The 57,468-nt window shown below is 76.2% G+C and carries 53 protein-coding genes (1 of these 53 only partly in view); 12 read left to right on the top strand and 41 right to left on the bottom strand.

The annotated features are described in order from the left end of the window. Positions 1-38 precede the first annotated feature (38 nt). Positions 39-1,109, bottom strand: coding sequence for a tRNA 2-thiouridine(34) synthase MnmA (mnmA, locus tag VEW93_05775; GenBank protein ID HYI61295.1), 1,071 nt, complete (start codon positions 1,107-1,109; stop codon positions 39-41). Beyond that, on the bottom strand, positions 1,106-2,332 hold the full coding sequence (locus tag VEW93_05780) for an aminotransferase class V-fold PLP-dependent enzyme (protein ID HYI61296.1): 1,227 nt from the start codon (positions 2,330-2,332) through the stop codon (positions 1,106-1,108). Before VEW93_05780 ends, mnmA begins: the two co-directional genes overlap by 4 nt. A gap of 75 nt (positions 2,333-2,407) precedes the next feature. Between VEW93_05780 and VEW93_05785 the strand changes: the two genes are divergently transcribed. Together VEW93_05785 and VEW93_05790 are read left to right on the top strand one after the other, a co-directional pair. Continuing rightward, entirely contained in the window at positions 2,408-3,154 is a 747-nt protein-coding gene (locus VEW93_05785; GenBank protein HYI61297.1) for a class I SAM-dependent methyltransferase, read from the top strand. Positions 3,155-3,241: 87 nt separating this feature from the next. Next, positions 3,242-3,682 (top strand): SRPBCC family protein, encoded by a 441-nt coding sequence (locus VEW93_05790; GenBank protein ID HYI61298.1) that lies wholly within the window; start codon positions 3,242-3,244, stop codon positions 3,680-3,682. Positions 3,683-3,722: 40 nt separating this feature from the next. Here VEW93_05790 and VEW93_05795 read toward each other — a convergent pair whose 3' ends face one another. The 3 genes from VEW93_05795 to VEW93_05805 all read right to left on the bottom strand — a co-directional run bounded on the left by VEW93_05795 (position 3,723) and on the right by VEW93_05805 (position 5,782). Next, the gene (locus VEW93_05795; GenBank protein ID HYI61299.1) at positions 3,723-4,601 is read right to left on the bottom strand and encodes a rhomboid family intramembrane serine protease; all 879 of its coding nucleotides are present in this window, start codon (positions 4,599-4,601) and stop codon (positions 3,723-3,725) included. A 64-nt stretch (positions 4,602-4,665) separates the two neighbouring features. Beyond that, positions 4,666-5,448, bottom strand: a complete 783-nt coding sequence (locus VEW93_05800) for an enoyl-CoA hydratase-related protein (GenBank protein HYI61300.1) — start codon at positions 5,446-5,448, stop codon at positions 4,666-4,668. 25 nt (positions 5,449-5,473) lie between these two features. Then, positions 5,474-5,782, bottom strand: a complete 309-nt coding sequence (locus tag VEW93_05805) for a NifU family protein (GenBank protein ID HYI61301.1) — start codon at positions 5,780-5,782, stop codon at positions 5,474-5,476. A 156-nt stretch (positions 5,783-5,938) separates the two neighbouring features. Between VEW93_05805 and VEW93_05810 the strand changes: the two genes are divergently transcribed. Together VEW93_05810 and VEW93_05815 are read left to right on the top strand one after the other, a co-directional pair. Beyond that, entirely contained in the window at positions 5,939-7,300 is a 1,362-nt protein-coding gene (locus VEW93_05810; protein HYI61302.1) for a hypothetical protein, read from the top strand. Positions 7,301-7,310: 10 nt separating this feature from the next. Next, positions 7,311-7,487, top strand: coding sequence for a hypothetical protein (locus VEW93_05815; GenBank protein HYI61303.1), 177 nt, complete (start codon positions 7,311-7,313; stop codon positions 7,485-7,487). Between the two features lie 129 nt (positions 7,488-7,616). On the opposite strand, the gene murA is transcribed toward VEW93_05815, so the two are convergent. Further along, positions 7,617-8,864, bottom strand: a complete 1,248-nt coding sequence (murA, locus tag VEW93_05820) for a UDP-N-acetylglucosamine 1-carboxyvinyltransferase (protein HYI61304.1) — start codon at positions 8,862-8,864, stop codon at positions 7,617-7,619. A gap of 161 nt (positions 8,865-9,025) precedes the next feature. On the opposite strand from murA, the gene VEW93_05825 reads away from it, so the two are divergent. Then, positions 9,026-10,630, top strand: coding sequence for an MFS transporter (locus tag VEW93_05825; protein ID HYI61305.1), 1,605 nt, complete (start codon positions 9,026-9,028; stop codon positions 10,628-10,630). On the opposite strand, the gene VEW93_05830 is transcribed toward VEW93_05825, so the two are convergent. From VEW93_05830 to VEW93_05870, 9 genes are all read right to left on the bottom strand, one after another. Further along, positions 10,614-11,465: a L,D-transpeptidase gene (locus VEW93_05830; GenBank protein ID HYI61306.1), complete on the bottom strand. Its 852-nt coding sequence runs from the start codon at positions 11,463-11,465 to the stop codon at positions 10,614-10,616. The genes VEW93_05825 and VEW93_05830 overlap by 17 nt on opposite strands. Positions 11,466-11,500: 35 nt before the next feature. Further along, a complete protein-coding gene (locus tag VEW93_05835) occupies positions 11,501-13,945 on the bottom strand; it encodes a hypothetical protein (protein ID HYI61307.1) in 2,445 nt (814 codons plus the stop codon). Continuing rightward, positions 13,942-14,514 (bottom strand): hypothetical protein, encoded by a 573-nt coding sequence (locus VEW93_05840; protein HYI61308.1) that lies wholly within the window; start codon positions 14,512-14,514, stop codon positions 13,942-13,944. The genes VEW93_05835 and VEW93_05840 overlap by 4 nt, the downstream gene beginning before the upstream one ends. A 90-nt stretch (positions 14,515-14,604) precedes the next feature. Then, complete coding sequence (locus tag VEW93_05845) at positions 14,605-15,171, bottom strand: alpha/beta family hydrolase (GenBank protein ID HYI61309.1); 567 nt, start codon at positions 15,169-15,171, stop codon at positions 14,605-14,607. Beyond that, positions 15,168-15,872, bottom strand: coding sequence for a hypothetical protein (locus tag VEW93_05850; protein HYI61310.1), 705 nt, complete (start codon positions 15,870-15,872; stop codon positions 15,168-15,170). The genes VEW93_05845 and VEW93_05850 overlap by 4 nt, the downstream gene beginning before the upstream one ends. A gap of 48 nt (positions 15,873-15,920) precedes the next feature. Beyond that, entirely contained in the window at positions 15,921-17,036 is a 1,116-nt protein-coding gene (locus VEW93_05855) for a hypothetical protein (GenBank protein ID HYI61311.1), read from the bottom strand. A 129-nt stretch (positions 17,037-17,165) separates the two neighbouring features. Next, positions 17,166-17,645, bottom strand: a complete 480-nt coding sequence (locus tag VEW93_05860) for a hypothetical protein (GenBank protein HYI61312.1) — start codon at positions 17,643-17,645, stop codon at positions 17,166-17,168. Between the two features lie 113 nt (positions 17,646-17,758). Then, positions 17,759-20,548 (bottom strand): ATP-dependent DNA helicase UvrD2, encoded by a 2,790-nt coding sequence (locus tag VEW93_05865; GenBank protein HYI61313.1) that lies wholly within the window; start codon positions 20,546-20,548, stop codon positions 17,759-17,761. Beyond that, positions 20,545-22,134: a Ppx/GppA phosphatase family protein gene (locus VEW93_05870; protein HYI61314.1), complete on the bottom strand. Its 1,590-nt coding sequence runs from the start codon at positions 22,132-22,134 to the stop codon at positions 20,545-20,547. Before VEW93_05870 ends, VEW93_05865 begins: the two co-directional genes overlap by 4 nt. A gap of 122 nt (positions 22,135-22,256) precedes the next feature. On the opposite strand from VEW93_05870, the gene glpX reads away from it, so the two are divergent. Both glpX and arsC read left to right on the top strand, forming a co-directional pair. Further along, positions 22,257-23,252 (top strand): class II fructose-bisphosphatase, encoded by a 996-nt coding sequence (gene glpX, locus VEW93_05875; protein ID HYI61315.1) that lies wholly within the window; start codon positions 22,257-22,259, stop codon positions 23,250-23,252. Between the two features lie 83 nt (positions 23,253-23,335). Next, the gene (gene arsC, locus VEW93_05880) at positions 23,336-23,686 is read left to right on the top strand and encodes an arsenate reductase (glutaredoxin) (protein HYI61316.1); all 351 of its coding nucleotides are present in this window, start codon (positions 23,336-23,338) and stop codon (positions 23,684-23,686) included. A gap of 326 nt (positions 23,687-24,012) precedes the next feature. Here arsC and atpC read toward each other — a convergent pair whose 3' ends face one another. The 10 genes from atpC to VEW93_05930 all read right to left on the bottom strand — a co-directional run bounded on the left by atpC (position 24,013) and on the right by VEW93_05930 (position 31,625). After that, positions 24,013-24,414, bottom strand: coding sequence for an ATP synthase F1 subunit epsilon (atpC, locus tag VEW93_05885; protein ID HYI61317.1), 402 nt, complete (start codon positions 24,412-24,414; stop codon positions 24,013-24,015). A 5-nt stretch (positions 24,415-24,419) separates the two neighbouring features. After that, positions 24,420-25,862, bottom strand: coding sequence for a F0F1 ATP synthase subunit beta (gene atpD, locus VEW93_05890; protein ID HYI61318.1), 1,443 nt, complete (start codon positions 25,860-25,862; stop codon positions 24,420-24,422). 22 nt (positions 25,863-25,884) lie between these two features. After that, a complete protein-coding gene (locus tag VEW93_05895; protein ID HYI61319.1) occupies positions 25,885-26,847 on the bottom strand; it encodes a F0F1 ATP synthase subunit gamma in 963 nt (320 codons plus the stop codon). 26 nt (positions 26,848-26,873) lie between these two features. Beyond that, positions 26,874-28,397 carry a F0F1 ATP synthase subunit alpha gene (gene atpA, locus VEW93_05900; GenBank protein HYI61320.1) on the bottom strand — a complete coding sequence of 508 codons (1,524 nt, stop codon included), beginning with the start codon at positions 28,395-28,397 and terminating at the stop codon, positions 26,874-26,876. Between the two features lie 60 nt (positions 28,398-28,457). Further along, on the bottom strand, positions 28,458-28,988 hold the full coding sequence (gene atpH / locus VEW93_05905) for an ATP synthase F1 subunit delta (protein HYI61321.1): 531 nt from the start codon (positions 28,986-28,988) through the stop codon (positions 28,458-28,460). Beyond that, a complete protein-coding gene (gene atpF, locus VEW93_05910) occupies positions 28,988-29,695 on the bottom strand; it encodes a F0F1 ATP synthase subunit B (GenBank protein ID HYI61322.1) in 708 nt (235 codons plus the stop codon). Before atpF ends, atpH begins: the two co-directional genes overlap by 1 nt. Positions 29,696-29,727: 32 nt before the next feature. Next, positions 29,728-29,985: an ATP synthase F0 subunit C gene (gene atpE / locus VEW93_05915; GenBank protein ID HYI61323.1), complete on the bottom strand. Its 258-nt coding sequence runs from the start codon at positions 29,983-29,985 to the stop codon at positions 29,728-29,730. A 110-nt stretch (positions 29,986-30,095) separates the two neighbouring features. Beyond that, entirely contained in the window at positions 30,096-30,857 is a 762-nt protein-coding gene (atpB, locus tag VEW93_05920; GenBank protein ID HYI61324.1) for a F0F1 ATP synthase subunit A, read from the bottom strand. 7 nt (positions 30,858-30,864) lie between these two features. After that, positions 30,865-31,320 carry an ATP synthase subunit I gene (locus VEW93_05925; GenBank protein ID HYI61325.1) on the bottom strand — a complete coding sequence of 152 codons (456 nt, stop codon included), beginning with the start codon at positions 31,318-31,320 and terminating at the stop codon, positions 30,865-30,867. Further along, the gene (locus VEW93_05930) at positions 31,317-31,625 is read right to left on the bottom strand and encodes an AtpZ/AtpI family protein (protein ID HYI61326.1); all 309 of its coding nucleotides are present in this window, start codon (positions 31,623-31,625) and stop codon (positions 31,317-31,319) included. Before VEW93_05930 ends, VEW93_05925 begins: the two co-directional genes overlap by 4 nt. 233 nt (positions 31,626-31,858) lie before the next feature. Here VEW93_05930 and VEW93_05935 point away from each other — a divergent pair, with 233 nt between their 5' ends. Then, a complete protein-coding gene (locus VEW93_05935; GenBank protein ID HYI61327.1) occupies positions 31,859-32,203 on the top strand; it encodes a zf-TFIIB domain-containing protein in 345 nt (114 codons plus the stop codon). 26 nt (positions 32,204-32,229) lie between these two features. On the opposite strand, the gene VEW93_05940 is transcribed toward VEW93_05935, so the two are convergent. Both VEW93_05940 and VEW93_05945 read right to left on the bottom strand, forming a co-directional pair. Beyond that, the gene (locus VEW93_05940) at positions 32,230-32,814 is read right to left on the bottom strand and encodes a hypothetical protein (GenBank protein HYI61328.1); all 585 of its coding nucleotides are present in this window, start codon (positions 32,812-32,814) and stop codon (positions 32,230-32,232) included. Positions 32,815-32,918: 104 nt separating this feature from the next. Beyond that, positions 32,919-34,430, bottom strand: coding sequence for an acetyl-CoA acetyltransferase (locus VEW93_05945; protein ID HYI61329.1), 1,512 nt, complete (start codon positions 34,428-34,430; stop codon positions 32,919-32,921). A gap of 155 nt (positions 34,431-34,585) precedes the next feature. Here VEW93_05945 and VEW93_05950 point away from each other — a divergent pair, with 155 nt between their 5' ends. From VEW93_05950 to VEW93_05965, 4 genes are all read left to right on the top strand, one after another. Then, positions 34,586-35,194 carry a hypothetical protein gene (locus VEW93_05950; protein ID HYI61330.1) on the top strand — a complete coding sequence of 203 codons (609 nt, stop codon included), beginning with the start codon at positions 34,586-34,588 and terminating at the stop codon, positions 35,192-35,194. Then, entirely contained in the window at positions 35,194-35,739 is a 546-nt protein-coding gene (gene rpiB / locus VEW93_05955; GenBank protein HYI61331.1) for a ribose 5-phosphate isomerase B, read from the top strand. Before VEW93_05950 ends, rpiB begins: the two co-directional genes overlap by 1 nt. A gap of 80 nt (positions 35,740-35,819) precedes the next feature. Further along, positions 35,820-37,076 (top strand): serine hydroxymethyltransferase, encoded by a 1,257-nt coding sequence (gene glyA, locus VEW93_05960; protein HYI61332.1) that lies wholly within the window; start codon positions 35,820-35,822, stop codon positions 37,074-37,076. Between the two features lie 135 nt (positions 37,077-37,211). Beyond that, on the top strand, positions 37,212-38,300 hold the full coding sequence (locus VEW93_05965) for an MraY family glycosyltransferase (protein ID HYI61333.1): 1,089 nt from the start codon (positions 37,212-37,214) through the stop codon (positions 38,298-38,300). A 26-nt stretch (positions 38,301-38,326) separates the two neighbouring features. Here VEW93_05965 and VEW93_05970 read toward each other — a convergent pair whose 3' ends face one another. The 14 genes from VEW93_05970 to VEW93_06035 all read right to left on the bottom strand — a co-directional run. Next, positions 38,327-38,503, bottom strand: a complete 177-nt coding sequence (locus VEW93_05970; protein HYI61334.1) for a hypothetical protein — start codon at positions 38,501-38,503, stop codon at positions 38,327-38,329. Positions 38,504-38,624: 121 nt separating this feature from the next. Further along, on the bottom strand, positions 38,625-39,242 hold the full coding sequence (locus VEW93_05975) for an L-threonylcarbamoyladenylate synthase (protein HYI61335.1): 618 nt from the start codon (positions 39,240-39,242) through the stop codon (positions 38,625-38,627). 69 nt (positions 39,243-39,311) lie between these two features. Further along, entirely contained in the window at positions 39,312-40,352 is a 1,041-nt protein-coding gene (gene prmC, locus VEW93_05980; GenBank protein ID HYI61336.1) for a peptide chain release factor N(5)-glutamine methyltransferase, read from the bottom strand. Continuing rightward, positions 40,349-41,416, bottom strand: a complete 1,068-nt coding sequence (prfA, locus tag VEW93_05985; GenBank protein HYI61337.1) for a peptide chain release factor 1 — start codon at positions 41,414-41,416, stop codon at positions 40,349-40,351. The genes prmC and prfA overlap by 4 nt, the downstream gene beginning before the upstream one ends. A gap of 146 nt (positions 41,417-41,562) precedes the next feature. After that, positions 41,563-42,039: a hypothetical protein gene (locus VEW93_05990; protein ID HYI61338.1), complete on the bottom strand. Its 477-nt coding sequence runs from the start codon at positions 42,037-42,039 to the stop codon at positions 41,563-41,565. A gap of 54 nt (positions 42,040-42,093) precedes the next feature. Beyond that, positions 42,094-42,432, bottom strand: a complete 339-nt coding sequence (locus VEW93_05995) for a DUF3817 domain-containing protein (protein ID HYI61339.1) — start codon at positions 42,430-42,432, stop codon at positions 42,094-42,096. Between the two features lie 54 nt (positions 42,433-42,486). Then, positions 42,487-43,491, bottom strand: coding sequence for a hypothetical protein (locus VEW93_06000; protein HYI61340.1), 1,005 nt, complete (start codon positions 43,489-43,491; stop codon positions 42,487-42,489). A 211-nt stretch (positions 43,492-43,702) separates the two neighbouring features. Beyond that, the gene (gene rpmE, locus VEW93_06005; protein ID HYI61341.1) at positions 43,703-43,927 is read right to left on the bottom strand and encodes a 50S ribosomal protein L31; all 225 of its coding nucleotides are present in this window, start codon (positions 43,925-43,927) and stop codon (positions 43,703-43,705) included. A gap of 110 nt (positions 43,928-44,037) precedes the next feature. Continuing rightward, a complete protein-coding gene (gene rho / locus VEW93_06010; GenBank protein HYI61342.1) occupies positions 44,038-45,867 on the bottom strand; it encodes a transcription termination factor Rho in 1,830 nt (609 codons plus the stop codon). Positions 45,868-46,078: 211 nt separating this feature from the next. Beyond that, the gene (apgM, locus tag VEW93_06015; protein HYI61343.1) at positions 46,079-47,242 is read right to left on the bottom strand and encodes a 2,3-bisphosphoglycerate-independent phosphoglycerate mutase; all 1,164 of its coding nucleotides are present in this window, start codon (positions 47,240-47,242) and stop codon (positions 46,079-46,081) included. Between the two features lie 35 nt (positions 47,243-47,277). Next, on the bottom strand, positions 47,278-52,224 hold the full coding sequence (locus VEW93_06020; protein ID HYI61344.1) for a diguanylate cyclase: 4,947 nt from the start codon (positions 52,222-52,224) through the stop codon (positions 47,278-47,280). Then, positions 52,221-54,410 carry an FAD-dependent oxidoreductase gene (locus VEW93_06025; protein ID HYI61345.1) on the bottom strand — a complete coding sequence of 730 codons (2,190 nt, stop codon included), beginning with the start codon at positions 54,408-54,410 and terminating at the stop codon, positions 52,221-52,223. The genes VEW93_06020 and VEW93_06025 overlap by 4 nt, the downstream gene beginning before the upstream one ends. A 231-nt stretch (positions 54,411-54,641) precedes the next feature. After that, positions 54,642-56,471 (bottom strand): ABC transporter ATP-binding protein, encoded by a 1,830-nt coding sequence (locus VEW93_06030; GenBank protein HYI61346.1) that lies wholly within the window; start codon positions 56,469-56,471, stop codon positions 54,642-54,644. Further along, positions 56,468-57,468, bottom strand: the 3' portion of a protein-coding gene (locus VEW93_06035; protein ID HYI61347.1) for an ABC transporter ATP-binding protein. It continues 835 nt past the right edge of the window; only the last 1,001 of its 1,836 coding nucleotides appear in the window; the start codon falls outside the window, past its right edge; it ends in the stop codon at positions 56,468-56,470. The genes VEW93_06030 and VEW93_06035 overlap by 4 nt, the downstream gene beginning before the upstream one ends.

Raw genomic sequence — 57,468 nt, forward strand, 5'->3', positions numbered from 1 at the left:
TGCCCACCTCGGCGGCGCCGACACCTGGCGGCGCGGGGTCAGGCGCGCGGCTCGGCCGGGCTGCGGGTGGCGGTGATCGTCGCCGAGCCCAGGACGGTGTCCCCGTCGTAGAGCACGACCGCCTGCCCGGGTGCGACCCGCCGGCGAGGGGACCGCCACTCGAGGGTCACCGCACCGTCCGGTCCCGCCTCGACGTCGGCCGGCTCGGCCCGACCGTGCGCGCTGCACTGCGCGAGCAGGTCACCGTGGACCGGTCGGTCGGCCCAGCTCACCGGCCCGAGGACCTGCCGGTCGACGAGCAGGTCATCGGCGGAGCCGATCGTCACGCGCGCGTAGGCGGGCTCGACCCGCAGCACGTGTCTCTTCGGGCCGCCACCGGGCAGGCCGAGGCCTCGCCGCTGGCCGACGGTGACGAGCTCCACCGCCGGCACCCGTCCCACCTCGGCACCGGACCGGTCGCGCACCACCCCCGGGGTGAGGGCGGCCCTCCGACCGAGGAACGCGGCGCGGCCCTCGGCCGAGGTGATGAAGCACACGTCCTGGCTGTCGGGCTTGTGCGCGGTGCGCAGGCCGAGCTCGGCGGCCATCGCCCGCACCCTGTCCTTCGTGAGCCCGCCGATCGGGAACAGGGTCCGGGCCAGGGTGGCCTGGTCGAGCATGTGCAGGACGTAGGACTGGTCCTTGGCCGCGTCGGCGCCCCGGGCCACCCGGCGGCGCCCGTCGGGCCCCACGGCGACGCGGGCGTGGTGGCCGGTGGCCACCGCGTCGAAGCCGAGGCGGTCGGCCCGGGCCAGGAGGGACCCGAACTTGAGGTGCCGGTTGCAGGCCATGCACGGGTTGGGCGTGGCCCCGCGGGCGTGGGCGGCCACGTAGGGACCGACCACCGCGGCCTCGAACTCCTCGGCGTAGGCGAAGGTGTGGTGGTCGATGCCCAGCGCGTCGGCCACCCGGCGGGCGTCGTCCACGTCCGAGACCGAGCAGCACCCCGAGTCCGACTCGCCCCCCCACAGCTTGAGGGTGGCCCCCACCACGTCGTGGCCGGCGGCCACCAGCCGGGCCGCGGCCACCGACGAGTCGACCCCGCCCGACAGGGCCACCAGCACCCTCACCGGCTCGCCCCCGAGGCCAGCGGCGGGGCCACGCCGGCCACCCGGGCCACCGCGGCCGGCACCGCGGCCAGCGCCCGGTCGACGTCGTCGTCGGTGGTGGACCAGCCCAACGTGAGGCGCAGGGAGCCGGCGGCCGCGGCGCGGTCGACCCCCAGGCCGGCCAGCACGTGCGAGGTCTCGGTGGCCCCCGACGAGCACGAGGCCCCGGCCGAGGCGGCCACGCCGGCCTGGTCGAGCAGGAACAGCACCTCGTCGGCGGCCACCCCCGGCAGGCACAGGTGGAGGTGGCCGGGCAGCACGTGGTCCCGCGACCCGCCGGGCGCCACCACCGTCTCCCGGGTGCCGGGGGCGAGGGGGGCCAGGGCGGCCACCAGGCCCTCGGCCAGGCGGTCGCGCTGGGCCGCCACCCGGGCCGCCAGGGCGGGGCGCTGCTCGACCACCAGGCGGGCGGCCACCCCGAAGCCGACGATGCCGGCCACGTTGGGCGTGCCGCTGCGCCGTCCCCGCTCCTGGCCCCCGCCGTGGAGGAGGGGCTCCAGGGCCACCCCGTCCCGGGCCACCAGCGCGCCCACCCCCTTGGGGCCGCCCAGCTTGTGGGCGCTCAGGGCCACCAGGCCGGCGGGGGCGGCGGCGGTGGGCAGGTCCAGCCAGGCCCCGGCCTGCACGGCGTCGGTGTGGAGCGGGGTGCCCGGGGCGAGGGCGGCGACCACGGCCGCCACCTCGTCGAGGGGCTGCACGGTGCCGACCTCGTTGTTGGCCAGCCCCACGGCCACCAGGGCCACCGCGCCCTCGGCGGCCCGGCCCAGGGCGGCGGCCAGGGCGTCGAGGTCCAGGCGGCCCCGGCCGTCGACCGGGACCACCTCCAGCGGGCGGCCGGCCAGGCGGGCCGCGGCCCGGGCCCCGTCGAGCACGGCGTGGTGGTCGACGGCCCCCACCACCAGGGCGCCGGGCCGGGTGTCGACCGCGCCCCGCAGGGCGGTGGCGTCGGCCTCGGTCCCCCCCGAGGTGAACACCACCTCGCCGGGGGCGCACCCGGCCAGGGCGGCCACCGCGTCGCGGGCGTCGTCCACCGCCCGGCGGGCGTGGCGGGCGGCGGCGTGGCCCCCCGACGGGTTGCCGGGGTGGTCGGCCAGGAACGGCAGCATGGCCTCCAGCGCCTCGGGTCGCAGCGGGGTGCTGGCCGCGTGGTCGAGGTAGGTCGCGGTCGCGGGGGCGGGGGCCACCCGGCCACGGTACCGGTCCCCCGCCGCCGGCCCCCGGCGTCCTCCCGGGCCGGGCCGGGGTGCGAGGCTCTGCCCATGGAGGGCTACGACGCCGCCACCTACGGGGACCGCTTCGCCGACGTCTACGACGACTGGTACGCCGACGAGGAGGCCACCGCGGCCTGCGTGACGGCGTTGGTCGCGCTGGCCGCCGAGGTCGCCGGCCCGGCGGCCCGCCTCCTGGAGCTGGGGGTGGGGACCGGGCGGCTGGCCCTGCCCCTGGCCGCCGACGGCCTGGCCGTGACCGGCCTGGACGCCTCGGCGGCCATGCTCGACCGGCTGGCGGCCAAGCCCGGGGCCGAACGGGTCACCCGGGTGGCGGGCGACATGGCCGGCCCCCTCCCCGACGGGCCCTTCGACGTGGTGCTGGTGGCCCGTAACACGTTCTTCAACCTGACCACCGCGGCCGCCCAGCGGGCCTGCCTGGCCGAGGTGGCCCGGGTCCTGGCCCCCGGCGGCCGGTTGGTGGTCGAGGCCTTCGTGCCCACCGAGGAGGACGGCCCCCGCTCCTCGGTCGAGGTGCGCGACATCAGCGCCGAGCGGGTCCTGCTGTTCGTCGACCGCCACGACCCCGACACCGGCGAGGTGTGGAGCTCGTACGTCGACATCCGGCCCGAGGGGGTGGGGTTCCGGCCCTGCCACGTGCGCTACCTGGCTCCCGGGGCGCTGGACGGGCTGGCCGCCGGCGCCGGCCTGGTGCTCGACCGGCGCCACGCCGACTGGGCCGGGACACCGTTCGACGACACCTCCCCCCACCACGTCTCGACCTACCGGCGGGCCTGACCAGCGATCGGCCCGAGCGCCAGCGGTCGTCGCCGGGGGCCCGAGCACGACCGTGGGCCGGGCCCACCCGGGGGCCAGACTGCGGGGGTGGGCAAGGTCCGGGTCGGCGTCACCATCGACGCCCCGCCGCCGCGGGTGTGGGACGAGGTGGAGCACATCGACGGCCACGTGGCCTGGATGGCCGACGCCGAGTCCATCCGGTTCACCTCCCGATCACGCCGGGGCGTGGGCACCACCTTCGACTGCGTCACCCGGGTCGGCCCGATCCGGCTCACCGACCGCATGGAGGTGACCGAGTGGCGCGAGGGCCGGGCCATCGGCGTGCGCCACGTGGGGGTGGTCACCGGCACCGGCCGCTTCACCCTCCGGCGGGCCCGGCGGGGCCGCACCCGCTTCACCTGGGAGGAGCGGCTGCGCTACCCGTGGTGGCTGGGGGGGCCGGTCGGGGGCGTGGCCGGCGACCGGGTCATGGCCGCCATCTGGCGCCGCAACCTGGCCACCCTCAAGGGCCTGGTGGAGGGCCGCTGAGCCGATCCGGCCCCGGCGGCCGGGCCCCGTCGCCCCGCCGTCAGGTCGGGCCGTACTCGGCCGCCATGAGCAGGTAGGCGCCGAGGCCGCAGGCCACCCCCAGGACGGCCACCACGGCGGCGGTGGCGGCCGGGGCCTGCCGGGCCACCACCCGGCGGCCGTGGACCAGGACGGCTCCGAAGGCCAGCCCTCCGGCCAGGCCCCCGAGGTGGCCGCCCACCGACAGGCCCGGCGACAGGAAGGTGATGGCCAGGTTGAAGCCGACGATGGGCAGCAACCCGGAGCGGACCAGGTCGATGTTGCGCTCGCGGGCCACCAGCAGGAGGGCGCCCATGAGGCCGAAGATGGCTCCCGAGGCGCCGACGGTGGGCGAGGTCGGGGAGGCCAGCACCACGCCCAGGCTGCCGGCCAGCAGGGACGCCCCGTAGAGGGCCGAGAACCGCAGCCGCCCCAGGGCGGGCTCCAGGACCGAGCCGACCACGAACAGCGACCACATGTTGAGCCCGACGTGCAGCAGGCCGCCGTGCAGGAACCCGCCGGCGACCAGCCGCCACGGCTCCTCCGGCACGAACGACCCGAGGAGGAGGCCGTCGGCCTGGATGCCCCCGCCCCACCCCCGCACGGCCAGGAGCTGGCCGCCGGTGGTCCAGGGCGCCATGCCCCTCGTGACCAGGTCGAGGAGGAACACCGCCAGGTTCACCCCGATGAGCGCCTGGGTCACCAGGGGCCGGGTCCGGAGCGCGGCCGGGCCCCGGTAGACCTTCTGGGCCCCCCGGTTGGCGCAGTCGGGGCAGTGGAACCCGACCGCAGCCTGGTGCATGCAGGACGGGCAGATGGGCCGGTCGCAGCGTTGGCAGACGATGCCCGCCACCCGGTCGGGGTGGCGGTAGCAGGTGCGGACGTCGGAGGGCGCGGTCACGATGCCCGCGACGCTACCGGCGCCCCGCCGGGAGCCGGCGGGCGGGGGGACCGCACTACCGTCGCTACCGGCCGACGAAGGCGGCCCGGCCCGGGCCGGCGTCGCGGAACGAGGCCACCCCGATGCGGGCGTCCTCGGTGGCGAAGGCCTGGGCGAAGAGCTCCTGCTCCAGCTCGACCCCCGAGGCCAGGCTGACGTCCAGGCCCCGGTCGATGGCCCGCTTGGCCAGGCCCTGGGCCACCACGGCCCCCCGGGCCAGCTCGGCCGCCCAGGCCAGGGCCTCGTCCTGGACGGCGTCGGCGGCGGCGACCCGGTCGACGAGGCCGATGCGCAGCGCCTCCTCGGCCTCGACGGCCCGCCCGGTCAGGATCATGTCCTTGGCCCGGGCCGGGCCCACCAGCCGGGCCAGGCGCTGGGTGCCGCCCCCGCCGGGGATGATGCCGAGCAGGATCTCGGGCTGGCCCAGGCGGGCCCGGTCCGAGGCGATGCGCAGGTCGCAGGCCAGGGCCAGCTCGCACCCGCCGCCGAGGGCCACGCCGCTGACGGCGGCGATGACCACCCGGGGGATGTCCGCCACCGCGCCCAGCGCCCGGGCGAACTGGCCGCCGACGACTCGGGCCTCGTCGGGCCCGGCGAGCTCGGAGATGTCGGCGCCGGCGGCGAAGACCCGGTCGCCGCCGGTCACGACCACGGCGCCGGGGGGCTCGGCGGTGAGGGCCTGGGCCGCCCCCTCGAGCTGGCGGAGCAGCTCGGTGGACAGGGCGTTGACCTTGCCGTTCTCGATGCGGAGGACGGCGACACCGTCGTCGCGGCGCTCGACGGAGACGAGGGGCTGGTCGGAGGCCATCGGGCGACGCTAGCGCCGGGCCCGTTCAGAGCGAGACGGCGCTCTCGGTCTCCAACCCGACGGCCTCCACGGCGGTGACGCCGGGGACCCGGTCCTTGAGGATGCGCTCCACACCGGCCTTGAGGGTGACCGTGGAGGCCGGGCAGCTCACGCAGGCACCGGTGAGCTCGACGGTGACCACGCCGGTCACGTCGTCGTAGCCCCGGAGGTGGATGTCGCCCCCGTCGGCCTGGATGGCGGGCCGGATGGCGTCGATGGTGGTGGTGAGCTTCTCCAGCACGATCTCTCGCAGTCGTCGGGGCCCGGGGGATCCGGAGCCCCGACCGGCCGCCATCCTCCCATGGGAGCAGAGGGGGGCCGAATCGGGGCGCACGGGTGGCAACGCCGGGACCGCCCCGCCCTGTTCCCCCACCCGGCCGTGTCCCCCGTCACCTCGACGTGGTGCTCCCCGACTGTCGGTGGGCTCGGGGCCGTCCCTACCATCCCCGGCGTGCTCCCGTCGCTGCTGGCCCATGGCACCGCCGGGCTGGCCGGCGAGGGGGTGCCCGTCGCCGTGGTCTACGCCATCGTCGTGGTGGGGGCCGCCCTGCTGGCCCTGGCCCTGCGGGCCCGGGGCGCGGCGCCGGTCGGGGGACCGGCGGTGGCGCCGCTGAGCCTGGACGGGGCCGAGTGCGGCCCGTGGCCGGGCGACGGCCTGGGCGCCCCGGCCCGGCTCGCCCTGCAGGCCCTCGGGGTGGCGGCGCTGGCCTTCGCCCTGGCCACCGGGTGGTTCGGCTCCGAGCTGTCGGGGGCCAACCCGGCCCCGCTGCTGCTGCTGGCCGTGGGGTGGTGGGCGGTGCCGGCCCTCTCGTGGCTGCTGGGCGACTGGTGGCGCCTGGTCGATCCCTACGACGCGCTGGCCGCCGTCGTCGACCGGGTGCGAGGGCGACCGGCACCGGGCCCCGAGGGCCTGGTCGGCGCCGATGCCGACGAGCCCGGCGACTGGTGGGTGCCCGCCCTGCTGCTGGCCTCCTTCGCCTGGCTGGTCACCTGCTGGCCCGACGGGTTGCGGCCCCGGGCCATGGCCGCCTGGCTGGCCGCGCTGACCGTGCTCATGCTGGCCGGGGCCGTCCTCGGGGGCCGGGCCTGGGTGCGCCGCACCTCGCCCCTGGCCGTGGTGGCGGGGACGGTGGCCGCCGCCTCGCCCCTGTCCTGGGCCGGTGGGCGGCCCCGCCTCCGCTCCCCGTTCCGGGGCCTGGCCGCCCGGGCCGGCGGCCGCCGCTCGCTGGCCGCCCTGGTGGTGGTCCTGGGGGCCACGGTGTGGGAGGCCACGGCCGGCAGCCAGTGGTGGGCCGACCTGGCCGGGCTGGGCGACGACGCCGGGGCCGTGCTGTGGTCCACCGTGGGGCTGGCCTGGGCTGTGCTGCTGGTGGGGGCGGCCTGGGTGGGCATCGTGCGCCTGGCCGAGGTGGTGGCCGACCGCCGGGGCGGGCCGGAGCGGGTCGAGCCCCTGGCCCCGGACCTGGCCGCCGCCCTGGGGCCCCTGGCCGTGGTGGCGGCGGTGGCCCACCAGCTCGGGTCCCTCCTCGTCGACGTGCAGGACCTGGTCGTCCTGGCCCTGGATCCCTTCGCCGAGGGGTGGGACCTGTTCGACTCCTACTCGTGGCGAGCCAACGAGCAGCTCCTGTCCCCGGCCACCCTGGGCTGGGTGCAGGTCGGCCTCCTGGCCGCCGCCCTGGGGGTGGGCCTGGTGGGGGCCTGGGATCGGGCCATCGCCCGGCTGGGACCGGCGGTGGCCGAGGCCGGCTGGGTGCTGGCCGGGTGGACGGCGGCGGCGGGGGCGGTGGGCGTGTGGCTCCTGCTCGGCGCGTGAGGCCGGCCCGGTGAGGCTGCTCCTGGCCCACCAGGGCGGCTGGGACGAGCTCCTGCTGGTGCTGACCCCGGTGTCGCTGTTCGCCGGGCTCCTGGCCCTGGCCAACCGCCGGGCCAACGCCCAGCTCCGGGATCGGCGCCCGCCCCCCGACGACGACCCCCCCGAGTCCCCCGACGCCACCCCCTGAGGCTCCCGTTCTGAGGCGCCACAGCCCATGGCCGTGCGCGCCAGCGCCTCAGAACGGCACGACGGGAGCCCGCACCCGGTTCTGAGGCGCCACGGCCCGTGATCGTGGGCGCTGGCGCCTCAGAACGGTTCAGGCCGCGGTGATGTCGGCGCCGAGGGCGGTCAGCTTCTCGACGAAGCGCTCGTAGCCCCGGGCCACGTGGTGGGCCTCGCTGATCACGGTCTCGCCCTCGGCGCCCAGGGCGGCCACCACGATGGCGGCGCCGGCCCGGATGTCGTGGGCCCGCACCGGGGCGCCCGACAGCCGGGGCACGCCCCGGATCAGGGCGTAGTGCTGCTCGATGCGGATGTCGGCCCCCATGCGCACCAGCTCGTCCACGTAGCGGAAGCGACCGCCGAAGATGTTCTCGGTGGCGATGGCCGCCCCGTCGGCCACGGCCAGCACCGCCACCATGAGCGGCAGGTAGTCGGTGGCGATGCCGGGGTACGGGAGGCTGTTGATGTCCACGGCCCGGACCCGGTCCGGGGCCGCCGCCCACACGCCGTCGGGGTGGGCCGAGGTGCGCAGGCCCATGTCGCCCAGCTTCTGCATGAGCATGTCCATGTGGGAGGGCCGGGCGCCCTCGATGACCAGCTCACCCCCGCACACGGCCAGGGCGGCCAGGAAGGTGGCGGCCTCCAGCCGATCGGGGATGACCTCGTGGTCCACGGGGTGGAGCTCGGTGACCCCCTCGATGGTGATGGTGCTGCTGCCCCCGCCGAGCACGTTGGCCCCCATGCGGTTGAGGAAGGCGGCCAGGTCGGCCAGCTCGGGCTCCTTGGCCGCGTTCTCGATGACGGTGGTGCCCTCGGCCAGCACCGCGGCCATGAGCACGTTCTCGGTGGCCCCCACGCTCGGGTACTCGAGCACCACCCGGGTGCCCTGGAGGCGGTCGGCCACGCCCTCGATGTAGCCGTGCTCGGTCTTGAACGTGGCCCCCAGCCGGCGCAGGGCGTCGAGGTGCCAGTCGATGGGGCGCTGGCCGAAGTCGTCGCCGCCGGGGAGCGACACCCGGGCCCGCCCCTCCCGGGCCAGCAGGGGCCCCAGGACGACGATGGAGGCCCGCATGGCCTCGACCAGCTCGTAGGGGGCCTCGGGCACGATCTCGGCCGGGCGGTCCACGGTCAGGACGCCATCGGCGTAGGCCACCTGGCACCCGATGGCCCGCAGCAGGTCGGCCATCAGCCGCACGTCGGTGATGTCGGGGACGTTGCGGATGGTGAAGCGACCCTCGGCCAGCACCGTGGCCGCCATGAGCTTGAGGACGGAGTTCTTGGCCCCCGACAGCCGGACCCGCCCGTCGAGGGGCGCGCCGCCGCGCACGACGATGCGTTCCATCGGGCCAGCATGCCACCGAGCGGGACCGCCCGGTCCCCGAGGCGTCCCTCGGGGGACGAGCGGCCCGCCCCGCCCCCCACCGCCACGACGCCACCCAGGGGGGACCAGCACCGGAGGGGACCGTCCCTGCCGGTCTCCGCTCCCCCCGCCAAGATGCGGCCGTGGCCCGGTCGACCCAGACGCTGGAGGTGGACGGGGCGACGGCCGAGGCCCTCCTGCGCCCCCGGCGGGACCTGGTGGTGGAGCGGGCGTGGACCGCCGAGGACGAGGCCGCGTGGCGGGGCGGGCCGACCCCCGCGGCCCCGGCCGGGGCGACCGGGGCCTCCTTCGCCCTGGAGCGGGGGCCCATGCACTGGTACCGGCGCGACGTGGAGGTGGAGGCCCCGGGCGACGACGGGCGGCGACGGGTCACCGAGACGACGCGCTTCCGCCTGGCCCTCGGCCCGTGGAGCGTGGCGGCGCTGCTGCCGGCCCGGTTCGCCCTGCGCCGGGTGGAGGGCCGGGACCGGGATCGGGTGCCGGTGTGGGCGCCCCCCGACCGGCTCGACCGGCGGGCCGGGACGGTGCTGGGCGTGCTCCTCTCCCTGGCCCTGGTCACCGGCTACCTGGGCACCGTCATCACCCAGACCGTCTCCTACGCGGCGTCCGAGTTCGGGCGGGGGACCACGGCCCAGAGCGGGGTGCTGGCCGCGGCGCGGGTCGGGGTGCTCGGCAGCCTGGTGCTGGTCGGGCTGTCGGACCGGCGCGGCCGGCGGCGCCTGCTGCTGGGCTCGGTGGTGGCCGGCTGCGGGGCGACGGTGGTGGGGGCGTTCTCGCCCTCCATGGAGGTGCTGGGCGCGACCCAGGCGGTGGCCCGGGGCTTCTCCACCGCGGCCGCCCTCCTGCTGGTGGTGGTGGCGGCCGAGGAGATGCCGGCCGGGGCCCGGGCCTACGCCCTGAGCGTGATGGCCATGGCCGGCGCCCTGGGCGCGGGGGTGGCGCTGTGGGTCCTGCCCCTGGCCGACCGGGGCGCCGCGGCCTGGCGGATCCTGTACGTCGTGGCCGCCCTGGGCATCCCGGTGGCCCTCCGGGCCGGCCGCCGGCTCCCCGAGAGCCAGCGCTTCGCCCGTCCCCACCGGGCCGCCACCGTGGTGCGGGGCCACGGCCGCCGGCTGTGGTCCCTGAGCATGGCCTTCTTCTGCGCGTCGGCCTTCGCCGCCCCCAGCAGCCAGCTCCTCATCGAGTTCCTGCGGGACGAGCGGGGGTTCTCCGCCGCTCGCATCAGCCTGTTCACGGTGCTGACCTCGACCCCGGCCGGCCTCGGCCTGGTGGCCGGCGGGCGCCTGGCCGACACCCGGGGGCGTCGCCTGGTGGTCGCGGTGGGGGTGGGCGGCGGGTCTTTGGTGGGCGCCTGGGGGTTCACCGCCCAGGGCTGGCCCATGTGGGTGGCCAACCTGGTGGCCACCATGCTGGCCGCCCTGGCCCTCCCCGCCCTGCGGGCCTACGGGCCCGAGCTGTTCCCCACCGCGGCCCGGGGGCGGGCCAACGGCATCGTCGAGGTGGTGTCGGTGGCCGGGAGCGCGGCGGGCCTGCTGGTGGCCGGGATCGTGGCCGACCGGACCGGCCGTCTGGCCGACGGGATGCTGTGGCTGCTGCCCCTCGGCCTGCTGGTGGCGGTGCTGGCCCTGACCGTGTTCCCCGAGACGGCCCGCCGGGAGCTGGAGGACATCAACCCCGAGGACGCCGAGGCCCCCGACCCCGCCGGTCCGCTCAGGCCACCACCGTGACCGGGACGCCGAGGGGCAGGCCGACCTCCTCGACCAGGCGGACCATGACGTCGTCGGGCACCCGCACGCAGCCGTGGCTGACCTGCCGGCCGAACGACGCCGGGTCGGTGTCGCCGTGGATGCCCAGGCGCCCGTCGCCGCCCCCGAAGGACTCCAGGGTCGAGAAGCCGGACAGGCCGTAGGCGAAGGAGCCGTACCCGGCGTTGGTCGGATCGATCAGGACCCACGTGTAGTACTCGCCGCCCACGGTGGGGGTGTCGGCGGCACCCACGCCCACCGGGCTGTCGACCAGGACCTCGCTCCCCTTCTGCACCATCATCCGGAAGCCCGACAGCGACACCTGGATCTGGTAGTCGTGGCTGGCCACGGTGACGTCGTCGCGGTCGATCCACCCCTTCGACCCGTTGGGCCGCACCGGCAGCAGCACCTCGAGCCGGTCGCCGGCCTCGGCCAGCACCAGGAAGACCTGGGGCTGCCCGTAGTCGCCGCTCGCCGGCACCGGGTCGCGGGTGGCCTCGCCGGTGGGGCCGGTGTGCACGGTGAGCACGCCCTCCTGGTCGCGCACGGTGGCCACCCGGCTGGTGCGAGCGGGCAGGGCCGACAGGCCCGGCGGGGGGGCGGCCGTGGTCGAGGTGGTGGTGGTCGTGCCCGGCTCGGTGGAGGGCGCGGCGGGCCCCGTGGTGGACGTGGACGTCGTCGTGGGCCGGAACGGGGCCGGGTCGAGGCTGGGCTCGTCGTGGGTGAGCGACACCAGGGTGGCCACCAGCAGGGCCACGGCGGCCACGGTCCCACCGGCCCAGGCCAGGTTCCGGCGGGTGATCTCGGGCCGACGCACGGCCGGCGATGGTACCCGGGGTGGGCGGCGGCCGGTCAGAAGCCGGGTCGGGCCGCCCGGGAGACCAGCTCCTCCGAGGCCAGCAGGGTGGCCACCAGCACCTGCTCGCCCCGGGGCCGGAGCACCCGGGCCCGCCAGTAGGCCAGGGCGGCGGCGTCGGGGGCGCGGCCCACGACCTGCCGGAAGCGGGCGGTGACCACCCGTCCGGCCCACTCGGCGCTGGCCAGCAGGGTGCGGGCCAGGCGCGTGGGCCCGTCGGCGTCGACGCGCGGCTCCCAGTAGGCGAGGGAGGAGGCGTCGGGCAGGCGGCCGACCAGGGCCACGTAGAGGCCCTCGATCACGGCCGCCGCGGTGGTGGTCGAGCCCGAGGCCCCCCGGGAGAACTGGGCCAGGAGGACGAAGGCGGCCTCCCACCGGCGCCCGGCCAGGGCCAGCAGGAACCGCAGGTCGCCGGGGCTGTACGACCCGCCCACCAGGACCTGGGCCGGGCGCCCGACGGCGGCCAGGCCGGCGGTCGGGCCGTCGACGATGGCTGCGGTGCGGGCGATGCGGGCCGCGGCCGACCGGCGGCTGCGGGCGATGCCGTCGAGCTCGGGCCCCGGCGCCGGCTCCCGGCCCCAGGCCGTGACGGCCACCGCGCAGGCCCAGCGGGCGGCGGCGCTCTCCTGGCACGGGTCGTCGATCGGCCCCGAGGGGGCGGCTCCGGCCGGGGGGCCGACCTGCTCGCCCGTGCCCTCGGAGGTGAAGGCCAGGTCGCTGAGCAGGGCCCGGCCCGACGGGGTGCGGTCGAAGCGCACCTCGACGGAGCGCACGGCGGTGAGGTCGACGCCGGTGAAGGCCGACAGCGGCACCCGGACGCCGTTGAGCACGGCGTGGCGGACCACGCTGTCCGGGCGGCGGGCGAAGGCCGAGGAGAAGGCGCCGACCGGCACGGTGGCCGAGGCGCCGGTGGTGTCGGTCAGGCGGAGCGAGGCGTCCTGCCGGTCGCGACGGTCGTTGCGGGCATCGGCGGGGAAGGCGACGCGGAAACGGAGGCCGTCGTAGCCGCTGACGTCGACCCCGGCGGGGTCCAGGTCGGCCCGCACCGTGGCCGTGGGGGCGACCCAGCCCACGTCGAGGACGGCGGCGCTGCCGGGCACGTCGCCCCCTCCCGGGCAGGGGGGGACCACCGAGCCCAGCTCCCCGTCGCCGAAGCGGGGGCCGCAGACCAGCCCGGTGGTGGTCGAGGTGACGGCGCCGGGCCGGAGCTGCGGGCCGAGGCGGGCGTCCTCCCCACCGGCCCACCGGGCCAGCTCCAGGCGGTCGCCGCCGTGGTGGGCGACGGCCCAGCGGGCGGGCCCGGCCGAGGGCGGGACCTCGGTGACCCCGGTGACGAAGGGCTGGAGCACGGCCTCGTCCAGCACGAAGCGCCGCAGGAAGCCGCCCATGACCGTGGCCCCGGCGGCGGCCTGCTGCGGCCCGGTCAGGCGGCCCGGCCCCTCGGGGCGACACGGCTCCGAGTCGTCCGGCGGGCCGTCGAGGAAGCTGTACTCGGAGTCGTCGCCCGAGGCCGGCCCGGTGGTCCAGACCGTGTTGAAGAAGTTGTGGTTGGCCCCGTGGAGCAGGGTCGTCTGCTTCACCGACGTGTCCCCGGGGCTGCCGTAGCGGCCGTCGTCGTAGTACGCCGCCCCCTGGAGGTCAGACACGTCGCCGTCGCAGAAGGGCAGGACGACCTGGAGGTGGACCCCACCCAGGACCCGACGGGCGAAGTCCACCGGGGCCAGGGCGACCACGGCCCGGATGCCGTAGGGGGCGCCCCGGCGCTGGTTGAGCTGGGCCGCGGCCACCACCCCCTCGCCACCCCGGGAGTGGCCCATGAGGCCCACCCGGCCCAGGTCGACGTGGCCCACGAACCGGCTCCCGAAGGGCCCGGTGGCCGCCGTGCCCCAGGCCTGCCACAGCCGCAGGTGCTCCAGCACCAGCTGGGCCCGGGCGGCGGCGCCGCCATCGGCGGTGTAGCTGTCGACGGCGTTGACCCCGTTGGCCCCGATGGAGACCACGATGGTGCCGTGGCTGGCCAGCAGGCGGCCCAGGGCGTCGTAGCCCCGGTAGCTGGGCACCTCGGGCCGGGCCGCCGGGCACGGCCACTCCAGCGACACGTCGTCGCCGGCGGCGCAGGTGGCGTGGCGGCCGTGCTGGAGGACGACCACGGGCGCGGTGCCGGCCACCGCGGCCGGGGCGTAGACCTTGGCCCGGACCTCGACCGGGGCCGGGAACCCGTCGGGGCGGAAGGCCCGGTCGCCCAGGTCGTACTCCAGCTCGTCGACCGCCTGGGGCCCGAGGGCGCCGGGGTCGGGGCCCGTGCCCGGGGCGGGGACCAGGGCGGCCACCGGCCCGAAGGGGGCGGCGGCCGGGGCCGGGGCCGAGGGGGCCAGGACGGCGACGGCGGCCAGGGCCACGGCGACGGCCAGGAGGCGGCGGGGCGGGCGGGCGGTGCTCACCGGACGGCCTCCAGCGCGCCGGCGGCCACGGGCTCGGAGCCCTCCCAGCGGTAGGTGACGGCGGCCCCGGCCACCAGGCCGTCGGCCGAGGGCACCACGACGACCAGGGCGCTCAGGTCGGGCGGGGTCACCGCGGTCCCGAGGTCGCGGCCAGCCACGGCGATGGTGGCCCGCGCCGTCCGGGCCGGGAACGGTCCGGGGACGCGGACCCGCCACACCGCCCGCCCGTCGGCCAGGACCACACGGTCGGCGGTGGGCCCCCCGGCCCGGGCCACGGGGGCCGGAGCGGGGGCGGTGACGGCGGCCAGGAGCTGGCTGGCGTCGAGGCCCTCGACCGGGGACGGGCCGGGGTCTCCGGGCGGGGCGACCGTCGTGGTCGGCTCGCCACCGGCGGTCGGGGGCGCCGCCGGTCCGGAGGCCGGGCCGGGTGCGGCCGGGCCCGGGGGCGCGGCGGTCGGGCCGGCGGCCACGGTGGCCCGGTCGTCGTCACCGGAGCCGCAGGCGGTCCCGCTCACCAGGGTCGCGACCACCAGCACGGCGCCGACCACCCACCCCATCCGTCCACCCAAGGCCCGCTCCTCACGCAGACGATCAGCGGCCCAGTGTGGTGCGGCGTGCCCCGGCGGTCAATCGACCTCCGACCCTCCGGCGGGGCGGGCTCAGGCCAGGGTGGGTAGCCAGTCGGCCACCGCGGCGGCGATGGCGCCGTCCATCCCCTTGGGGTCGTGGCCGGCGCCGTCCAGCCACACGTGGGTGACCGGGCCGGGGATGGAGGCGGTGGCCGCCTCGACCTCCTCCGGCGTGCCGAAGGGGTCCCGGGTGCCGGCCACGAACAGGCACGGCACGTCCAGGGCGGGCAGGTGCTCGGTGCGGAGCCGGTCAGGCTTGCCCGGCGGGTGCAGGGGGTAGCTGAGCAGGACGAGCCCGGCGGCCGGGAGGCCCTCGGCCACCGCCATCGAGCACATGCGGCCGCCCATGGACCGGCCCCCCAGCACCAGGGCCTCGGGGTCGACGCCGGCCCGACCGGTCAGGGCCGCGGCCTCCTCCACGATGCAGGCCACCAGCTTGGGGGCCCGATCGGGGGCCTTGCGCCCCTCGCGCCGGTACGGGAAGTCGACCCGGGCCACGGGCAGGGGGGCGACGGCGCCCTCCACCGCCACCAGGGTGTGGTGGTCGCGCCCGGCCCCGGCGCCGGGGGTCAGCAGGAGGGCCCCGGGAGCGGTCACGAGGCCAACAGGATGCGGCGAGCCTCGGTGAGCTCGGCGATCCGCTCGGGGGCCTGGGCCCGGCCGCCGCCGTGGTCGGGGTGGGCGACTCGCAACAGCTCCCGGAACCGGGTCTGGACCGCCCTCCGGTCCGGGGTGGGGCCGACCAGGCCGAGGACCCCGAGGGCCCAGGCCTCGGGGTCCGCGTAGCGACCGACCGCGGCCACCAGGCCGGCACCCCGCCCGCTGACCACGTCGAGGAGGTGCTGGTCGGCCGGGCCCCGCCACCGCAGACCCCGGCGCACGACCCGCATCACCGGGCCCCGGACCTCGATGGGGAGGCGGCCGGCGGCGTAGACCACGGCCAGCACCTGGGGCCCCGGCGACGTGCCCTCCGAGGTGTCGAGGTCGAGGTGCATGCGCTCGCCGTCGCCCACCAGGCGGTGGACCCGCCGGGTGAGCCCCACGTGGTCGGTCTGGAAGCGGTGGCGGAGGCGGGGCTGGGGGATGCGGTAGCCGTGCTCGAGCTGGTGGGTGAGCCGGTCGAGGTCGGCCAACAGGTCGGCGTCGACCCGGCCGACGAACGCCCCGGCCACCGCGCCCAGGAGGATGCCCCCGAAGCCGGGGGCGGGCGTCACCGGCAGCGTGCAGGAGCCGAGCGCCACCCTCCGGGTGGGGGCGATGGGGCGGGACTGGAAGACCTCCAGCTCGGCCAGCAACATCTGCTCACCGTACCGGCCGACCGCCCCCCGGGGGCCAGGGGAGCGGGCCTAGACCAGGGGCCGGAGCCGGGTCCGCAGGTCGCGGGCGGCCTCGGTGATCTGCTCGTCGGTGGACTCGGCCTCGGACAGCAGGGTGCGCAGGTCCGCCACCCGGGCCACCACGTCGTCCCAGTCGCCCGGAGCGAAGCCGAAGGGCAGGCCCATCTCGGCCACGGAGCCGGCGGCGTCGTCGAAGCGGACGGTGGCGGGCCGGTCGGTGGCGTCGTGGAGGAGGCGATCGGCGGAGACGAACAGCTCGGAGAGCACCTGCTGGGCGTCGGGCCCGTCGAGCTCCTCCTCAGTGGGCTGCTCGTCCTCCCAGGCCGCGGTGAGGGCCTCGATCAGCGCGTCGACCTGCTCCTCGTCGTCGACGCCGACGGCGATCTCGCGGTAGCCCCGCTGGTGGGGGATGCGGGCCTCGATCAGGGCCTCGATGAAGCGGTCCTCCAGGCCGAGGGGCCAGTCCCCCACCTCGTAGGTGACGGGCTCCACCCCGGGGGCCAGGTCCAGGGCGGTGCGCTCCTCGATCTCGTCGATGAGGTCGTCCACGGCGTCGGCGTTGGAGGCGTCGACCACCAGGGTGCTGGCCTCCCAGGCCCGGGGCACCCCCAGGGCGCCGAGCTGGTCGTCGAGCAGCTTGCGCTCCCGGGCACCCCAGTCCGCCAGCTCGAAGGCCATCTGGCCGGGCCCGTCGTCCTCGTCCTCGCCCTCCCCGTCCGGGCCGGCAGTCGCGCCCTCGGCCCCGTCTTCGTCAGCGTCTTCGTCGGCGGCGCCCTCATCAGCGTCCTCGTCGGTGGCCTCCACGGCCTCGACGTCCTCGGCGGTGGCGCCCTCCGCGCCCTCGATCTCCTCCGTCCCTCCGGCGCCCGGGTCGCCGTCGACGGCCTCGGCACCGGCCTCGGCCACCGCGGCGGTGGCTCCGCCGGTGGGGGCGGAGCCGTCGGCCGACCCGGTGGACTCCTCCGCCCCGGTGGCCGCCGGGCCTCCGCGGTCGTCAGGGCCGGCGTCGTCGAGGTCGTCGGCCCCTCCCACCACCCGGGCCACGTCGTCGCCGTCGGCGTCCGCCGGGCCGGTGGCGTCGCCGTCACCGGGGTCGTCGCGCCCGAGCAGGCGGCGGAGCTTCATCGGACCGACCTCACGGTCCGGCAGGTCACGGGGCGCGGGCGCATCGGACCAGTATCGCAGGCGTCAGCGCCAGCCAGCGTCGCCCCGCGGCCGGACGGCGCGCCGGTGGCGTCACCGCCGCCGGTGGCGTCACCCCTCGTCGGTGGCCCCCACGACCTCGGTGCCGTCCGTGACCACCATCTCGTCGGGGATGCGCTCGGTGGTGGAGTACCGCACGGCGCTGTCGCACAGGGCAGGCTCGGGCACCGCGTCACCGGCCGCGGCCCGGACCTCCAGGGCCACCCGCAGCCAGTCGCCGCCGGAGCGCTCGACCCGGTCGACCGCCGCGAAGCGCATGCGGGCCGGTCCCTCGCAGGCCAGCGGGGCGCCGGTCCACACCACGCGGACCGTCCGGCCGTCCAGGCCGACGGCCACCTCCTCGATGTCGGGCGACGGCCGCAGGGGGCCGGCGAAGGTGGCCGGGTCGACCTCGGCGGGGACGGTGGAGACGATCTGCGGCACGCGATCCCGGGGCGCGTCGGGGGGCGGGTCGCAGGCGGCCAGGGCGGGCCCGAGGGCCAGGACGGCCACCGCGCCGAGCAGGCGCCGGCCGCGGGAGGTGCGGAGCATGGGACGGCCTCCGGATGGGGAAGCGGGTACGGCACGCGTCGGCGCGCCGACACCCATGATGCCCCGGCGAGGTGGCGTCCGTCACGCGGCACCACCGCCGGTGTCACCGTCGGTCAGAGCGGGAGGCCGGCGGCGGGGGTCGGGCTGGCGCCGGGACCCGGGTCCTCGGCCGAGGCCACCACGGCCAGGACGGCCTCGCCGTAGCGGGCCAGCTTGGTGGGGCCGATGCCGGGCACCGAGGCCAGGGCGGCCAGGGTGGCCGGGGCCGCCTCGGCGATGGCCCGCACGGTGGCGTCGGAGGCCACCACGTAGGCCGGCACGCTGTCGGCCCGGCTGCGCTCCCTCCGCCAGGCCTTCAGCGCCTCCTCCCGGGCCGCGGCCACGCCCTCCAACGGGACCCCGGGCGCCGCTCGGCCGCCCTCGCGGCGGGGCCGGCCACCGGCGGCCGGGGCGGCAGGAGCCGGGGCGCCGGCCCGGCGGGCGGACCGCTCGGGCCGGTGGGGCGCCCGCCCCTCGAGCTCGGCCAGGAACGGCGAGAGCCGCCCGGCGTCGCCCAGCACCACCACCTCGTCGCGGGCCCGGGTCAGGGCCACGTGCAGGACGCGGCGCTCCTCCTCCTCGTCGAGGGCCAGGCGGTGGGGCAGGAGCCCGGCCGTGACCCCGGCGACCACCACCCGGGGCCACTCCCGGCCCTTGACCCGGTGCACGGTCGACAGCGTGACCGCGGCTTCGCCCCGCCGGGCCCCGCCCCGCAGCGAGTCCCGCAGCCAGGCCTCGAACCCGTCGAGGGCGGGGTGGAGGTCGGCCACCTGGATCAGGGCCTCCAGGTCGTCGAGCTGGCTGGAGCCCTCGCCCCCCTTGGAGCGGTCGAGGCCGGCCATGGCCTCGCCCAGCCCGACCTGGTCGCGGACGACCTCCAGGACCTGGCGGGTGGTGCGGCCGGCACGGGCCACGACGCCGAGGTCGGCGGCCAGGGCCGTGACCTTGTCGGCCACCTTGGCGTCGTCGATGCGGGAGGCGATGGCGGCCACCTCGGCCACGGTCATGGGCCGGCGGAACCACTTGGTGATCCACCGGGGCAGGCCCCGGCTGGGCCTCCGGTAGACCTCGGCCAGGTCGGCGGGGGCGATGGCCTGGGGCTCGGTGGCGATGCGCAGGTAGGCCAGGGCGGCCCGAGCCCCCGTGCGCTCCAGCAGGTCGGGCCCCACCGTCGAGCGCACGGGGATGCCCGCCTCGACCAGGGCCACGTGGGGCGCCAGGAGCAGGGCGTGGACCCGGCCCAGCACGGCGATGCCGTCCGGGTCGTGGCCGGCCTCCAACCAGCCCCGGACCGCGCCGACCAGGGCGTCGGCCCCGCCCGAGGGGGGATGCGCCACCACCCGCACGGCGCCGGGGTCGGAGGCGGCGTCGGCCCGGGGGCGGATGACCTTGGCCACCCGGCGGTGGTTGTACGACAGCAGCGTGGCCGCGGCGGTGACGATGGGGGCGGCGCAGCGGTGGTTGACCTCCAGCGCGTGCTCGCCACCGCCCGGGAACCAGTGGGCGAAGTCGATGAGGAAGCGGGGATCAGCGCCGGCGTGGCCGTAGATGACCTGGTCGTCGTCGCCCACGCCGAACACGTCGAGGGGGGGGCCGGCGACGAGGCGCAGCAGGAGCACGTGGGCCGGCGTGAGGTCCTGGAGCTCGTCCACCAGCACGTGGCGGTGGCGGGCCTGGACTCGCCGGCGCAGGTGGCCGTCGCCCAGCAGGGCCTCGATGGCCGCCGCCACCTGCTCGTCGAAGTCCACGGCGCCCCGGCGGGCCAGCTCTTGGCGGTAGGGCCCGACCAGGGCCGCGAAGCCGGGCACGTCGCCCCGCTCCTGCTCGACGACGGCCGGGTCGCGCAGGCCCAGGCGGACCTCGGTGAGGGCCTCGATGTAGGCCGCGGTGGGGTCGGTGTTGGCCCGGTGCTGCCGGGAGGGGGCGAGGCCGTCGAGGATGCGGCGCACCTCCCGCTCGTCGAGCACCGGGGGGGCGCCGTCGCGGGCCTGGGCCAGGATGCCGTAGGCCAGCCCGTTGAGCGTCTGGACCCGGGCGCCCAGGCCGGCGGTGCGCTCGACCATCTCGTCGCGGGCCTTCACGTTGTAGGCCACGGCCAGCACCGAGCCGGGCTCCCAGCCCCGGTCGACCAGCAGGTGGCGCAGGCGCTCGGTGAGCACCCGGGTCTTGCCCGACCCGGCGGGGGCCACGATCCGGGCCGGGCCCCGGCTGTGGGCCACCGCGGCCCGCTGGTCCTCCTCCAGGGCGGTGGCGACGACGACGTCGCTCCCGGGGCGGTGGGCGGGGTCGGAGGGGGTCAGGTCGGCGGTGGGGGGCGTCGGCTCGGGGGCGACGGCCAGGTGGCCGGCCTCGACCGACTCCCGATGGACCACGCCCAGCCCGCCCAGGTCGGCCCGGGCCAGGGGCTGGCGGGGCCCGCCGTCCACCCACAGGGCGGTGCCGTCGGCCAGGCGCAGGTCCCCGGGCCCGCCGGGGGTGGCGACGGCCCCGTCGGCCAGGCGGGCGGCCTTGACCCCCCACCACCACACCGGCTCGTCACCCCTGGCGTCCCAGGTGTCGGCCCACAGCAGGAAGTGGAGCCGATCGCCGACCAGGTCCAGGTCGACACCCACCTCCCACGGGGTGGCGGAGATGTGCTCCGGCTCCCGGAACCGGGCCGGGTCGACGGCCAGGTCGATGACCAGCGGCCGCCGCTCGGCCCACGCCCCGTGCAAGGTTGCCACCAGTTCCGAGGGGGCGGCCAGGGCGGCCTCGTCGACCCGGACACGGGGGGCGTCGGCCCAGGCCGGGGGGGGCGCGGCGCCGTCGGCCACCACCACCGACCGGCCCAGCGGCCCGGGCCCCGGCCCCCCCGGCCCGCTCACGGCGCGTCGGCCCGGGTCGAGGCGCCGGCCCGGGTCGGGGCGCCGGCCCGGACGACCTCGACGGGCCGGTCGAGCACGTCGGCCAGCAGGTCGGAGCGCTCGGCCGCGGTGTGGAGCTCCAGGTCGACCTCGGCGCCGTCGGCCGGCGTGACCTCGACCACGACGGTGCCCCCGACGGCGCGGGCCCGCGCCGCCGCCACCCGCTGGCCGTGCGTGCGGTCGAGGCCGATGGCCACCCGCAGGAGGGCAGCCAGGGCCCGGACGACGGCCTGCTCCTCCGGGGCCAGGCGGGCGAACTCGGGGTGGCGGGCCTTGGGGGCGCTCTTGCGGTGGTAGCGGGCCACCAGGGCGATGCGCTCGATCTCGGCGTCGGTGAAGCCGACCAGCCGGTCGCTGTTGCGGATGACGTAGTAGGAGTGCTTGTGGTGGCCGTCGTGGCTGACGGCCAGGCCCACGTTGGCCAACAGGGCGGCCGCCTCCAGGTGGTCGCGGCTCTCGGCGTCGAGGCCGAGCAGCCCGGCCAGGTCGTCGTGGAGCTGGAGGGCCAGCGTGGCCACCCAGGCCGAGTGGGCCGGGTCCGGGTCGTTGGCGTCGGCCAGGTGGCGGACGCTGTGGCGGCCCACGTCGGTGACCCGGTGGAGCGAGCCGCCCCGGACCCGCTCCAGGGTGTCGATGAGCACGCCCTCCCGCAGGGCCGCCTCGCTGAGGGTGAGCTCCTCGACGCCGAGGCGCTGCACCACCCCCTCGAGGATGAGGGCGCCGGCGGTGATGATGTCGGCCCGCTTGGGGTCGAGGCCCTCCACCTGGTCCAGGGTGCCCTTGCGGGCGGCCCGGGCCAGCTCGGCGGCGACCTCGCCGATCTCCCCGGCGGTGGCCGTGGCGCCGTTCCAGGTGCGGGCCGGGTCGTCGTCGCCGGCCCGGCGGCGGGCCAGGCGCACCACCTGCTCGATGGTGCCCGAGGAGCCGACCGCCACCTCGAAGCCCACCCGGCGCACCTCCCGCTCGAAGGCCACCAGGGCGCCCCTCACGTGGCGCCGGCAGGCCTCGATGTCGGACTTGGACGGCGGGCCGTCGGCGAAGAAGCGGTTGGTGAGCCGGACCGCCCCCAACTTGAGGGACCGGGCGGCCCGGGCCTCGCCCCGCAGCCCGAGCAGCAGCTCGGTGCTGCCGCCGCCGATGTCGCACAGCAGGAGGGGCCGCTCGTAGACGGGCAGGGCCGACAGCACGCCCAGGTGGATGAGCCGGGCCTCCTCCACGCCGGAGACGACCTCGACCTCCACGCCGGCCTGGCGCCGGGCCCGGCGCAGGAAGTCGTCGTGGTTCTCGGCCTCCCGGACGGCCGAGGTGGCCACGGCCCGCAGCTCGGCGCCGTGGGCGTCGGCCAGGCGCCGGAACCGGCCGAGGGCGGCCACGCCCCGCTCGACGGCCTCGGGGGCCAGAGTCTTCATGTCGCCCGCGCCCTGGCCCAGCCGGACCTGCTCCTTCTCGCGGGTGATGACCTCGAAGCGGTCGCCGTCGACGACGCGGGCCACCACCAGGTGCAGCGAGTTGGTGCCGACGTCGACGGCGGCGAGCACCTCAGCCATCTCCGGCAACCTACCGGTCCCCCGCGACACCTCCGGCCGGTCGCGCCGCAGGCCTGGCAGGGGCTGCCGACGGCGATCCCGGCCGTGATCGGTTCCCGGTGCCCTCCACTACTGTCGATCGCATGACGCCCGAGAAGCAGGTACCGGACCGCAACCTGGCCATGGAGCTGGTCCGGGTGACCGAGGCGGCGGCCATGGCGGCCTCGCGGTGGATGGGCCGGGGCGACAAGATCGGGGCCGACGGGGCGGCGGTGGACGCCATGCGGATCGTCCTGGACACCGTGGCTATGGACGGCATCGTCGTCATCGGCGAGGGCGAGAAGGACGAGGCGCCCATGCTCTACAACGGCGAGCGCATCGGCGACGGCACGCCCCCGCAGACCGACATCGCCGTCGACCCGGTGGAGGGCACGACCCTCACCGCCCTCGGTCGCGGCGGCGCCATCTCGGTGATCGCCGTCTCCGAGCGGGGCAGCATGTTCAACCCGGGGCCCTGCGTGTACATGGAGAAGCTGGCCGTCGGGCCCGAGGCCGCCGGCCTGGTCGACGTGACCGCCCCGGTGGCCGACAACCTGCGGGCCGTGGCCAAGGCCAAGGGCGAGTCGCTGCGCGACGTCACCGCGGTGGTGCTCGACCGGCCCCGCCACGACCAGCTCATCGCCGAGATCCGGGAGGCCGGGGCCCGCATCCGCCTCATCCAGGACGGCGACGTGATCGGCGTGGTGTCCACGGCGTGGCCCGAGGCCGGGGCCGACATCCTCTTCGGCATCGGCGGCACCCCCGAGGGGGTCCTGGCCGCGGCGGCCATGAAGTGCATGGGCGGCGAGATCCAGGGCCGGCTGTGGCCCCGGGACGAGGACGAGCGCCAGACCGCGGTGGACGCCGGCTACGACCTGTCCCAGGTGCTGCTCACCGACGACCTGGTGCAGGGCGACAACTGCTTCTTCGCCGCCACCGGCATCACCGACGGCGAGGTCCTCCGGGGCGTGCACTACACGGCGTCGGGGGCGACCACGCAGTCGCTGGTCATGCGGTCCAAGTCGGGCACCGTGCGGCGCATCGACGCCCGCCACCGCACCGACAAGCTCCAGGAGTTCAGCTCCATCGACTACGGCTGAGCGGCCGTCCCGAGCCGCACCCCGCCATCCCGTCGCCCCGCCCGCCGGTCCACCCAACCCGGCGCCACCCCTCGGAGGATCCCTTGCCGGACGCCACCATCTGGCACAACGCCCGCTGCTCCAAGTCTCGCCAGGCCAAGGCCATCCTCACCGAGGAGCTGGCGGTCGAGGTCGAGGTGCGCGAGTACCTGAAGGAGCCACCGACCCGCGAGGAGCTGGTGGGGCTGATGGGCATGCTCGGCATCGACGACCCCCGGGCCATGATGCGCACCGGGGAGGACGCCTACCGGCAGCTGGGCCTGGCCGACGCCAGCTCCGACGAGCTGCTGGACGCCATCGTCGAGCACCCGGTCCTGCTGGAGCGCCCCATCGTGGTCCGGGGCCGCTCGGCGGTCATCGGCCGCCCCCCGGAGCAGGTCACCTCGTTGTTCTGACCGGCGGCGCGGTCGCCCTCGGCCGCGCCCGTCCCGGCGACCAGCTGGCGCCCGCTGTGTCGGCCGGCCTCGGGGGCCCTTCGGCGCGCCGACATGACGCCAGACGCGTCGAACCCGCCGGCGGGGGGGAGGGACCGGCGGGCTCGATGCGGGTGGTTTGCTGCAGCCACTTTCGGATTGAGGCCGGCAAGGCGGGGTTTCGACGACCTCGCAACTGCAACGTGGGCCATGTTGCCCGCCTCCCAGGAGGCCCAAACCTCCCCCCAAAAAGATTTTCTCGGCGGGCGGGCTGGTGTTGTCCGGGCGCGCGAAGCGCTGACGGTCGGTCAGGCCGAGGTGAGGGTGCCCTTGGCGCGGAGGCGGGTCTCGGCGCGCTGGAGGGCGGCCTGGTTCTCGTCGTCGTGGGCCTCCTGGAGGGCCTTCTCGGCCCTCTCCTTGGCCTGGCGGGCCCGGTCCTCGTCGATGTGGTCGGCCAGCTCGGCCACGTCCGAGAGGATCGAGACCCGGTTGTAGCTCACCTCGACGAAGCCGCCGTGCACGGCCACCCGCACCGTCTCGCCGTCGGCGCCCAGGATCTCGGTGACCCCGATGCCCAGGGCGCCCACGAACGGGGCGTGGCCGGTGAGGAAGGCGATGTCGCCCTCGCCGAGGGTGCGGGTGATGACCCGCTCGGCCTCACCCGACCAGAGGATGGCTTCGGGCGAGACGACCTGGACCTCGAGCGCCACGACCCTCAGCTCCCGCGCTGGAGCTGCTCGGCCTTCTCGCGGGCGGCGTCGGCGCCACCCACGTTCAGGAAGGCCTGCTCCGGCAGGTCGTCGAGGTCGCCCTGGACCAGGGCCTCGAAGGAGTCGACCATCTCGTCCACCGGCGTGGTCACGCCGGGCAGGCCGGTGAAGGTCTCGGCCACGTACATGGGCTGGGACAGGAAGCGCTGCACCTTGCGGGCCCGGGACACGGTGATGCGGTCCTCCTCGGACAGCTCGTCGAGGCCCAGGATGGCGATGATGTCCTGCAGCTCCTTGTAGCGCTGGAGGATGCGCTGCACCTCGCGGGCCACGTTGTAGTGGCGGTCGCCCACCACCTCGGGGGCCAGGATGGTGGAGGTGGAGGCCAGCGGGTCCACCGCCGGGTAGATGCCCAGGGCGGCAATGTCGCGGGAGAGCTCGGTGGTGCCGTCGAAGTGGGTGAAGCTGGTGAACGGTGCCGGGTCGGTGTAGTCGTCGGCCGGCACGTACACCGCCTGCAGGGAGGTGATGGACCGGCCCCGGGTCGAGGTGATGCGCTCCTGCAGCTGGCCCATCTCGTCGGCCAGGGTGGGCTGGTAGCCCACGGCCGAGGGCATGCGGCCCAGCAGGGTCGACACCTCGGAGCCGGCCTGGGTGAAGCGGAAGATGTTGTCCACGAACAGCAGTACGTCCTGCTGCTGCACGTCCCGGAAGTACTCGGCCATGGTCAGGGCGGACAGGGCCACCCGCAGGCGCACGCCGGGCGGCTCGTCCATCTGGCCGAAGCACAGGGCGGCCTTCTCCAGCACGCCCGCCTCCTCCATCTCGATGAGGAGGTCGGTGCCCTCACGGGTGCGCTCGCCCACCCCGGCGAACACCGACACGCCGCCGTGGTTCTGGGCCACCCGGCGGATCATCTCCTGGATGAGCACCGTCTTGCCCACGCCGGCCCCGCCGAACAGGCCGATCTTGCCGCCCTGCTTGTACGGGGTGAGCAGGTCGATGACCTTGATGCCGGTCTCGAACATGGTGGCCGACGGCTCGAGGGTGTCGAAGGCGGGGGCGTCGCGGTGGATGTCCCAGCGCTCGGCCACCTCGCCCAGCTCCTCGGAGGAGATGTCGAGGGGCTCGCCCAGCACGTTGAACACGTGGCCCAGGACCACGTCGCCCACCGGCACCGAGATGCCCCGGCCGGTGTTGCGCACGGTGACACCGCGGCGCAGGCCGTCGGTGGGCTTCAGGCACACGACCCGCACCCGGTTGTCGCCGATCTGCTGGGCCACCTCACCGCCGATGACGATGGGGTCGCCGTCGTTCTCGACGGTCATGGAGACGGCGGTGTTGATCTCGGGCAGGGCGTCGGGCGGGAACTCCACGTCGACCACGGGGCCGGCGATGGCCACCACCCGGCCCTCGGGGAGGGTCTTCGGCTCGTCGATGACGGTCATGTCACGGTCTCCTGGGGGGTGCTCAGCGGGCGAGCGAGTCGGGAAGCAGGTCGTGGACGCCGCCGATGCGGTCGACGAGGAGGTCCTCGCCGCCGCCGGCGCCCTCGCGCAGGGACTCCGCCCCGCCGATGATCTCCATGATCTCGGTGGTGATGGCGTCCTGGCGGGCTCGGTTCATGGCACGGCTGAGCTTCACGATGAGCTCCTCCGCGTTGTCGGTGGCGGACTTCATGGCCCGCTGGCGGGCCGCGTGCTCCGAGGCGGCCGACTCCAGCAGGGCGGCGTACAGGCGGGCCTCGGCGTAGCGGGGCAGCAGCCGGTCGAGGATCTCGGCCGGGCTGGGCTCGAACTCGTAGTCGGCGGTGGGGCCCTCGGTGACGGCCTCGTCGACCTCGCTGGTGTCGATGGGGAGGTAGGTGGCCTCGGTGGCCCGCTGGACGCCGAGGGACACGAAGCGGGTGTAGAAGAGCGCCACCCGGTCGATGTCGCCCTCGGCGAAGCGCTCGGTGACCGCCCCGGCCACGGCCCGGGCGTCCTCGTAGGTGGGCTCGTCGGTGAAGCCGCCGAAGCTGGCCGCGATGTCGTGGCCCCGGAAGCGGAAGTAGGCATCGGCCTTGCGGCCCACGGTGACCAGGGTGACCTGCTGGCCCGCCTCCCGGGCCTCGGTGAGGGCCCGCTCGGCCAGGCGGATGATCTGGGTGTTGTAGCCCCCGGCCAGGCCCCGGTCGGCCGCCACGACCACGATGCCCACCGAGCGGACCTCGTCGCGGGCCTCCAGCAGGGGCGAGCCCCGGCCGGCCCCGGCCCGGGCCAGGTTGCCGATCACCTCGGTGATCTGCTCGGCGTAGGGCCGGGCGGCGGCGACCCGCTGCTGGGCCTTGACGATGCGGCTGGCGGCGATGAGCTCCATCGCCTTGGTGATCTTCTTGGTCGACTGGACGGACTTGATGCGCCGTCGCAGCGTCCTCTCCTGGCCTCCGGCCATGCGGTGCTCCTACCTGCCCCGGTCCCTCAGGCCTCGCCGTCGGGGGCGAAGTCGTGGGTGAAGGCCTCGATGGCGGCGGTCAGGGCGTCCTCGTCGGGGATCTTCCCGTCGTCCCGGATGGCGTCGAGGATGTCGCCGTGGCGGGTCCGGAACCAGGTGATGAGGTCGGTCTCGTACTCCTTGACCCGGGGCACCGGGACCGAGTCGAGGTGGCCCCGGGTGCCGGCGTAGAGCACCAGCACCTGCTCCTCCACCGGGAGGGGCGAGTTGAGGCCCTGCTTGAGCAGCTCGGTGAGGCGGTAGCCCCGCTCCAGGGTGGCCTGGGACACCTTGTCCAGGTCGGAGCCGAACGAGGCGAAGGCCTCCAGCTCGCGGAACTGCGCCAGGTCACCCTTGAGGGTGCCCACCGCGGTCTTCATGGCCTTGATCTGGGCCGCGCCGCCCACCCGGGACACCGACTGGCCCACGTTGATGGCCGGCCGCACGCCCGACTTGAACAGGTCGTCCTCCAGGAAGACCTGGCCGTCGGTGATGGAGATCACGTTGGTGGGGATGTAGGCCGAGATGTCGCCGGCCTTGGTCTCGATGATGGGCAGGGCGGTCATGGACCCGGCGCCGTTGGCGTCGGACAGCTTGGCCGCCCGCTCCAGGAGCCGGCTGTGCAGGTAGAAGACGTCGCCGGGGTAGGCCTCGCGGCCCGGCGGGCGGCGCAGCAGCAGCGACACCTGGCGGTAGGCCTCGGCCTGCTTGGACAGGTCGTCGTAGACCACCAGGGCGTGCTCGGCGTTCTCCATCCAGTGCTGGCCCATGGCGCAGCCGGCGTAGGGGGCCAGGTACTTGTAGGGCGCCGGGTCCGAGGCCGGGGCCACCACCACGACCGTGTAGTCCATGGCGCCGTGGCTGGCCAGGGTGGCCACGGTCTGGGCCACGGTGGAGGCCTTCTGGCCGATGGCCACGTACACGCACTTCACCCCCAGGCCCTTCTGGTTGAGGATGGTGTCGATGGCGACGGTGGTCTTGCCCGTCTTGCGGTCGCCGATGATGAGCTCGCGCTGGCCCCGGCCGATGGGGGTCATGGCGTCGATGGCCTTGATGCCGGTCTGCAGCGGCTCGTGCACCGGCTTGCGCCCGGTGATGCCCGGGGCCTGGATCTCCATGCGCCGGTCCTGGACGTTGGTCAGGGCGCCCTTGCCGTCGATGGGCTGGCCCAGGGTGTTCACCACCCGGCCCAGCAGGCCGTCGCCGGCCGGGACCGAGAGGATCTGGCCGGTGGCCCGGACCGACTGGCCCTCCTCGATGCCCTGGACGTCGCCCAGCACCACGGCGCCGATCGACCCCTCGTCCAGGTTCAGGGCCAGGCCCGTGGACCCGTCCTGGAACTCCAGCATCTCGTTGACCGCGCAGTCGGGCAGGCCCTCGACGCGGGCGATGCCGTCGCCCACCTCGATGACCCGGCCCACCTGGGCCGCGGCCATGTCGGGCGTGAAGCCCTCCAGGTTCTTGCGGAGGGCAGCGGTGATGTCTTCGGGGGTGATGGTGAGCTCAGCCATCGGCTCGCTTCCTGGGTTCGCACCGGCTCGGGGCCGGCGCCGGAGTGGTGACGGGTGGGCCTAGAGAGCAGCGCGGAGCTGCTCGAGGCGGCGGCGGACGGTGCCGTCGATGACGGTGTCGCCGACCTGGGCGACGAGGCCGCCCTGGACGGTCGGGTCCACGATGACCTTGACCTCGACGTTGCGGTCGGTGGCCCGGCCGAGGGCCTCGGCCAGCCGTGAGGTCTGCTCGTCGGTGAGGGCCACGGCCGAGCGGACGTCGGCCACCGCCTTCTGGCGGGAGGCGGCGCTGCGCTCGACCAGCGCGTCGACGATGGCGGGGAGATCCCGCGCCCGGCCGTTGCCGACCACCAGACCCACCAGGTTCACGGTGGTCGGCTGGGCCTTGCCGCCCAGCAGGTCGACCACGACCTGCTGGCGGCGTGCGGGCTCGATGTGCGGGTCCGAGAGCGTGCCGAGCAGCTCGTCGTTGCCCCGGATGACCTGGGCGACGCGGAACAGCTCGTCCTCGACCTCGCCCAGGGGGTCCTCGGCCCGGGCGAGGAGGAAGGCCGCCTCGGCGTAGGCGTCGATGATCCGGGGCTCGGCCATCAGCGGGACGCCCCCACCTGGTCGATGTAGGCGTCGATGAGGGCCCGGTTGGCCTCGGTGTCGAGGCTGGCCTCGACCACCCGCTCGGCGGCCCCGATGGCGATGGACGCCACCTCGCCCCGCAGGTCGGCCAGGGCCTGGGCCTTGGCCGCCTCGGCCTCGGTGGCGGCCCGCTGCCGGATCTCGACGATCTCGGCGTCGAGGGCCGCGACCCGCTCGGCGCGAAGGGTGTCCGCGGTCTGGCGGGCCTCCTCGATGATGCGGGTGGCCTCGGCCTTGGCGTCACCCAGTTGGGCCTCGTAGCCGGCCTTGACCTGGTCGGCCTCGGACCGGGTGGCCTCGGCGGCCTCGATGTCGCCCCGGATCTTCTCGGTGCGCTCGTTCATGGTCTTCTTGATGGCCGGGTAGCCGAAGAAGCCCAGGGCCCCGAACACCACCAGGAAGCCGAAGGCGCCCCAGATGATCTCGTTGGTCTCGGGGAGGATCGGGCTCGGGGCGGCCCGGCACTCGTCGATGGTGCCCCCCTCGGCCAGGATCTCGATGCACTCGGCGTCGGAGTGGGTGGCCCCGTTCTCCTCGGCCTCGTGGATCACATCCTCGACCGGGTTGGCCCCCGCCTCACCCTCCGCGGCCGAGGCCGGGGACGAGAAGGCGAGGATGGCGAGCACCGCGGCAGCGGCGGTGAGCAAGAGGCGGATGCGACGCATGCGCAGTCCTTTCTCTGTCGACGAGGACAGGATCAGGCGCCCTGGCCGAGGAAGAAGACCACGAAGCCGATGAGGGCCAGGGCCTCCACGAAGGCGATGCCCAGGAACATGGTGGTGCGCACCATGCCGGCCGCCTCGGGCTGGCGGGCCATGGCCTGGACCGACTGGCCGACCAGGTAGCCGATGCCGATGCCCGGGCCGATGGCGCCGAGGCCGTAGGTCAGGGCGGCCAGGCCCTTGTTGGTGATGCCGCTGGTGGCGGCGGTCTCAGCAGCTTGTGCGAGGAGCATGGGGCTCAGTTCCTTCTTCCTGGTGGGGTCGGTGTCGGCGAAGCCGAGTCCGCTAGGGCGGGGGGTGGGGTCGGAGGACGTGGGTCTGTGAGGGGAGAGGATCGGGAGGATCAGTGGTCGTGGCTGACGGCCGAGCCGAAGTACACGCCGAAGAGCAGCGTGAACACGTAGGCCTGCAGGAACGAGACCATGACTTCGAAGGCGGTGAAGAACACCACCGCGAAGGCGGGGAGGGGCAGGAAGACGGCGGTCCAGTCCGCGGTCCACAGCCCGGCGCTGAGCACCGCGAAGGTGACGAGCAGGATGTGGCCGGCCAGCAGGTTGGCGAAGAGACGGACGGTGTGGCTGAACGGCTGCACCAGGAACTTCGAGACGAACTCGATGAGCACCACCAGCGGCAGCAGGAAGACCGGCACCCCCGGGGGGACCAGGGCGGCCTTGAGGTAGCCGAAGCCGTGCTCCTTGAACCCGGCGCCGTGGTAGATCACGTAGCAGAGCAGGGCCAGGAACAGGGGCAGGGCGATGCGGGCCGAGGCCGGCATCTGGATGACCGGGATGACCTCGAAGATGTTGGTGAAGAAGATGAAGAAGAACAGCGACAGCATGAAGGGCGGGAGCCACTTGCGGTCGTTGTGGCCCACGGTGGGCTCGATGAGCTGCTGCTCGACGAACTCCACCGAGATCTCGGCCAGGTTCTGGGCCCCCGTGGGCACCAGCTGCTTGCGGTTGCCCAGCGCGAAGATCAGGAGCGTCAGGGCCATCGCCAACATGTAGATCAGCGCGACCTTGTTGAACTCGTAGATCTCGCCGTCTCCGAAGAAGCCGGGCCAGTCGACGATGTGACCGAGGGGGGGGAACTCCAGCGCGAACACGTCGGCGCTACTCCTTCACGAGGTCGGGCTTGAGGCCGGGGAAGGCCAGGGAGGCAGAGACGAAGCGGGTCTCCCACACGAGGAGGCCGAGGTGGCCCACCACCAGGGTGAGGCCGAGGGGCAGGGGCTCGATCCACGGCTGGTCGCCCACCAGGAGGACGACGCCGGAGATGATCCCGAGCCGGATCAGGAAGCCGAACAGGGCCACCCCCATGACCAGGGCGTAGCTGATGCGGGCGGCCCAGGACTGGAGGGCGGCGGCGGCCACGAAGTTGCCCAGCACCAGGGCCAGGGCCAGGGCCACCGAGGCCAGGCCCTCGAGGTTCCAGCCCAGGAGGCCCACCAGGAGGGCCAGGGGAGCCACCTTGAGCCCGCGGCGGACCAGGTCGCGGATGATCTGGCCCTCGGGGGCGGGGGCACCGGAGGTGTCGCGGGTGGCGAAGGCGGGGGCCGGAGCCGTCATCGGGCCCTCCCCGAGGGCTTCGGCGCCGGCGCGACGGGGGCCGGGGCCACGGACCGGGGGGCGGTGGCGGCGGTGCCCTCGTGGGCGGCCATGTCCTTGTCGTAGCCCAGCTTGATCTTCACCCCGGTGCCGACCACGCCGATGGCGGCGACGGCGATGGTGAAGAGCGGGCTGGTGCCGGCCACCCGGTCGATGATCCAGCCCACGAACCCGAAGACCAGGGGGGTGAGGGCCAGGTCGACACCGCGCCCGAGGGCGTCGCTGAACCCTCTGTTCAGGTCTTGCCTGGCACGCAGGTCGAACACTCGAGCACCTTGGAGAGAGCGGCCCCGGGAGCCCGGGACCGGCGCTTGTGAACCAAGGCGCAAACTAGGGGGCGCTCCTCCCCCGCCGCAAATCTTCACATGCCGGCAACACGGCGCACGCCCGGCGGCTCCCGCCGTGAGGGCCCGCGCGGCCCGTCCTCGGCCGCACCACCGGCTCCCGACCGTTCAGCCGCGGGCGGCCACGGCCCCGCCCCCTCGGTACGCTCCCCCCCATGAAGTGCCCCGTGTGCGACGTCGGCCTCTCCATCTCCGCCCGTGAAGGGGTGGAGATCGACTTCTGCCCCCAGTGCCGTGGCGTGTGGCTGGATCGGGGCGAGCTGGACAAGATCCTGGACCGGGTGGCGGTGGTGGCCCCCGCCCCCGAGGTCCCCGCCTCGCCGCCCCCGGCCCCCTACGCCGAGCCGCCCCGCTACGCCGACCGTCCCCCCGAGCCCCGCTACGACGACCGGCCGCGGTACGACGACCGGCCCCGCTACGACGAGCACCGCCGGCCCGAGGGCGACCACTACAAGAAGAAGCGCCGCAAGTCGATGCTCGACGACCTCTTCGACTTCTAGCCTCCGGCGGGCGACCGGACGGCGGGTCAGGACAGCGCGTCGAGGCCGGCGCGCAGGCCGGTGAGCTCGTCGGTGACGCCGCGCAGGTCGGCCTCCACCGCCTCCACCCCGGCCGAGGGCGAGAGGGCCAGCTCGGCGGCCCGGGCCACCGCCGCCTCCAGGCGGACCTGGAGCAGCTCCAACCGCCCGTCCAGCTCCTCCCGGGTGTTGAGGATGCGCTGCACCGACTCGAACCGGGCCCGGTGCACCTCCACCAGCTCGGGGTCGGCGTCGTGGCGGCGACGGGCCTCCTTGTAGGCCGCGGTCACGGCGACGGGGTCGAGGGTGGTCGCCACCTCGTCGAGCCGCCGGGCCTGCAGGGCCGCCTGGTAGACGGCCACGGCACCGGCGTCGACCCGGGACCCGAGGGCGGCCACCCGGTCGCGGACCGGGCCCTCGGGCCGGCTGGCCACCAGGCCCCGGTAGCGCACGGCGGCAGCCACCGCCCCGTCCACGGCCGGCAGCAGGCGGGGTGGCACCGCGGCCCGGTCGATGGCCGCCAGCGGGTCGGCGGGCGCGGCCCCGGGCAGCGGGGAGGCGCTCTCCTCTCGGCCCCGGCGGAACAGACCCATCGCCCGACCCTACGACGGCCCGGCACCCCGCTCACCCCGAACCCGGCACGAAAGTGCCCGACATCCCGGCTCTTCCGTGCCCGGTTGGGCGCCGGGGGGAGCCGTCAGAGGCGGAGGTCGCCCTCGGCGGTGCGGTGGGCGGCCACGCCGACGGGCTCGTCCTCGGTGACCAGGGCCATCACGTCCTCGGCCGTGCTGGTGGCCCAGGCCCGGTCGCCGGCGGGCGTCCGCACGGCCAGGAACGCCTTCTCGGGGGCGCCGTCGCGGTCGTACATCACCGTGGCCCCCTCGATGCGCACCGCCCCCTCCCAGTCGGCCACCAGCTCCACCGACCCGACGTCGTCGACCTCGGCCTGGCAGTCGCGGGCCATGAACCGGCCCCGGGGCGGCGGGTCCGTCGAGTAGACGCCGAAGGCGTGCTTGGTCAGGAACCCGCCGTTGGCGGTGACGAAGCCCACCGACCCGGCGTCGCCCCGCAGCACCTCGGCCATGGTGGCGATGGAGTGCGACACGTAGTCGTTCCACGGCCCCCCGGCGAAGCTCAGGCCCCCGGTGACGGTGAGCTGCCGGTCGAGGCCCAGGCCCAGCTCGGCCGCCGCCACCTGCACGGCCGAGGGGAAGCACGAGTAGACGTCCACGTGGGCCAGGTCGTCGACCCCCACGCCGGCCAGGCGCAGGGCCTCGGTCCCGGCGATGCCGATGGCCGGCGAGCGGTGCAGGGCCACCCGGTTGCCCACGAACCAGGTGTCGTGGGCATCGGTGCCGGTCCACGGGAACACCCACCGCTCCGCGGGCACGCCCAGGGCCCGGGCCCGCTCCACCGAGCACACCAGCAGGGCGGCGGCCTGCTCCACGCTGTTGTTGGAGTTCATGAGCTTGGGGTACGGGTGGCCGATCATGCGGTTGCCCGGCGTGACCGTGCGGATCTCCTCGGCGGTGCGGGGTTCGCGGATCCAGGCGTGGGGGTTGGCCGCCGCCACCGCGCTGAACCGGGCCCACAGCTCGGAGACCACCGCCTGGTGCTCCTCCTGGGTCCGGCCCGCCGCGGCCCGCACCGCGCTCTCGAAGATGGGGTAGTGGGTGACGGGCAGGAACAGGCCCCGGCTGATCTCGTCCGGCGAGGCCAGGGGGGTGTCGTCACCCAGCCGCTCGGTGGGCACGACGTCGTCGCCCTGGGCCGTCCAGCCCCGGTCCTGGCCCGAGGCCCGGGCCGCCTGGCGGGTGCGCCAGGCCTCGGCCCCGCCGATCAGCACCAGGTCGGCCCGCCCGGCGGCGATGTCGGCCCCGGCCCGGTTCACCAGCGTCTGCGGGTAGTTGCCGCCGGCCACCGTGGTCCACCGCCGGCGGGGCTCGGCCCCCAGGGCGGTGGCCACCAGGGCCGCCGGGTCCCGGTAGCGCCAGGACAGGATGTCGACCACGGCGACGGTGTCCAGGCCGGCCAGCAGGGCCGCGGGGTCGGCCACGCCGCTGTCGTCGGCGGCCACCCGGGCCGCTCGGGCCAGCATGGTCGTCGGCTCGGCCGGATCGTCGCCCCGGTCGGTGCGCACGTTGAGCTGGCCCACCCCGACCAGCACAGGCAGGCGGGGATCGAGGTCGCGGGCGACGGGCGTCGACATGGCGGCGGGCCTCCGGCGGGACGGGCACCTGGCGGGCGGACGATCGGACCCCCGCGGACCGGGCCAGCGCGGGCCGGGCCGGGCCCGTCGACGCGCCCCGCGTCGGGGGTGGCTGGACGGTAGGGGCGAGCCGGGCGCTCACTACAATCCGACCCATCGCCCCCGTCGACGTCCTCGTCCTCTGCACCGGCAACCAGTGCCGCTCGCCCATGGGCGAGGCCCTGCTCCACCACCGCCTGGCCGCCGCCGGCATCGACGCCCACGTCCACTCGGCCGGCCTGGTGTCCGAGGGCGTGCCGGCCTCGGCCCACGGGGTGCGGGCCCTGGCCAAGCGGGGCGTCGACCTCGGCGCCCACCGCAGCCGGGCCCTGACCCCGGAGATGGTGGCCCAGGCCGACCTGGTCATCGGCATGGCCCGCGAGCACGTCCGCGAGGCCGTGGCCCTCCGGCCCGAGGCCTTCCCCCGCACCTTCACCCTGCGGGAGCTGGTGCGCCGGGCCGGCGCCGTCGGCCCCCGCCGCCCCGTCCCCGGGGCCGACCCCGGTGCCGACGCCCTCGAGCCCCTCGACGCGTGGCTGGCCCGGGTCAGCGCCGGGCGCCGGCCCACGGACCTGCTCGGCGAGCACCCCGGCGACGACGTGGCCGACCCCATGGGCATGTCCCGCCGGGCCTACGAGCGCTGCGCCACCGACATCGAGGACCTGGTCGAGGGCCTGGTGGACCTGGCCTTCCCGGTCCGCCGGTCGCGGTCATACTCGGCCTGATGCGCATCGCCATCGGCTCCGACCACGCCGGCTACGACCTCAAGGCCCACCTGGTGGCCTTCCTGCGCGACGCCGGCCACGACGTCGTGGACGCCGGGACCGACTCGGCCGAGTCGGTCGACTACCCGGCCTACTGCGCCGCGGTGGCCCGGGCCGTGGCCGCCGGCGCCGTCGACCGGGGCATCGTCATGGGTGGCTCCGGCCAGGGCGAGCAGCTGGCCGCCAACGCGGTGCGGGGCGTGCGGGCCGCCCTGTGCAACGACCTGTTCACCGCCCGCCTGAGCCGCCTCCACAACGACGCCAACGTGCTGTCGATCGGGGGCCGGGTGGTGGGCACGGCGCTGGCCGAGGAGATCGCCACCACCTGGCTGGCCACCGAGTTCGAGGGCGACCGCCACGTGCGCCGGGTGGAGCAGCTGGCCGAGCTGGCCTCCCTGTCCGACGTCCCCGACGCCCAGGACGCCCTCATCGACCGCCTGGCCCCCGGCGCCACCGCCCGGGCCCGGGGCGAGGGCTCGCCGGCGCCCGACCCCACCTACCCGTAGCCCCCCTCCCCCTCCCCCTCCCCCTCCCCCTCGCCCGTCGGCCCGGCCGACGACGTCCCGCCCCTCCCGAGGAGACCCCGATGCCCTGGCCCCCCGTCGACGACACCGAGCTCTCGTCCATCGTCCAGGCCGAGGTCGACCGCCAGAACAGCACCCTCCAGCTCATCGCCTCGGAGAACTTCACGTCCCCGGCCGTGCTGCGGGCCACCGGGTCGGTCCTCACCAACAAGTACAGCGAGGGCTACCCCGGCAAGCGCTACTACGGCGGCAACGAGGTCATCGACCGGGCCGAGGAGCTGGCCCGCGACCGGGTCAAGGCCCTGTTCGGCGCCGAGCACGCCAACGTCCAACCCCACTCCGGGGCCAACGCCAACATGGCCGTCTACCTGGCCATGCTCCAGCCCGGTGACGCGGTGCTGGGCCTCCGGCTGGATCAGGGCGGCCACCTCACCCACGGCTCGCCGGTGAACGCCAGCGGCATCCTCTACCGCTTCGCCTCCTACGGGGTCACCGCCTCCGACGAGCGCATCGACTTCGACCAGGTGCGGGACCTGGCCAAGCAGCACCAGCCCAAGATCATCGTGGCCGGGGCCACCGCCTACCCCCGGATCATCGACCCGGTGCCGTTCCGGGAGATCGCGGAGGAGGTCGGGGCCCTGTTCATGTTCGACGCCGCCCACGTGGCCGGGCTCATCGCCGGCGGGGTCCACCCCAACCCGGTGCCCCACGCCGACATCGTCACCTTCACCACCCACAAGACCCTGCGGGGCCCCCGGGGCGGCTGCATCCTGAGCCGGGCCGAGCACGCCGCGGCCATCGACAAGGCCGTGTTCCCGGGCTCGCAGGGCGGGCCCCTGGACCACGTCATCGCGGCCAAGGCGGTGGCCTTCGCCGAGGCCGCGCACCCCTCGTTCTCCGACTACGCGGCGGCGGTGGTGGCCAACGCCACCGCCCTGGCCCAGCGCCTGGCCGGCCACGGCCTGCGCCTGGTCTCCGGGGGCACCGACAACCACCTCATGCTGGTGGACCTGCGCAGCCTCGACCCCGAGCTGTCGGGCAAGAAGGCCCGCCTGGCCCTCGACCGGGCCGGCATCTCCCTCAACGAGAACACGGTGCCGGACGACCCCCGGCCCCCGTACATCACCAGCGGGCTGCGCATCGGCACGCCGGCGGTGACCACCCAGGGCATGGGCCCCGAGGAGATGGCCACCGTCGGCGACCTCATCCACCGGGTGCTGGTGGGCCGGGACGACGAGGCGGAGCTGGCCGCGGCGAGGGCCGAGGTCCAGGCCCTGTGCTCCCGGTTCGCGCCCTACCCCGACCTGGCCGCGGGCTGACCCCCGCCCCGACCCGGAGCGGGTGGCGCCGGCGTCCCCGACCCCGGGCCGGGCCGCTGTAGCGTCGCGGGCGATGCCGGCCGCCGCTCTCTCCGTGCGCCGCCCGTGAGGCCGTCCGCCCTCGACTACGGGATCGTGTTCGCGGCCGCGTTCGGCATCACCCTCGTCCTCACCCCGCTGGCCGGCGCCTTGGCCCACCGCATCGGCGCCCTGGCCTACCCGGACGAGCGGCGGGACCACCCCCGCCCCACCCCCTACCTGGGCGGGGTGGCCATGTTCCTGGGCCTGGCCGGGGCGCTGGCCGTGGCCTGGCAGCGGGACGCCTTCCGCGAGGTGTTCGACGGCTCGTCCGCCCTGGTCGGCGTCCTCGTCGGCGCGGCCATCGCCTGCGTGGTGGGCACCTGGGACGACGTGCGCGACGTCTCGCCACCGGCCAAGACGGCCGGCCTGGTGCTCTCCGGCTCGGCCCTCTACTGGATGGGCGCCTCCATGATCCTGTTCCGGGTGCCGTACCTGGACCTGATCGTGCTCTCCCCCGACCTGGCCCCCCTGGTCACCGTGGTCTGGGTCATGGGCATGGCCAACGCCACCAACTTCATCGACGGCCTCGACGGGCTGGCGGCCGGCATCGTGGCCATCGCCAGCGGGGCCATGTTCCTGTATTCCCACCGGCTGGTCGACCCGGCCGTCGACGTGCTGGGAGCCGACAACCCGGCGCCGCTGCTGACCATCATCGTGGTCGGCATCTGCGTCGGCTTCCTGCCCTTCAACTTCAACCCGGCCCGCATCTTCATGGGCGACGGCGGGGCGCTCATGCTCGGCGTGCTGACCGCGGCGTCGACCATCCTGGTCGGCGGCCAGACCGACCAGCCCTTCAGCGGGCAGGCCTACTTCTTCTACCTGCCCCTGGTCGTGCCCCTGGTGGTTATGGGCGTGCCCATCATCGACACCGCCTGGGCCATCGTGCGCCGGGCCAGCAAGGGCGTCAGCCCCGACACCGCCGACAAGAACCACCTGCACCACCGGCTCATGCGCCTGGGCCACGGGCAGCGCCGGGCGGTGCTGATCCTGTGGATGTGGACGGCCCTGCTGTCGGCCTTCGTCCTCTACCCCGTCTACAACGCCGGCCGGGGCGACGCCATGGTCCCCATCGGGGTGGCCGCCGCCGGCCTGGTGCTCTTCACCTACTTCCACCCCGGCGCCCGCCGCACCCGCGAGGGCTGACCCGGCCGCTGCCGGGCCGGGGCCGTTCAGCTCACGAGCTCGTCCTGGCCCTCGGTGGCCACGGACAGGACCACGGCCCCGAAGACGATCAGCGACGTGGCGATGGTGTGGATCAGGTCGTCACCGGTGACGTCGAGGGTGCCGATCACGATCAGGATCGCCCCCGCCACCATGAACGCCACCCCCAGCCGGGTGCCGCTCACGCCGGAGCCCTCCCCGGGGGCACGGGGCGGGCGACGGCAGCGGAGGAGGGCACGGGCCCACCCAACCACGCCAGCCCCCCGGCCACAAGCACCGCCGTCACGGCCACCGCGGGACCAGGGGTCAGGACGAGGCGAGGGCGCGGATGCGGGCGGCGGGGATCGGGCCCTCCCGCAGGACGTCGAGGCCGGGGGTGGTGGCGTCGACCACGGTGGAGGCGGCGCCGGCCAGGGTCCCCCCGTCGGCCACCACGGCCACGGGACCGGTGAGGGCGGCCGCGGCCGCCGCCGCGGTGGCCGGCGTGGGCTGGCCGTGGCGGTTGGCGCTGGTGGTGGCGATGGGGCCCACCCGGGCGGCCAGGGCCCGGACCAGCCGGTGGTCGGGACAGCGGACGCCGATGGTGGCGTTGTCGCCCCCCAGCGCCCAGGCCCGGACGGCCTCGGCCCGGGGCAGCACCAGGGTCAGCGGGCCCGGCCACAGGGCCCGGGCCAGGCGATCGGCCGGCGGCGGCAGCGGCCCGGCCACCGCCGCGGCCTGCGCGAAATCGGCCACCAGCACGGCCAGGGGAGCACCGGGTCGGCGGTCCTTCAGGGCGAACAGGCGGTCCGTCGCCCCGGGCACGGTGGGCAGGGCGGCCACCCCGTACACCGTGTCGGTGGGCAGGACCACCGGCTCCCCGGCCCGCAGCGCCCCCTCCAACCGGTCCAGCAGCTCGGTGTCGACCCCCTCGCTTCCGATCATCGGGCCGGCCTCATCAGCCGGAGACTGCCGCCTCGAGCAGCCGAGGGCCGCTGGCGGGGCGATCCCCGATCAGTCATCGCGGGTGTCGGCCTCGGGCCGGCCGGGCCAGCGGGCCACCAGGGCCCGGTCCCGGCCCAGCAGGTCGGGGCGGACCTCGACGGTGGTGAAGCCGGACCCCTCGGCCAGGGCCCGGGCCCGCTCCCCCTGCGCCTCGCCGATCTCCACCACCAGCGCCCCACCGGGCACCAGCCAGCGGCCGGCGCCGGCCACGATCCCCTCCACCGCCTCCAGGCCCGTCGGGCCCGGGACCAGGGCCTCGGTGGGCTCCCAGTCGGCCACCTCGGGGGGCAGGGGATCATCGGCAGGGACGTAGGGCGGGTTGGAGGCCACCACCGTGACCCGGCCCACCAGCTCCTCGGGCAGCGGCTCGAACCACGACCCGTGGTGGACGGTGACACCGGAGCCGCCGACACCGAGGCCGGCCAGGTTGGCCCGGGTCACCTCCACCGCCCCCTCGGAGGCGTCGACGGCGTGGACCACGGCGTCGCGGCGCTCGGCGGCGACGGCCAGGGCGATGGCGCCCGTGCCGCACCCCAGGTCGACGACCACCGGGGCCGGGGCCACCGTGCCCGCCGCCTCGGCCTCGGCCGCCACCCGGTCCACCGCCTCCAGCACGTGGTCGACCAGGCCCTCGGTCTCGGGCCGGGGGATCAGCACCCTCGTGTCGACCATCAGGTCCAGCGACCGGAAGCCCCACCGGCCCAGCACGTACTGCAGCGGCTCGCCCTCCCGCCGGCGGGCCACCATGCGGTCGAGAGCGGCCACGCCGCCCACCGTGGCCGGGTCGTCCAGGTGGAGGTGGAGGGCCGGGCCGTCCCAGCCGGAGGCCTCCTCCACGATGCGGCGGGCCTCGACCTCGGCGCTGATGATCCCGGCGTCGACCAGGGCCCCGGCCGCCTCCCCCATGAGCGCCCGCCACGACACCGTCCCGTCGCCCTGCCCGATGTCGAGCAGCGGAGCGGGACCGGTCGCCGCCGCGTCGGCCGCTCGGTCCGGGGTCGGTCCGTCCGGAGCGGCCTCGGGGGGCGGGCCGGCGGGGGTGGTGGTCACCTCTCCACCTCGGTGAGGCGGGCGGCCTGGTCGGCGGCCACCAGGGCGTCGCTCACCTCGTCCAGGTCCCCGGCCAGCACCTTGTCCAGCTTGTAGAGGGTGAGCCCGATGCGGTGGTCGGTGACCCGGTTCTCCTTGTAGTTGTAGGTGCGGATCTTCTCGCTGCGGCCGCCGCCGCCCACCTGGCTGCGCCGGGCCTCGGACGCCTCGGCCGCCGCTCGCTCCTGCTCGGCCGCCAGGATGCGGCTGCGCAGGACCCGGAGGGCCCGCTCCTTGTTCTGGAGCTGGCTCTTCTCGTCCTGCATCGACACCACGGTGCCGGTGGGCAGGTGGGTGACGCGGACCGCCGAGTCGGTGGTGTTGACCGACTGCCCGCCCGGCCCCGACGACCGGTACACGTCGATCTGCAGGTCGTTGGGGCCGATGGTGACGTCTACCTCCTCGGCCTCGGGCAGCACCGTCACCGTGGCCGACGACGTGTGGATGCGGCCCTGGGACTCGGTGACCGGCACCCGCTGGACCCGGTGGGGGCCGCCCTCGTGCTTGAGCCGCGACCACACCCCGTCGCCCCTGACCTGGAAGGTGACCTCGTCGTAGCCGCCCATGTCCGACGCCTCGGCCCCCAGCACCTCCAGGGCCCAGCCCCGCCGCCCGGCCCAGGCCCGGTACATCTCGAACAGGTCCCGGGCGAAGAGGTTGCCCTCCTCGCCCCCCTCCGCCCCCCGGATCTCGATGATGACGTTGCGGTCGTCGTTGGGGTCGCGGGGCAGGAGCAGCATGCGGATCTCGGCCGTCAGCCGCTCGACGTCGGCCTCGGCCTCGTCGATCTCGCCCCGCAGGAGCGCCCGGTCGTCGGGGCCGGCCTCGGCGTACATCTCGCGGGCGGTGGCCAGGTCGTCGGCTCGGGCGTCGAGCTGCCGCCGTCGGGAGACGATGGCCTCCAGCTCCTTGTGGCGGCGGGCCAGGTCGGCCGAGCGGGCCTGGTCGGCGTACACGTCGGGGTCCGAGAGGCGGGCCTCGACGTCGGCCAGCTCGCGGGCCAGCTCATCGAGGCGATCCAGCATCGGGGCCACGGTAGCGGTCGCCCCCGGCCGCCCCCCTGGTCGATCCGCGGGCCGGTCGGGGCCCGCTCGACCCCTGGGCCGAGCCGCCCTCGACCCCACCCGGACGGCCCGGCTGGCCGCCGGCCTCCCCATCGAGGGTGAGCGGCCTACGCCTTGGGGGCCGGGCCGCCGGTGGGACCGTCCGGGTCGTCGGCCAGGCCCAGCTCGTCGCGGATGGCAGCCAGGCGCTCGGCCCCGGCCCGGCGCTGGGCCTCCACGTCGAAGGCCTCCTCGGACGACCCGCCGCCCTCCGGGGCGGGCTCGGACCCCGGCCCCGAGGCCCGCGCCGGCGACCCCGGCCGGGAGGCCGACGCACCGGAGCCACCCGGGGCCGCAGCTCCGGCCCCACCGGCGGGTCCGGCCGGCGACCCGGGACCGGTCCCGGACTGGCGGGCCCGGTCCGCGATGCGGGCCCGGGCCTCGTCGAAGGTGGGGGCGTCACCGGAGCTGGACAGCCACGGCTTGCCCTCGGCCCGGGCCTCCAGCTCCGCCTCCCGCCGGTCGAGCTCCCGCTCGCTCTCGCGCACGGTGGAGTCCAGCTTGGCCTTGGCGTAGCGCAGCCACCGCTGCCACTGGGCCGCCATCAGCGGGCCTCGTCGTCGCGCCGGGGGGTCACCCCCGCATCCTCGCGGACCGGCTCACGCCCCGCCGGGGCGGGCCGGCACGGTGAGCATCTTCCGCTCCACGTAGAAGCCACCGCCGGGCACGGCGGAGAGGAGGAGGGCCAGCAGCATCTGGCCGATGGTCCAGCCCTGCTCGTCGCGGCCCATCAGCACCAGGCCGGCGTAGGCCAGGACGATGACACCGTGGATGGGGCCCACGATGGGCACACCCCCCTCGCCCCCGGCGTCGAGGGCGTACTTGGCCACCATGGCCAGCAGCAGCACGGCGTAGGAGACCCCCTCGGCCAGGGCGGCGATGCGCAACGGGCGGGCCACCGAGGGGCCGGCGACGGACGGGGTCGAGGTGTCGGACACGCCGCCAGGCTGGCCCGCCCACCCCGCCCGGGGCCAACCGGGGACCTGGGGGCCTCAGGCCCAGGGGATGCGCCAGTCGCCGTCGATGGGGAAGACCTCGGCCGGGTCGGCCAGGGCGGCGGCCAGGCGGTGGGTGACGGGGAGGGCGTCGCGGGCCGGGACGGCCAGCACCAGGCGGGCGCCGGGGGCGTGCAGGGCCCGATCGTCGGCCGCCCCGGGCACCAGGTCGAGGTCGACCCCGCTGGAGCACACCACCACCAGCGGCCGGCCCTCGAGGTCGGTGCCCACCGCGGCGGCCCGGCCCGCCTCCAGCAGGTTGGCCCGACCCCGGGCCGACGGCACCGGGCGCAACGCCATCGCTCCCACCAGGGCCGGCTCGTCCACCAGCCCGGCCCGCAGCCAGCGCTCGGGCACCAGCTGGTTCAGGGGGTGGGGGGGCGCCCCCGGCCTCCGGTAGCCGGCCACCACGTCCACCACCCGGGCCAGGCGCTCGGGGGGGGCGAGGTGCCCGAAGGTCATCTCCCCCACCTCGCGGTCGAAGCGGCCCACGCCCACGCCCAGCTCGGGCCGCCCGTCGGCGCCGGCGACGATGCGGGCCACCTCCAGGCCCCGCAGCTCCCCCAGGGCCATGCCGTCCTCGTCCACCACCTCCAGGCCCGCCTCCCGCAGCAGGGCCCGCAGCTCGGGCGCATCGGGGGCGGGGGCCGGTGGGACCAGGGGGACGGGCGTCGCCGCGACCCGATCGGTGCCCACCACCCGCCACACCGACGGGGCGGGGGCGAACGCCACCGCCTGGCGGGCCAGCACCCCGGCCACGGCGGGATCGTCCACCACCACGTGCACCTCGGCCACGCCGGACCGGAGGGCCCAGGCCAGGACCGCCCCCAACCCGCGCCGGGCCTGCTCGCCGGGCAGCACCCACCCCACCGGGCCGTCGACCAGGGCGGCTCCGCCCGGGAACGGGGACGCCGCACAGGAGGCCGCCACCCGGTCGCGGGTGAGGGCCCGGAGCTTCGCGGCCTGCAGGGAGGCGGCCCGGTCGGGATCGAAGGTGGTCATGGGATGGTCACCAGCGGACCCGGAGGGTGAGCCAGGTCAGGCCGGGACGGGCCCGGGACCCTGCGGGCCACGCCCGGGTGGCGGGCCGTCGGTGGGCCGTCGGTGGGCCGGCGGCGGGGCGACGTCGAGGCGAGCCGGGACCCCCGACCCTCCAGGAACCCGTCCGGCGCGCCGGACCGGTGCGAGGCGAGCGCAGGACCCGGCCGGGGCCTCAGCCCTCGCTGGCGGCCTTGCCCTTGCGGGCCCCGTAGCGGCGCTCGAAGCGGTCGATGCGGCCACCGGTGTCCACCAGCTTCTGCTTGCCGGTGTAGAAGGGGTGGCACTCGTTGCAGAGCTCGCTGGTCAGGGCCTGCGCCGTCGAGCGGGTCGTGAACGTGTTGCCACACGAGCACGTGACCTGGGTCTCGGTGTAGCGAGGGTGGATGTCGGTCTTCATGGCTGTCTCCAGAGGGATGCGCGGTCGTAGTCTCGCCGGGCCCGGGCCGAACTCCAAACGGGCCTCACCGGGGTCAACGCTTCCGCATTCCCGGTCGGGAGCCGCCCAGGTCAGGTCGGGGCCTGGGCCTTGGCCACCTCGGCCAGGAACTCGGTGTTGGTCTTGAAGCTCTTGAGCCGGTCGAACAGCAGGTGGAGGGCGGCGGCGTCGCTGGCCCCCTCGCTGTCCTTCAGGGCCCCCAGCACCTGGCGGAGCTTGGTCACCTGGGGGACCTGCCGCCGCTCGAACAGCAGCTCCTCGTGGCGGGTGGAGCTGGCGTCGACGTCGATGGCGGGGAAGATGCGCCGGTTGGCCAGGTGCCGGTCGAGCTTCAGCTCCATGTTCCCGGTGCCCTTGAACTCCTCGAAGATGTGCTCGTCCATCTTGGACCCGGTCTCGACCAGGGCCGTGGCCAGGATGGTGAGCGAGCCCCCCTCCTCGGCGTTGCGGGCCGCCCCGAAGAAGCGCTTGGGCGGGTACAGGGCGCCGGCGTCGATGCCGCCCGACATGATCCGCCCGCTCGGCGGCTGGGCCAGGTTGTAGGCCCGGGCCAGGCGGGTGATGCCGTCCAGGACGATGACCACGTCCTTGCCCGCCTCGACCTGGCGCTTGGCCCGCTCCAGCACCAGCTCGGCCACCTGGATGTGCTCCTCGCTGGGCCGGTCGAAGGTGGACGCCGCCACCTCGCCCTTGATGAGCCACCGGCGCATGTCGGTGACCTCCTCGGGCCGCTCGTCGACCAGGAGGACGATGAGCTCCACGTCCGGCGAGTTGGTCTCGACCGAGCGGACCACCTGCTTGACCACCGTGGTCTTGCCGGCCTTGGGGGGCGACACGATGAGGCCCCGCTGGCCCTTCCCGATGGGAGCCAGGAGGTCGATGATGCGGGCCGTCATGTTCCCGGCGTCGTTGGTCTCGAGGGTGAGGCGCTCGTCGGGGAACAGCGGGGTCAGGTCCTCGAACCGGCGCCGGTCGGGCGAGGTCGCCGGGTCGGCCCCGTTGACGGCGTCGATCTGCAGGAGGGCCGGGTTCTTCTCGTTGCGGGACGCGGCGCGGCTCTTGCCGGTCACCCGGTCGCCCTTGCGCAGCCCGAACTGGCGGACCTGCTTGACCGAGACGTACACGTCGGCCGAGGTGGGCAGGTAGCCCTTGACCCGGAGGAAGCCGTAGCCGTCGTCGCGCAGGTCGAGGAGGCCCTCGACCTCCACCGGCTCGCTCTCGGTGGTCTCGGGCTGCGGCTGGCCGTCCCGGTTGCGCCCCCGGCGCCGGCGCCGGCGGTTGCCGTCGGCCTCCTCGTCGGCCGTCGCCCCCGCCGGGCGCTGGTTGGGATCCTGGCCGCCCTGGCTCTGGTTCTGGCCGCCCTGGTTCTGGCCCTGGCTGCCCTGGTTCTGGTTCTGGCCGCCCTGGCCCTGGCCGCCCTGGTTCTGGGCCCCCTGGCCGGGCCGGTCCTGGTCGCCGCCCGAGCTCTGCCCGTTCGGGCCACCGCCGCTCCCCGAACCGCCCTGGGGGGCGCCACCCGCCGGCGAGGCACCGCCTCGCGGCTGGGCCCGGGCCGGTCCGCCGCCGTCCGAGCCGGAGCCCGGGCGCGTGCTGCCGTCGTCCCCGCCACCGGCGACGGGCGCGGGGTCGTCCTCGCCGGAGCCCCGGTCCGCCGGGCCCGGCGCGGCGTCGTCGTCCTCGTCGTCCCCGTCGTCGGGCCGGGAGGCCGCGGCCGGCTCGGTGGCATCCGGGGCCGTGGCCTCGCCGCCCCCCGCCGGCGAGACGCCGGCCAGCTCGAGGATGAGGTCGATCATGGCCGCCTTCTTGGCTCGGGCCGGGGGCTTCTTGCCCAGCGACTCGGCGATCTTGCTCAGCTCGTCGCGCTCCTTGCCCTCGAGCAGGGCACGTTCGAAGCCACTCATGGCCACCTCGCTTTCGCCGGACCCAGACCCGGGTCCGTGGGTCCCGGGCCGCGCTGCCCCTGGGGGCGCGGCGCGAACCGCAGGAGAGAAGGGATCGCTCCCGTTGGGGCCGGCGGAGCCGCCGGTCAACCCCGGTGGGAGCGCCGCCAGCATAGCCGCCGCCCCCGCCCGACCCGTCCCCGGGGTGACTGCCTGGGGCCGGGGCCGCCGCTCAGGCCGGCGGGGCCACCAGGCGGGGCAGGAGGGCGTGGCCGGGCACCGGGGTGAGGTCGGCCACGGCGGCCTCGGTGTAGGTCCCGCCCGGGCCGTCGTGGGCCGAGTCGACCAGCAGGTAGGGCACCGGCTCGGCGGTGTGGGTCTTGGTCCGCAGGGGCGTGCCGTGGTCGGGCAGGAGGAGCAGGCGCCATGGGCCCAGGGCATCGAGGCCCGGCACCAGGTCGGCCAGGATGCGGCGGTCCCAGTTCTCCAGGGCCCTGACCTTCTCCTCCACGTCGCCGGCGTGGCCGGCCTCGTCGGTGGCCTCCACGTGGATGACGAACAGGTCGGCGCCGGCCTCCAGGCCGGCCAGCGCGGCGTCGCGCTTGGCCTCGTACGCGGTGTCGTACCAGCCGGTGGCCCCGGGGACCTCCACCACGTCCATGTCGGTGAGGACGCCCAGGCCCCGCACCAGGTCCACCGCGGTGACCATGCCGGCGTCCACGCCGTGGGTGGTGGCGAACGACGGCAGCCGGGGCTGTGGCCCCTGGCCCCACAGCCACACCTGGGTGGCGGCCAACGGGGACGGGCCCACCACGGCCCGGCTGGCCTCCATCAGCTCCCGCAGGCGAGGGGCGGCCGGGCCGGTGGGCCACACCGCGGCCTTGTCGCTCAGGTCGTGGGGCGGGGTGCAGCCGGCCTCGGCCAGGGCCCTCGGCGCCACCATGATGTGGCGGTACTGGACCCCGGGGTGGAACGAGATGCCGTCGCCGCCCAGCTCGGCGTCCAGGGCGGCGATCACCTCGGCCGCCGCCTCGGTGGACGGGTGGCCCCCGGCGAAGTCGGCCATGACCCCCTCCGGCGTGCCGTCGTCGGCCAGGGTGACCAGGTTGCAGCGGTAGGCCACCTGGTCGGGCTGGAGGCGCAGGCCCAGGGCGGCGGCCTCGATGGGGGCCCGCCCGGTGTGGTGGACGGCCGGGTCGTAGCCCAGGATGCTCATGTTGCCCACGTCGCTGCCGGGCGCCATGCCCGGGGGGATGACCGCGGCCCGGCCCACCTCGCCCCGCGCCGCCAGCGCCTCGAGCGTCGGCGTGGACGCGGCCTGGAGGGGGGTGAGCCCGTCGAGCGCGTCGACCGGCTCGTCGGCGCAACCGTCGGGGACGCAGACCACGTACTTCACCGCCCCAGCCTGGCACGGGCCAGGGGGGACGCGGGTCAGCTCATCTCGACGCGGTTCTTGCCGGCCCGCTTGGCCCGGTACATCGAGTCGTCGGCCAGCTCCATCAGGGTGTCGACGTCGTCGACGGAGGTGACGCCGACCAGGTCGGCCCGGCCCACCCCGATCGAGACCCCCACCGACAACGGGCCGGCCCCCGCCACCTCGATGGGCCGGCCCACGCTCTCTCGGGCCCGCTCCGCCACCCGGGCCAGCTCCTCGTCGGACACGCCGAAGGAGACGACGACGAACTCGTCGCCCCCGAGGCGGGCCACCACGTCGTCGGCCCGGACCACGGCCCGCAGGCGCCGGGCCACCTCCACCAAGGCGGTGTCGCCGGCGGCGTGGCCCCACGTGTCGTTGACCACCTTGAAGTCGTCGAGGTCGCAGAACAGGACGCCCACCCGGGGCCCGCCGCCAGGGCCGCCCGGGGCCCCGGGGCCGTCGGGGCCGCCAGAACCGGCGGCGTCGGTGGCGTCGTCACCGCCCATGGCCGCCCGCAGGGCCGACTCCAGGCCCAGCCGGTTGGCCACCCCGGTGAGGGGGTCGGTCTCGGCCCGGGCCGAGAGGGTCTCGGCCGTGGAGCGCAGGTCGGCCACGTCGCGCGACAGGCTGCTCAGGTCCGAGCTGAGGCGGGCGTGGTCGATGGCGGCGATGGCCTGGGCCGAGAGCACCCGCAGGGCCTCGACCCGCTCCGACTCGACGCCGTGGGGGGCGGCGTCGCTCTCGAACACGAAGGCCCCCGTGGTGCCCGTGGCCCGGCCCAGGGGCAGCCCCAGCAGGGCCCGGGGGGCCCGGTCCCGCAGGGCCGTGTCGGCCCGGAAGCGGCGGTCGTCGGCCGGGTCGACCAGCACCAGCACCTGGCGGGTGCGCAGCACGTAGTTCATGGCCTGGAGGCTGAGGTGCGGGTGGTCCGCCGGGTCCGGCGACGGCAGCGGCGTCACCTGCACCGCCCCGTCCACGACCTCGGCCGCCACCTCCACCACCGGGCCCCGGGCCGAGCTGAGCACCAGGAAGCCCCGGCTGGCCCCGGCGTGGCGCATGAGGATCTCGACCATGCGCTCCAGGAACTCCCGGACCTCCAGCTCCTGGCCCAGCAGGCGGCTGGCCTCGGCCAGGGTCTCGGCCGCCACCGTGTCGGCCGGTCGGTCGGGCACCCGGCCCGGGTCGGCCCCCGACGTGGGCCGGGTCAGGGGCCGGCCGCCCAGGGCCCCGACGCCGGGCAGGCGGTCGGTGTGGGCCGCGGCCACGGCGTCGGCGCCCCAGGCCTGCCAGGCGTCGAGCGCCGCGGTGGCGTAGTGGCGGGCCAACTGGGCGCGGCCCCTCACGTGGTGGAAGCGGGCCGCCCGCTCGGCGGCCAGGCCCAGGTCGCACAGGGCCCCGTGCTCGGTGGCCAGGCGCACCGCCTCCTCGTAGCGCTCCATGGCCCGGGTGCCGCGCCGGTCGCCGCCGTCGGCCTCGGCCAGGACGGCCTCGACCAGGGCCACCCGGTGGGCGGTGTTGGCCGGGGCGTGGCGGGCCATGCGCCGCAGGGGCACCAGCGCCCGCTCGACCCGGACCCGGCGGCGGGCCCGCTCGGCCGGTCCCGGCGCGGCGGCCACCGAGGCCGCGGCCAGGAGGGCGGCCTGGAAGCGGTGGAGGCCGACCACGGCCTGGCCCGGGGCCGTGCGCAGCAGCGGGGCGGCGGCGGCCACGGCCTCGGCCGCCACCTCGTCGCGCCCGTGGGCCAGGGCCACCAGGGCCCGCAGGGTGTGGACGATGACGGCCATCTCGCCCCGGCGGGGCTTGGCCGCCAGCCACGCCGTGGAGGAGAAGGTCGGCCCGTCGAGCACCCCGTCGGCCAGGCCCCGGCGCAGGTCGGACACGGCCTGGCCCACCACGTCGACCCGGGCCTGGAAGGCGGTCTCGCCCAGGCGGCCCAGGTCGGCGGCCACGGTGGAGGCGTCGGCCTCGACGGCGCGGAGGGGACGCCCGGCCAGGAGGGCGTGGAGGACGGCGAACGTGCCCCCGGTCAGGCCGTAGCCCCGGGTCCGGGTGGCCAGGCTGTCCTGGTAGCGGTGGCGCAGGGGGTCGACGGTGGCGTCGAGGGGCTCGCCCCAGTGGCGCACGAAGGCGTCGTAGGCGAAGCCGACCATGGTCGTGTTGGTGCCGCCCCGCTCGGCCAGGGCCATGCCCACCCGCCCGAACCGCAGCCCCCGCTCGGTGCCCACCGGCCCGGAGATGGACAGCATGCCGTAGCCGACCAGGAAGTAGGCCGAGGCGTCGCTCACCCCGTGGCGGGCCGTGAGCCGCGTGCCCCGCAGGACGAGGAGCACGTGGGTGAGGGGCTGGTCGACGTACGCCAGGTGGACGCAGCCCAGCATGGCGTCGAGGGCGGCCACCAGCCGCTCGTCGGTGAGGCGGGGGGCGGCCAGGAAGGCCTCGGGCTCGGTGGTGCCCAGCTCGGCCCGGGTGCGGGCCAGCTCGACGGCCATGTCGCGCCACGTCGGCCGGGCCGGGATGGGCTGCCCCAACTCGTCCAGGATGCCCCGCAGCTCACCGAGGCCCCCGTCGTGGTCCTGGCGGGTCCAGGCCCGCATGCCCAGCACCCGCATGGCCCGCACCCGCTGGGTGGCGGTCGGGCCGTGGGCCCAGGCGTCGGCCAGCAGGTCGTCGACCGCCTCGGGTTGGACCACCATCAGGCCGTTCTCGGCGGCCCGGAGGTGCAGCTCGAAGGTCCGCTCGGGCTCCTCGGCCCAGCCCCACTCGCCCAGGGCGGCGATGGCGGCCCGCTGGAGGTCGAGGGCCTCCCGGAAGGCACCGCCCCGGTGGGCGGCTCGGGCCCCGTCCTCGCACAGGGTGACGTAGAGCTGCCGGGTGGCCGGGTCGTCGGCCACGGGCGCGGAGGCGGCCAGGAGGCGGATGACCTCCAGGCGGTGGCCGTCGGAGAGGTCGGGGCGGCCCGCGGCGTCGGTGTCGGCCACGGCCAGCACGGCCCGGGCCGCGGTGCGCTCCAGGGCGGAGCGGGCCTCGGGGGTGAGCCGGTCGAGGGCGGCCCGGCGGACGCCGTCGTCCAGGCACGCCACCGCGGCCGAGCCGTCGAGGGCCCGGGCGAACACGTGGGCCACCGCTCCCCGGTCGACCACGGCCTGGGCGGCCAGCGGGGTGAGGTCCAGGGCCTCGGCCACCATGGGGGCCCCGGCGGCCCGGCCGGCCACGGCCACCAGGTCCAGCGCGGCGCGCACGTCGGGGGCCAGGGCCTCGACCCGGTGGACGGCCACCTCGGTCAGGGTCGGGGGCGTCTCCTGCTGGAGGGCGGCGGCCGACCAGCGCCAGCGGCCGGCGTCGACGTCGACCCAGATCTCTCCCCGGTCGAGCAGGTCCCACACGTCCGACAGGGCGACCCGGGGGCTGCCGCCGGAGCGGCGCCAGACGGCGTCGGCCAGCTCGGCCACGTCGTCGGGGGCGGTGCCCGTGCCCGAGGCCACGAGGTGCCGGAGGGCCACCCGGTCCAGGGGCGGCAGCTCGAGGTCGTGCACCGCCACGCCCCGACCCCGCATGCGCCCGAGCACCTTCTCCAGGCGGGCCGAGCGCCCGCCGGTGACCACGACGGACAGGAAGGCCCCCACGTCGGCGTGGCCCCCGATGGCCTCCAGGGCCCCGAGGAAGGTGTCGTCGCCCAGGTCGCCGTCGTCGAACACGGCCACCAGCGGCGGCATGTGCTCGGCCAGGGCCGCCACCGCGGCCCGGGTGGCCCGCCCGACCCGGGCCACGGCCTCCTCCGGGGAGGTGGCCCGGGGTTCGGGCTGGGGCCCGGCCAGCAGCTCCAGGGCCGGCAGGACCTGGGTGGCCACCGGCAGGTCGGGGCCCAGGCGCTGGCGCAGCTCGGCCTGCACGGCCCGCACGATGGGCTCGGGGGCGGTCAGGAGCTGGTCCACGAACTGCTCCATGACCTCGGCCCCGGAGCGGAAGGGGACGATGGCCCCCGGGTCGTCGAGGGTGGCGACGCCGCAGAGGATGCCCCGGCCGGCCAGGTCGTCGCACAGGGCCCGGACGACGGAGGTGCGGCCGGAGCCGGGCGCCCCCCGCAGGACGACGACGCGGGCCACCCGGTCGGCGCCCACGGCGGCGGCCACCGACCGCAGCTCCTCGCGCACCTCGTCCCGGCCCACGACGTGGCGGGGGTCCTCCCAGCGGAGGGCGGGGCCGTCGGTGTCGAGGGGGAAGGGCGGGCAGTCGCCCTCGGCGGCCAGCCGCTCCCGCACCCAGCGGAGGTCGCCGACCAGGCCCAGCACCGACCGGTAGCGCTGGCGGGGGTGGGCCTCGGCGGCCCGCTCCAGCACCGCGGCCAGGGCCGGGGGCGGGTCCAGCCCCAGACCGTCGAGGGCCTGGGCCAGGGTGGCGGCCAGGGCCAGCTGGTCGCTGGCGGGATCGGCGGGGGTGGGGCGGGGGCCCTGCTGCTCGGGGGCGGCGTGGAGGCCGTGGCCGGGCCGGCGGGGCCGGAGCCCGGCCGGGGTGGCGTCGTACAGGTCGACCAGCAGGGCGCCGGTGGCGGTGAGGACCACGTGGTGGCCGTCCACGGCGCGGTGCACCACGCCCCGGGCGTGCAGGGCGGCCAGGGCCCGGCCCACGGCCACGCCCACGTCGAGGACGTCCAGCAGGCCCAGCCCCCCGGCCTCCACCGCCTCGGCCAGGGTCGGGCCCTCGGGGTCGTCGAGGACCAGGGCCACCCGGGTCGGGAGGTCGACCAGGTCCCGGGCCCCGACCAGGTGGGGGTGGTCGACGGCGGCGGTGGCCTCGTGCTCGCGCCGGAGGCGCTCGCGCGACGCGTCGGTGGGCAGGTCCGAGGCGTGGGTCTTGACCAGGACCCGCCCACCGTCGTCGGCCCGGGCGCGCAGCACCAACGTGTCGCCCCGCTGGTGCAGGACGTCGAGGTCGGTGAGGCCCGTCAGGCCGGTGACCTTCACCCGGGCCCGGGCCCCCCGGCGGCGGCGAGGGTCGTCGCCGCCTCGGCCTCGACCAGGTCGGGCCGGGCGAAGGCGTAGCCCACGATGCTCCCCAGGGTGGGGGCGCCGGTGAGGGCGTGGGCGGCCAGCAGGCCGGACATGACCGCCCCCTCGAAGGACCCGATGTTCATGCCGGTGAAGATCCAGTCGCTGGCCAGGGCCAGGTTGGTGGCCCCGCTCTGCCAGGCCTGGGGCCGCAGCGAGCCGCTGCCCGGGGGCGAGGGCACGTAGCGCTCGCAGGGGTCGATGTTGGCCCGCCAGTACTGGCGGTCGACCCGGGCCTGGCCCACGCCCTCGTCGTCGGCCGGGCACCACAGGCCGGCCAGGTCGAAGGCCTCGGGGGTGAAGGGCTGGGTGCCGGCCGCGGGCATGACCGAGACGGCGGTGCGCAGCCACTGCACGAACGTGGCCTTCGACTGGTCGTCGAACAGGGCCGGCGTGTCGTGCTGGTCGGCCGCCGGCCAGGGCCCCCGGTGGGCCAGCGGGCCGCACAGGTAGACCAGGCCGCGGGGGCCGCCCTCGGCCGGCCAGTTCTCGGCCGCCAGCACGTCGGACATGTCGGCCAGGCCCAGGGGCGAGACGGCGGCGGTGGCGCACACCCGGTCGGTGCCGGCCAGCTTGGGGAAACCGAGCTCCTGGGTGGTGCGCTCGGTCCACATCTGGGCGGCGATGGTGGCGATGCCCTCCATGGCCTCCACGGCCGGGGCCCAGGCGGCGTGGGCCACCAGGTCGGGGGCCACGTGGGGCAGGCACGGCAGGGGCAGGGCGCTGACCACCTGGTCGAAGTGCTCACCGAGGACCAGGGTCTCCCGGGCCACGGGCTCCCACGGCGACCACCAGGACTCCAGGTCGACGTGCTGGGCCTCCAGCTCGGCGCCCTGCTCCAGCTGGCCGTAGACGGGCGTGGCCGGCCAGCCCAGGGTGCCGTCGGGTAGCAGGACCAGGGGGTCGTACGGCGCGCCGTCGACGGTGGTGGCCTGGACGTCGACCTCGATGCGGTCGACGGCGCCGGTGGCGGGGTCGTAGGAGATCTCCCGCACGTTGCGGAAGAACTGGAAGTCCACGCCCCGCTCCGCCGCCACCCGGTAGAAGGGGGCCACCACGGTGTCGCCGGTGCCCCGGGTGAACCAGTAGCTGCCCTGCCCGCAGGAGAGGAGCTGGCGGAGGGCGAACCACAGGAACGACGAGGCCGCCATGGTGGGGGGCAGGCTCACGTCGCCCTGGGGGAACTGGAAGCAGATCTGGGCCGCCACCTGGACGACGCTGCTGGTGAGGGCGGCCTCGGCCATGCCGTGGCGCCGGCACCAGGCGATGTAGTCCTCGCCGTCCACGGTGGCCAGGCCGGCGGTGAAGATCTCGTCGGCCACCACCCCCCGGGCCAGGGTGGTGTACAGCTCCACCTGGCACCACACCGAGCGGATGCGGGCGTAGCGGCTGGTCCCCTCGTGCCGGTCGACCTCGGCGGCCAGGCGGCGGCGGGTCTCCTCCAGCAGGGAGAGCGCGGGGGCGTGGTGCTCGGGGTCGGGGGCCGACGGGTGGGCCCGCTCCCGCTCGGCGGCGCGGCGCAGGGCCCGGGCGTGGAGCTCGAGGTCGAAGGCGTGGCCGGAGGGGTCCACCGAGTGCCCGAAGGCCTCCTCCACCAGCGTGACGACCAGGTCGAGGAGCTCGGCCACCAGGACCAGGGGCCCGGGGTAGTCCTGGGGGCCCCACGGGTCCAGGTCGTTGTGGGGCATGACCTGGCCGGTGATCTCCCACCGCCGGTCGAGGACGTCGGCCAGCTGGAGGTAGTTGCTGGGGACGAGCTGGTCGCCGATGGGCTCGCCGGCCGGCGTGGGCGAGGGCGGGAGCTCCTGCAGGCACTGGTCCAGCATCCGCATGGCGTTGGTGTACATGTTGCCGAACAGGTGGATGCCGTGCTCCTGGATGCGGGCGTCGCCCTCCAGGCGCCAGCCCCCGTCGCCGTCGGGCACGATCGTGCCCCGCCGGCCGGTGGCCCCCTTGCCCCCGAGGCGCCAGCCCATCTGGAGGACGGTCACCTCGTACTCGTCCCGCCAGTGGGGGTGCAGCTCGGGGTCGGTGAGCGACAGCGCCGTCGCCAAGCCGGCCGGCCCCCCTCCCACGATGACGATCCTGCGACGCTCAGCCACGGCAACCACCCGTCCCTCTCCGGCCCGCACCGCGGGCCCCATCTTGCCCGCCGGGGCTCGGCGGGGCGAAGCGTCCCATCGGCTCGGCGGTGGCCGCCGACAGGTCTGACCGACAGTCACCGTCGTCATCCCACGGACCGTGGCAGGCACGATGACTCTGAGGTGGCATGGACACGCACAGTGACGCCGCTGGGGCCGGGCGGGCCCGGGCCCGGCGCGCCGGGCCGCTCCTCAGGCCGGGGCGGTGCCTCCCACCCAGGCCCGGTGGAGGGCGGCGTAGCGGCCGCCGGCCGCCAGCAGCTCGGCGTGCGGGCCCACCTCCACCAGGCGACCGGCGTCGACCACCAGCACCACGTCGGCCCGCTCGGCGGTGGAGAGGCGGTGGGCCACGGTGACCGTGGTCCGGCCGGCGGCCAGGCGGGTGAGGGCCACGGCCAGGGCCCTCTCGGTCTCGGGATCCACCGCCGAGGTGGCCTCGTCCAGGACCAGCAGGCCGGGGTCCGAGACCTGGGCCCGCACCAGGGCCACGAGCTGGCGCTCCCCCACCGACAGGGAGCCGCCCCGCTCCCCCACCTCGGTGTCGAGGCCGACGGCCATGCGCTCCACCCACCACCGCAGGCCCAAGGTGTCGACGGCGGCCTCGATGTCGGCGTCAGCGGCGGCGAGGTGCCCGAGGCGGATGTTGTCCCGCACGGTGCCGGCGAACAGGAAGCCGTCCTGGGGCACCATCCGCACCCGGGCCAGGCGCGAGGCCGGGGCCACCTCCCGCAGGTCCACGCCCCCCACCTCGACCCGGCCCTCGGTGGGGTCGGCCAGGCGGGCCAACAGGCCGGCCAGGGTGGTCTTGCCCGACCCGGTCCGGCCCACCACGGCCACCGACGCCCCCGGGGCGATGGCCACCGACACGTCCCGGAGGACGGGCGGGCCGCCCCGGTAGGCGAAGCCCACGCCGTGCAGGGCCACGGCCAGGGGCCCGGGGGGCAGCGCCACCCCCGGGTCGGGTTCGACCACGTCGACGGGGACGTCGAGCAAGGAGAGGACCTTGCGGGCGCCGGCCGCCGCGTTCTGGGTCTGGTCCAGGACCTCGTTCAGCTCCGCCACCGGCTGGGTCAGGAGCGTGACCAGGAACAGGAAGGCCACCAGCTCCCCGGCGTCGAGGCCCCACGCCCCGCCCCGGGCCACCCCGACGGCGGCCACCGCGGCCACGGCCACGGCTCCGACCACGTCGCCCAGCGGGAACGTGAGGGCGAACAGGCGCAGGCCCCGCACCTCGGCCCGGTACTGGCCGTCGATGGCTGCCCCCAGCCGGCGCCGGCCCCGGGGCTCCAGGCCGTAGGCCCGGATGACGGGGGCCCCGCCGACGCTCTCGGAGAACTCGCTCATGGTGTCGCCGACCCGGGACCGCACCGCGTCCCAGGCCGCCAGCTGGCGGCGTTGGAGGTTCCGCAGCACCACCACGTAGGGGACGAACACGGCGACGGTCAGCACGGCCAGGGGCCAGGCGTAGACGGCCATGACCGCCAGCACGCCGAGGATGGAGGCCGTCGACGTGATCCAGACCATGGCCCCCCACTGCCAGAACTGGGCCAGGGTCTCCACGTCGCTGGTCACCCGGGCGACCAGGATGCCCCGCCGCGACTCGGTGTGATCGGCGGCGGCCAACCGGTGGATGTGGGCGAAGGCCCGGACCCGCAGCCCGGCCAGGCCGGCCTCGGCCACCCGGGTGAGGCGGGCCAGGGTCCAGCGCCCCAGCAGCCAGAACCCCAGGACGGCCACCGCGCCGGCGGCGGTGGCGGCGGCCACGAACCGGGGCCGGTAGCCGTCGGGGCCCAGGATGCCCCGGTCGAGGATCTGCTGCACCAGGACCGGCACCACCACCCGGCCCGCCGCCGTGGCCAGGGCCAGGACGGTGGTCAGGCCCACGCCCACCCGCAGCTCGGGCATCTGGCCCAGGACGCGCCGGAAGGCGGCGAAGGCGCCGCCGTCCTGGACGTCCGGGTCCCGCGGGTCGGTGGCCCGGACCTCGTCGTGGCCCCCCTCCACCGGGAGCGGGGGGGTCACGGCGAGGCCCCCTCGAACGGGGCGTCCCGCTCGTCCCTCGTGTAGGCCCGCACCAGGGCGGCGTAGGCGGGCACGCCGGCCAGCAGCTCCTCGTGGGGGCCGATGCCGCCCACCCGCCCCCCGTCGAGGAAGACGACCCGGTCGGCCAGGCGGATGGTCGAGAGCCGGTGGGCCACCACGATGGTGGTCGTCGTGAGCTGCGCCCCCAGCCCGGCCAGGATCTGCTCCTCGACGGCGGGGTCGACGGCGCTGGTGGCGTCGTCCATCAGGAGCAGGCCCGGCCGGCGGACCAGGGCCCGGGCCAGGGCCAGGCGCTGGCGCTGGCCGCCCGAGAGGGTCACGCCCCGCTCGCCCAGCACGGTGTCGAGCCCGTCGGGCAGGGCGGCCACGAAACCGTCGGCCCGGGCCAGCCGCAGGGCGGGGACCAGGGCCGGGTCGTCGTCGTCCCGCCCGGCCAGGACGTTGGCCCGCACGGTGTCGGCGAACAGGAACGCCTCCTGGAACACCACGCCCACGGCCCGGTGGAGCGCGTCGCGGTCGAGGTCGGGCACGGCCACGCCGCCCAGGCGGACCTCCCCCGCGGTGGGCTCCAGCAGCCCCGCCACCAGGTGGCACAACGTCGTCTTGCCCCCGGCGGTGGCCCCGGTGAGGGCCACCACCTCGCCGGGGTCAACCGAGAACGACACCCCGTCGAGCACCGGCACCGCCGGGTCGTGGGCGAAGCCCAGGCCGTCCACCTCGACGGCCAGGGCCCCGGGGGGCAGGGCCTCGCCACCCCGGGCCGGGTGGCGCTCCTCGGCGCCGGGGGCCAGCACCCGATCGAGCCGGTCGGCGGCCACCACCGACGGCGCCATGAGCTCCAGCAGGTACCCCATGATCCGCATGGGGGCGCCCAGCACCGTGAACAGGGCCAGGGCCTCGACGATGCCCCCCTCGGTGACGGCGCCGGTCGAGAGGCGCCAGGCCCCGAGGCCCAGCACCGCCACCGCCCCCAGGT

The organism is Acidimicrobiales bacterium (assembly GCA_035630295.1).
GTDB lineage: Bacteria > Actinomycetota > Acidimicrobiia > Acidimicrobiales > Iamiaceae > Iamia.

Bases quoted from the DNA above. Each gene is read 5' to 3' on its own strand.
- VEW93_05785 (HYI61297.1), top strand. From the start codon at position 2,408: ATGGAGGGCTACGACGCCGCCACCTACGGGGACCGCTTCGCCGACGTC.
- VEW93_05800 (HYI61300.1), bottom strand. From the start codon at position 5,448: ATGGCCTCCGACCAGCCCCTCGTCTCCGTCGAGCGCCGCGACGACGGT.
- VEW93_05805 (HYI61301.1), bottom strand. From the start codon at position 5,782: ATGGCGGCCGGTCGGGGCTCCGGATCCCCCGGGCCCCGACGACTGCGA.
- murA (HYI61304.1), bottom strand. From the start codon at position 8,864: ATGGAACGCATCGTCGTGCGCGGCGGCGCGCCCCTCGACGGGCGGGTC.
- VEW93_05850 (HYI61310.1), bottom strand. From the start codon at position 15,872: ATGTTGCTGGCCGAGCTGGAGGTCTTCCAGTCCCGCCCCATCGCCCCC.
- VEW93_05855 (HYI61311.1), bottom strand. From the start codon at position 17,036: ATGAAGCTCCGCCGCCTGCTCGGGCGCGACGACCCCGGTGACGGCGAC.
- VEW93_05860 (HYI61312.1), bottom strand. From the start codon at position 17,645: ATGCTCCGCACCTCCCGCGGCCGGCGCCTGCTCGGCGCGGTGGCCGTC.
- VEW93_05870 (HYI61314.1), bottom strand. From the start codon at position 22,134: ATGGCTGAGGTGCTCGCCGCCGTCGACGTCGGCACCAACTCGCTGCAC.
- glpX (HYI61315.1), top strand. From the start codon at position 22,257: ATGACGCCCGAGAAGCAGGTACCGGACCGCAACCTGGCCATGGAGCTG.
- atpD (HYI61318.1), bottom strand. From the start codon at position 25,862: ATGACCGTCATCGACGAGCCGAAGACCCTCCCCGAGGGCCGGGTGGTG.
- VEW93_05895 (HYI61319.1), bottom strand. From the start codon at position 26,847: ATGGCCGGAGGCCAGGAGAGGACGCTGCGACGGCGCATCAAGTCCGTC.
- atpA (HYI61320.1), bottom strand. From the start codon at position 28,397: ATGGCTGAGCTCACCATCACCCCCGAAGACATCACCGCTGCCCTCCGC.
- atpH (HYI61321.1), bottom strand. From the start codon at position 28,988: ATGGCCGAGCCCCGGATCATCGACGCCTACGCCGAGGCGGCCTTCCTC.
- atpF (HYI61322.1), bottom strand. From the start codon at position 29,695: ATGCGTCGCATCCGCCTCTTGCTCACCGCCGCTGCCGCGGTGCTCGCC.
- atpE (HYI61323.1), bottom strand. From the start codon at position 29,985: ATGCTCCTCGCACAAGCTGCTGAGACCGCCGCCACCAGCGGCATCACC.
- VEW93_05925 (HYI61325.1), bottom strand. From the start codon at position 31,320: ATGACGGCTCCGGCCCCCGCCTTCGCCACCCGCGACACCTCCGGTGCC.
- VEW93_05935 (HYI61327.1), top strand. From the start codon at position 31,859: ATGAAGTGCCCCGTGTGCGACGTCGGCCTCTCCATCTCCGCCCGTGAA.
- VEW93_05940 (HYI61328.1), bottom strand. From the start codon at position 32,814: ATGGGTCTGTTCCGCCGGGGCCGAGAGGAGAGCGCCTCCCCGCTGCCC.
- VEW93_05945 (HYI61329.1), bottom strand. From the start codon at position 34,430: ATGTCGACGCCCGTCGCCCGCGACCTCGATCCCCGCCTGCCTGTGCTG.
- rpiB (HYI61331.1), top strand. From the start codon at position 35,194: ATGCGCATCGCCATCGGCTCCGACCACGCCGGCTACGACCTCAAGGCC.
- glyA (HYI61332.1), top strand. From the start codon at position 35,820: ATGCCCTGGCCCCCCGTCGACGACACCGAGCTCTCGTCCATCGTCCAG.
- VEW93_05975 (HYI61335.1), bottom strand. From the start codon at position 39,242: ATGATCGGAAGCGAGGGGGTCGACACCGAGCTGCTGGACCGGTTGGAG.
- prfA (HYI61337.1), bottom strand. From the start codon at position 41,416: ATGCTGGATCGCCTCGATGAGCTGGCCCGCGAGCTGGCCGACGTCGAG.
- VEW93_05990 (HYI61338.1), bottom strand. From the start codon at position 42,039: ATGGCGGCCCAGTGGCAGCGGTGGCTGCGCTACGCCAAGGCCAAGCTG.
- VEW93_06000 (HYI61340.1), bottom strand. From the start codon at position 43,491: ATGACCACCTTCGATCCCGACCGGGCCGCCTCCCTGCAGGCCGCGAAG.
- rpmE (HYI61341.1), bottom strand. From the start codon at position 43,927: ATGAAGACCGACATCCACCCTCGCTACACCGAGACCCAGGTCACGTGC.
- rho (HYI61342.1), bottom strand. From the start codon at position 45,867: ATGAGTGGCTTCGAACGTGCCCTGCTCGAGGGCAAGGAGCGCGACGAG.